This is a genomic window from Paenibacillus terreus, from assembly GCF_042138595.1.
In the GTDB taxonomy this organism is placed as follows: domain Bacteria; phylum Bacillota; class Bacilli; order Paenibacillales; family Paenibacillaceae; genus Paenibacillus; species Paenibacillus terreus.
Genome location: NZ_JBHIRX010000001.1, coordinates 519,043 through 575,378 on the forward strand (window position 1 = coordinate 519,043; position 56,336 = coordinate 575,378).

Sequence of the window (56,336 nt, forward strand, 5' to 3'; positions counted from 1 at the left end):
TGGCAAATTCCCTGCCTCGTTCTCCGTCATCGGACTCGGTCGGCGCGATGTGCCGGACGCTCAGTTCCAGAGCAATGTAGAAAAGGCAGTGCAGACGTTCTCAAGACGCAAGCCGCAGGACAACGCACAGATGCAGCAGTTCCTCAGCGCGTTCCGTTACTGCTCCCTTAACGTTAATCACCCTGAAGACTACAAGAAGCTGCTGCAGCTCGCAGAGCAGCGTGAGACGGAGCTCGGGATCAAGTCCAACCGCCTGTTTTATCTGTCGGTAGCGCCGGAATTTTTCGATGTGATCGCATTGAATATTCAAAGCAGCGGACTTGGCAATACAGAGGGCTGGAAGCGGCTGATCATTGAGAAGCCTTTCGGTCATGATCTTGAGTCTGCACGTGAGTTGAATGAAAAGTTGAGCAAAGCGTTTGCCGAGGATGAAATTTACCGCATCGACCATTACCTGGGCAAACCGATGGTTCAGAATCTCGAAGCGATCAAATTTGCCAACCCGCTACTGCAAGGGGTGTGGAACAACAAACATATTGCGAATGTGCAAATAACCGCTGCCGAGACAGTTGGCGTTGAAGAGCGCGCAGGATATTACGATCACTCCGGGGCGATCCGGGACATGATACAGAACCATATGCTGCAAATGCTTATGATGACTGCCATGGATAAACCGGCACAGGTGGCCGCATCCAACATCCGGGCCGAGAAACGGAAAGTGATTGAAGCTCTTCGCCCGTTGACGGCAGATCAGGTTCAGACTGAGGTTGTTCGCGCCCAATACGGCCGCGGCGAGCTTAACGGCAAAGCATTGCCGGGTTATAAGGAAGAGCCGGACATCGGTCCTGATTCGCAAAATGATACTTTTATCACCGCACGTGTCTGGATTGACAATGAGAAGTGGGCTGGAGTTCCATTCTACATCCGTACAGGCAAGCGAATGGCTGAGAAATCCACACGAATCGTTGTTGAATTCAAACGTGATGCAGCGGACCCTTATGCTTCGCAGGGACAGCCTGCCGCACCGAATCTGCTCGTGATCAGCGTGAACCCGCAGGAAGGGGCAACTCTGAGCATCAACAGCAAAAATCCGGTGACAGGCAAGCTTGAAACCGTACAGTTAACCTTTAATGAACAGAACAAAGAAGTTCCTGAAGCGTACGAGCGTCTGATTTACGACGCGCTGCGCGGCGACTCCACATTCTTTGCTCACTGGGATGAGGTTGAGCTTTCCTGGAAATGGGTACAACCTGTATTGGATGCATTCCAGGCTGGCACAGTGCAGCTTCATTCGTATGCAGCAGGTTCATATGGTCCAGAGGCATCGGCAAAGCTGCTTGCCGAGAACGGATTTGCTTGGTGGCTGGATGATGCATTGGAGCAGCCGGTGTCGGTAACACGTTAATCGCGAGTTTTCGATCCGGTAATCTTACAGCCCAAATACGCACCACATGAAAACTTAGCTGGGAGGCAATTATTATGCAAGTCGGTCTTATTGGTCTTGGTAAAATGGGTTTGAATCTGGGTAGAAATCTGATTGATCACAAGCACGAACTGGTCGCTTTCGACGTAAACCCGGCGGCCGTAACTGAAATGAAGGAGTATGGAGCTGCAGGTGTTTCTTCCATTGAAGAGCTTGTTCAGTCCACCAAAGCACCAAGAGTCATCTGGGTGATGGTTCCGCACACCATTGTGGATTCCGTACTGGATCAGCTGCAGCCGCTGCTGTCTGAAGGAGACATTGTTATCGAAGGCGGCAACTCGCACTACAAGGAATCGATTGCAAGATATGAGCGCCTGAAGGAAAGCGGCATCCGCTTTATGGACGCTGGTACCTCCGGCGGTATGGAAGGCGCACGCAATGGTGCTTGTTATATGATCGGCGGCGACCCTGAGGCATGGGAGGTTGTTGAGCCGATTTTCCGCGATACGGCTGTCGAGAACGGCTACCTTTATGCAGGCAAGGCCGGCAGCGGCCACTTCCTGAAAATGGTGCACAACGGTATTGAGTATGGCATGATGGCAGCGATCGGTGAAGGTTTTGAAGTATTGGAAAAAAGCAATTTCGATTTTGATTATGAGCAGGTGGCCCGTGTGTGGAACAATGGCTCTGTCATCCGTTCCTGGCTGATGGGTCTTACTGAGCGAGCTTTCTCCAAGGATGCTAATCTCGACGAAATCAAAGGGGTTATGCATTCTTCCGGCGAAGGAAAATGGACGATTGAAGAAGCTCTTGACCTGCAGGCTGCTACACCGGTTATTGCGCTTTCGCTTCTCATGCGCTACCGTTCCCTGGAAGCCGACACGTTTACAGGCAAAGTAGTTGCTGCGCTGCGCAGTGAATTCGGAGGCCATGCTGTAGAGAAGAAATAAGTCAACAATCCCCCAAAGCCGAATTCCGATCGCGGGGGATTTACATAATCAGGAATAAGATGCCATCTCTTTTCGCACACTGTTAGGACAAAAGTGCAAAGGAGATGGCAATATGTGCAGAAGATTTTCTTTATCCGCTGATCTGGATGAAGTAAGAGATTTTTTTGGCGTGAACAGGGTTATGTATTATTACAAGACACGCTACAATATCAGCCCGACACAGCATATGCCGATTGTTCTGCATCATGATGGTGAGAAGGTGCTGGATGAATTCCGTTGGGGGATGGTTCCATATTGGGGCAAGGATTGTGTCAATGCGGATTTGAATACGTTCAGCATCAATCCGGCATACCGGAAGCTTGTAGAAACCCAGCGCTGCATTATCCCCTGCAACGGGTTTTATTATTGGCGCAACATGGGCAAAAAAAGTCATGCCGTTCGGGTCATTCTGCCCGAGCAGCAAATGTTCGCCATCGCCGGGCTGTATGAAATCTGGCAGGATACCCGCAAGGAACCCATGCGGACATGCACGATGGTCATGGCTCCTTCCAACGGAACGATCGGGGAATTCAGCCCCCGGATGCCGGCCATTTTAAACATGGAACAAGCGGTCCGCTGGCTGGATCCGGAAATAAAGGACCTAAACGAGCTTCAGGAGATGATCCAAACCTTTGACGAAAAGGAAATGCAGGCTTATCCCGTCACGCCGCTGGTGGGCAATGACGGCCACGACCATGAGGAGTGCATTCGGGAGATGGATCTTAAGCTGGCCTGGGTCAAATCTTAGGTTAATTGAAGTATATAGCATAACGGTATTCTTGCGCGCATATAGATGTAGCGGGGAACCGGGTCTCATCCGGGGAGAGGGGAAACGGCCGAAGGAACATCTTATGAGATGGAGGCGATTGGACTTGAGTACAGACACGCTCATCCAACTGCTGGTGCTCATCGTGATGATCATCGGTTTGGGTTCCAACCGGTAAGCCGTAGGTTCCGTGTGACGGGAGAATGCCTTTACAGGGCATTCTTCTTTTTTTAGGGGGTGTCTTGTCACCTGAAATTACTGTACAATAAAGGACAGCAGTAGGGCATACAAAAGATTTGTGAAGCAGAGGTGCTGTGAAACAGATGCTGGCGGGTGTTTCCTACATAATTAAATAGAGAACTGAGGGAGAGTTAACTATGAGTGAGTCCGTTTTAGCACCGGCTCAGAAACGAAAGCTTCTGTTCAGTGCAGGCCTGAGCTGGATGTTTGATGCCATGGACGTGGGGCTGCTGTCCTTTATTTTGGCGGATATTGCGCAGAAATGGCAGCTTGGAACCGGCCAGATGGGCATGATCACCGCGGCAAATTCCATCGGCATGGCTGTAGGGGCAGCGCTTGCCGGCATGCTGGCCGACCGGTTCGGCCGCAAGGCCGTACTTGTCTGGACACTGCTTGTTTTCTCCATCGCAACTGGGCTGTCCGCCTTGGCGACGGGATATGCTGTTCTGTTAGCCCTGCGGTTTGTGGCAGGAATCGGCCTGGGCGGCGAGCTGCCGGTGGCCTCCACGCTCGTTTCAGAGTCGGTGCCGGCCCGTGAGCGCGGCCGCATGGTGGTGCTGCTGGAAAGCTTCTGGGCTGCTGGCTGGATTGTCTCTGCGCTTGTAGGGTATTTCGTCATCCCATCCTTCGGCTGGCAGATGGCTTTTGTGATCGGCGCTATTCCTGCGCTTTATGCTCTTTACCTGCGCAGAGCGATTCAGGACCCGCCGCGCTACATAAACAGACAGGCGGACAGGCTGCCGCTCGGTGAACGAATCGCATCGATCTGGTCGGGTCCCAACCGCAAATCGACGATTATGCTGTGGCTTCTCTGGTTCACTGTGGTATTCTCTTATTACGGCATGTTTTTGTGGCTGCCAAGCGTTATGGTCATGAAAGGATTTTCGCTGGTGAAAAGCTTTGAATACGTGCTGATCATGACGCTTGCCCAACTGCCGGGATATTTCACCGCTGCTTATTTGATCGAGAAGCTCGGCCGCAAGTTCGTGCTTGTCGTGTATCTGCTGCTGACGGCGGTATCGGCCATCTGGTTCGGGACCGCGCAGAGCGCGGGCGTGCTGCTGGCAGCAGGCATCTGTCTGTCCTTCTTTAATCTGGGGGCGTGGGGCGGCATGTATGCTTATACGCCGGAGTTATATCCTACAGCCATCCGTTCAACGGGGGTTGGCATGGCCGCCTCCTTCGGGCGGATCGGAGGTGTTATCGGACCTTTCCTGGTCGGCATGCTGCTTGCGCAGGGAACAGGCCTCACAGCCGTCTTTGTCATTTTCTTCGTTGCAATCATCATCGGGGCGGTGGCCGTGCTTGTGCTGGGGAAAGAGACGAAAGGACAAGAATTAATGGAAGAAGTCTAAAGGAGGCGACCTTCAATGGAGCATAGCTTTCTGCTGAAAGCTACCTGGAACGGGGGACGCAACAGCGACGGCAGGATTGAAGCAGGGAATCTGCGGACCCGGATTTCCATTCCTGCTGAAATGGGCGGGCCGGGGGTGGGCACCAATCCCGATGAAATGCTGCTGGGTGCCGCATCCACCTGTTACTTAATTACATTGGCGGCCATGATGGAGCGCTCGGGATTAAGAGTTCAGTCCCTGACGCTTGACTCGGAGGGCATTGTCGATGTAACGGACAACATCTTTACTTACCGCCGCATCATTCACCGGCCACGGGTGATTTTGGCCCAGGAAGCATCTGAAGATGATTTGAAAAAAGCGGCGCTTCTCGCCGAAAAAGCGGAAAGCTCCTGCATGATTTCGCGTGCCGTGGCCGGGAATGTGGAGCTTTCGACCGAGCCTCTGATTGAGCGGGCATTATAACGTCTATTCATCATGCCAATACTATTGAAAATATGAGGAGGAAATGATTTATGTCAGAACAAAGACTGCTCGTTTTTGCAGGCTCTTATGCCGAGGCTGAAGGAAGCGGAGTGTATGTATACTCTTTTGATGAAAGCACAGGTGAACTGAGCCTTCTTGATGAATTCGCAGGTCTCAAAAACCCTACCTTCCTGAACGTCGATCCTGCTACGCGCAAGCTGTATGCGATAGGGGAAACCGTATCTTCCTCCGGTGAAAAGGTTGGGGAGGCCGCGGCATTTGATATCGATCCTGCGGAAGGCACGATCAAGCTGCTGAACCGTGCACAGACGGTTGGACCGACTTGCCATATCCAGCGTAACGCTGCCGGCGACCGTCTGACAGTACCAAGCTATCACGGCGGCATGATTGGACTGTTGTCGATAGAGGAAGACGGTAGAATCGGTGAGCTGCTCGACGCCGTTCAGCATGAAGGCAAAAGCGTGCATCCGGAGCGTCAGGACCGGCCGCACCCTCACTCTACTTTCTATAGCCCGGATGGAAAGCTTCTGTTCGTGCAGGATCTCGGTCTGGACCGGATTCGTGCTTATTCCCTGGACGGTGACAAGTTTAAGCTCCACAGCGAAACTGCGACCCATCCGGGTGCCGGACCGCGCCATTTGGCGTTCCATCCGAACGGCAAGTTTGCTTTTGTGATCAACGAAGTGGATTCGACCGTTACGTCTTTTGCATACGATGCAGGGGCAGGCACGCTGACCGAGATTGAAACGGTGCCTACGCTGCCGGAAGGCTTCGAGGGTGAAAATACCACCGCAGAAATTGCCGTTTCGGAAGACGGTGCTTACGTATACGGCTCGAACCGCGGCCATGACAGCATTGTCGTGTATGCTGTTGACACGAATACAGGCAAGCTGAGCCTCGTAGAGCATGTTCCCGTTCAGGGGCAGCATCCGCGCCACTTTGCGCTTACGCCGGGAGGCAATTATCTGATTGCCGCCAACCGCGATACCAACAATATCGTTACATTCCGGGTGGACAAGGCCAGCGGACGTCTGGAATATACCGGTCTGAGTGTTTCCGTATCCAAGCCTGTATGTGTTGAGCCATTCTATTTTGAAGTGTAAAAAAATAAAGCAGGCAATACAGCGATAAAGGACATCGCTATGTCGCGGATATATGCGAACAATAGAAAGGGGGCTGCTCAATTCATGGGCAGCCCCCTGCTTATTGCTTGTTGCTGCTCTTGAACAGGTCTGTTAACTCAAGTACTAACTTTGATTAGCCAAATTACTATTTAAATAATGTACGGTATAGGAAATGAACTCAGCAAAATCGTTAACAAAATTAAGAGATTCATAATTCATTCCGGCTAGTTCCATGGCCTGTTTTTGGATCGGTGTCGGTGATGTATACGGGAACAATCCGATCACATAATGTGATTGCAACTGAAGGAATTTATCGATGGTTTTATCATCCCATGCAGGGAAAACAATGTTAAGTTGGCTGTTTAACTCGGACATGGCGATAAAAAATTGCTTTTTAAAATCTACAAGCCTTTCAAGAGAAACATTTCTCTCAATTGTTGTAAAAAGCATGGAAACAAGCTTTAAAAACCGTTGATGCCGATATAAAACTTGTGCCCATTGATGTGAAAAATCCTTGATCTCATGAGTCATGTCAGAGGTGAAGGTTTTTTTTAGATCGCTAATCCAATTATTGATTTCATCCAGTGTAACAAGAAGATAAATTTCTTCTTTGGAAGAAATATATTTATATAAGTTGCCTCGTGTAAAGCTGGTTTCATTGGCAATCTTGGTTAAGTCGATTTCGTGAAATTGCTCGGTATCAAAAAGCTTAATAGCTGCATTTTTTATTTGCTCCACTCTGATTTTTCGTTGCTCCTCATTTCTGACTCGATCAAATTCCATCTTCCATGTCTCCTTTCAAAAAAAATTATAACATATACGTCTTGCGTAACCATAAGGATCAATCTATAATAAGTTTTAAGTAACGCGACGTCACGTCATCTTGGTCGCAATCATTAATTATTCCGGCTCTGTCAATTACGAAGAATCCAGAGGGGATGAGCGTAAAAATGAACAAGCAAAAGATTGTTTTGGTCACAGGGGCATCGGCAGGTATAGGTAAAGCTGCAGTGGAACTGCTTTTACAAGAAGGATTTATTGTATATGGAGCCGCCAGGCGAGTGGAAAACATGAGGGATATTGAATCCAAAGGCGCATATATTATGGCCATGGATGTGACGGATGAGGCGTCTATGGTAAATGGCGTGAATCGGATCATAAAGGAACAGGGCAGAATCGATGTTCTATTCAATAATGCGGGATATGGCTCCTACGGTGCGGTCGAAGATGTGCCGATGGAGGAAGCAAGACGCCAATTTGAAGTGAACCTTTTTGGATTAAGCCGTCTGACACAATTGGTTCTTCCTTATATGAGAAAGCAAAAATCGGGGAAGATTATCAATAATTCATCTGCAGGCGGCAAAATATATACTCTGCTCGGTGCTTGGTATCATGCTGCAAAACATGCGCTGGAAGGATTCTCCGATTGTCTGCGCCTGGAAGTCAAGCCATTTGGTATTGATGTCATTATTATTGAGCCAGGGCCTACTGAAAGTGAATGGTCAGAGGTTGCATTTGAACATGTGCAGCAAACATCAGGGAATACAGCATACAGTAAAATGGCCGATGCTTTTATAAAAACGTTTAAAAATTCGGGTTCTGCTTATTCTCCTGATCGGGTAGCGCTATTGGTTTCAAAGGCTATCCGATCTAAAAAACCGAGAACAAGATATGTGGCGGGCAATGCCAGAGCCGCTTTATTCATGCGAAAAATCTTGTCAGATAAAATGTTTGATCGTGCTCTCTATCGCATGTTTAGGATTTGATAATTTGCAAAAAGGCGCGATCTTAAATTGACGAAACGTCACGTCAAATATCAAATTCCGATGTAGCTTCTTTAATGTTCTTTACAGAACTCCAGCCTTTTGTCTGCTCCATGCTCACTTCACGATAATCGGTTTTCCCTTCTGTCGCCGGCGGGCGCAATAAATTCTGAGTACTACCATGAATAGGTTGCCGGAATGATCGGACCATTTTATGATGGAGAGGACTCTATAAAAAGGGGGCTGCCCTAATAAAATGAAAATCAGTGAATTATCCAAAAAGACCGGCGTCAGCGTAAGGTCGATCCGGCATTATGAAAAGAAAAACATCATTCAGGCGAGACGTCTGGAAAATGGTTATAGAGAATTCGATGAGTCCGTCATTGAACGCATCAGGAATATTCAGCTTTACCTTGGCTTGGGGCTGACTACCGAGCAGATTGAAGAGATTCTTAGCTGTGAGAACAGCGCTCCGTCAGATTATGAGTTCTGTGAAGAGATGCTGGAGAAATACCAGGAGAAGCTGAATAAAATTAACGATCAGATCAATTCCCTGGAAGTGGTTAAACAGCGCCTTGAGGAGCAAATTCACAATATGACAAGCAAGCGGTTGGTTAAGAACGGATAATCTTATTAACTGAAATCCGGAAAAATAGACCGGGAGCAAAAAATAGCGGTGCAAGGATAGCCTCCTTGTACCGCTATTTTTTCATTTCTTGGATGTCATTCCTTCAATGATGCGTGTGAAGGCATCCGCGCCATAGCCTTCTTCGACCTTTTGAGCAGCAAGAGTGTAAATGGGCGTTAACCAGTCCGCATTGATGTCCATTTCCGCACTGGTGCGGATGATGTGATCCAGAGCCAGTTTGTTGGTATTCATGTTCGAAACATCGGTGGTGTAGTTTTCGTCATCCAGCGCCTTTGCACCGTTCGGATCGGTTAAAAGCGGTGTAATCAGATACCTGAGCCAGCTGTCCGCATAAGGAAGAAACTCCGCGGCGCTAATGCCGCCCGTTTTCAGCATCGCGTGTGCGTGAATGTGACCATGCCATGCACCGTACATCATCGTAAGCAGAGCCAGATCGTACAGCAGAGGCACGCCGGGATCGTTGCTTAAATAGGTAGTGCTGCCGCCCAGTACTTTGAGCATCGGTTCGTAGGTATCAAAGACCGCCTTCGTTCCCCCATAGAAGATAAGGGCTTCCGGAGCACCGATCATCGGCGGGATGGCCATTATCGCGCCATCGAGATAAGCGATGTTATGCTTGGCTGCCCATTCTGCTGTCCGGCGGGCTTCCTCCGGCGTTCCCGATGTCAGGTTGATCAGCACCTTGCCTGCAAGTTCGCCAGCCAGCGGTTCAAGCAGCTCATGTACCACATGATAGGTGGACAGGCAGACGACCGCCACAGAGCTTGCCGCAAGAGCCTCTGCATGAGTGTCCGCGACGGTTGCTCCTTCTGCGGCGAGGCGCTCCCCCTTGCCCTTCGAACGATTCCAGACCGTAGTCGGATAGCCTGCCTTCAGATACGCTGCGGCAATGGCCAGCCCCATATTGCCCAGTCCGATGACGGAAACCGGAAATATATTTTCATTTGTCGCCATGTTTGATTCCTCCATTTATCCAATAAATATCGCAGTGACAATCAAACTGTAAACGATGACACTAGTGTCAATGTCAAGGGCTGACTCCGGTAAAAAGTCAAAATGAGCGTGAAGATGATCAAAATACCGTCAAAGCAAAGGCGCTAAATTTTTTTAAGATAGAGGAAAGTAAATTCAAAACATGACATTAAGCGAGGTGTTAAAAATGGCACAACCTTCCCGCGCTCTGGCCGGCAAAACCCTGGTCAGGAATAGAAGGGGCTCCCTGCAGCGTGGCGAGACATTGGCGGGCCTGCTGTTCGTCGGCCCCATGCTGCTGGGCGTCACCATTCTGGTGCTGCTGCCGATTATCGCCACCATTGTACTCAGCTTTGCGGACTGGAATTTTGTCGCAGGCTGGAACGGCATCAAGTGGGTCGGCCTCGGCAATTTTGAAACACTGCTCAAGGATGAGGCTTTTATCAAATCGGTGCGCAACAATATTGTGTTTCTGCTTACGGTGCCTGTTTACATGCTAATTTCGATGGTGCTGGCCGTCATGATTAACAAAAATGTGTATTGGAAAGGTTACTTTAAAGTCGCTTACTTCATGCCGTATATTTCCAGTATTGTGGCGGTTGCTGTCGTATGGCAGGTGCTGTTTCAGCCGTCGTACGGTCCGATTAACGAGTTTCTGAAAGCGATTGGTATCGCCAATCCGCCGAAGTGGATTGCGGACCCTAATTTCGCCCTCATTTCCATCATGATGATTTCCATCTGGACGTCGATCGGCTTCAATATGATCATCTACATTGCCGGTCTGCAATCCATTCCGGAAGATCTGTACGAAGCTGCCGAAATTGACGGAGCGGGCGCATGGGTGAAGTTTACCCGCATTACGTTTCCGCTGCTGTCCCCGACATCATTCTTTTTGCTGGTGACCGGTATGATCTCGACGTTCAAGGTGTTCGATGTGATCGCAGTGATGACACAAGGGGGACCGATTGGCTCTACAAGCATGATGGTGTGGTATTTGTACGAGCAAGCCTTCGTGAATCTGAAGGTTGGTTATGCATCATCGGTTTCCGTGGTGCTGCTGCTCTTTGTGCTGCTGATTACGTTCGGGCAATGGGCCGCCCAGAAAAAATGGGTCAATTACTAGCGAAAGGAGAGGAACGAATGAATGCAGCCGCAGCCAAATGGGATTGGCGCAAAACTATCATCACCGCAATCATGTTCGTAATCAGCCTTCTGTTTCTGCTTCCTTTTTTCTGGATGCTGATCACCTCCTTCAAGGTGGAGAAGGATGTATTCATCTATCCCATTCAATGGATTCCGCGGGAGTGGAATGCGATCGAGAATTACAAGGAGGTGTGGTTCGGGGAGTATCCGTTTTACCTGTACTACTGGAATTCCATTAAGGTCAGCGTGCTGACGACCTGCATTTCCTGTCTGGTGTCAAGCCTGGCGGCGTACGGCTTCTCCAAGGTGAATTTCAAAGCAGGCAAATGGCTGTTCATGATCGTCCTGGCGACGTATATGGTGCCTGGTCAGGCAACGCTCATCCCGCAGTTTATTTTGTACCGCAATATCGGCTTGTTCGACAGCCATCTGGGACTGATTCTGCTGGGCAGCTTCAGCGTGCTTGGTACCTTTATGCTGCGTCAATTTTTTATGGGGGTGCATCAGGAATTTATTGAATCCGCCAAAATTGACGGCGCCCACCATGGAAGGATCTTCTGGTCGATCGGGCTGCCGCTCGTTAAACCAGCCGTTGCGACCTATGCGATATTGCGTTTTATCTGGACGTGGAATGACTATCAGAATCCGCTGATCTTTCTGCGCTCCGACCACTTGTTTACGATTCAGCTTGCCATGCAGAAATTCACCTCCCTGAGCGGAGAGTTTTACTCCCTGATCATGGCGGCGGCCGTGTCGGCTATCTTCCCGCTGCTGATCGTATTTATCATCGGACAAAGAAGCGTGATCAGCGGAATTGCGCTGGGTGGTGTTAAAGGATGAAGTAAGCGTATTCAAATTAGTCAAAATAGTTCGGAAGAAGTAAAAATTGTTTCATGAGCCGCCGAATTCCCCCGGTTACAATGGGGTGGAATACAGCTATACTTCAATAAGGAGGGTCTTGCAGATGAAAAGGAAATGGATCGCCGGCTTCCTGGCCGCGGCTCTCATGGCTGGGCTGCTTGCTGGATGCGGAAGCAGCGGCACCGCCACGGAAAGTAATTCGAGCGAAGCAGGGGTGAACCTGCGGCTCTATACGTACGGAACGGAGGAGGCCTACAACTGGAAGGAAACCATTGCCGCTTATGAAAAGGCGACTCCGGGCGTTACCGTGGAGGTTGTCAATCTGAGCGAGAAGGGTGATACGGCGGAGGCCACCAAGAAGCTGGATCTGGCCGCAGCCTCCGGTGAACCGATGGACATTCTGATGTTCAGTGATGCTGCCGGATACGCACAGCGGGTAGCGCTTGGCATGGCAGAGCCGCTTGACGATTATATCGCCAAGGACGGCTATAAGGTAGAGGAAGATTACAAAATAGACACCCGATTGAACGGCAAAGTGTATGCGCTTCCAGGCAAGTTCAATCCTTGGTATGTGCTGCTGAACAAGGATCAGCTGGATGAGGCGGGACTGCCGGTGCCAACGGACTGGACATGGGATGAATATGCCGAATATGCCAAAAAGCTGACCAAAGGTGAAGGCGCTTCCAAGAGATATGGAACCTACTTCCACGGGCCGCAGGGCGGCGGCTGGCTGGAATTTGTCAAGCTGATGATGATCAATCAGCCGCAAGGCTCCGATTTCTTGAAGCCGGATGGCTCTTCCAACCTGGACGATCCCAATTTCAAGCGTACGCTGGAGCTGCGGGTGAAAATGGAGAAGGAGGATCAGTCCTCCGTTCCTTACTCGGACATGATCTCGCAAAAGCTGAATTATCGGACACAGTTTTTTAACCAGTCGGCGAGCATGATTACGATCGGAAGCTGGATGAACACGGAAATCGGCGGTACAGACAAGGTGCCTCTGACATTCCATGTGGCCGTGGCTCCGTTTCCGAAGAACGACAAGGCTGATCCCATCGGTTATTCGCCTGTAACGACGGATTACGTCTCGGTAGCGGCCAGCTCCAAGCATAAGCAGGAGGCGTATAACTTCGTCCGCTGGTATACGACGGAAGGACAGATTGTGCAAAACAAGAATGTTCCGGCCTGGAACCAGGTGAAGGAGGAGGAAGTGACCAAGATCATTGAGAAAATACTTGCCGGAACGAAAAATCCCGAGCTTGTCGACACACAATCGCTGGTGAGCACGCTCCTTGCCTCGAAGGCGTCCGAGCTTGTTCCGCCAGCCTCCTATCAAGCAGAGGTCTACAAGGTGATCAACGAGGAATACGAGAAGCTGATTCTCGGCAACCAGGATATCGATACCACCGTCAAGAACAGCCAGGAGCGCACCCAGGAAATTATTGATTCCAACAAAAAATAAGATATTGACCCTGTGCAGGGGCGTCACAAACGCCCCTTTTTTTCTATATAAGGGGGGCATCATGAAATGCTTGGCAGATTACGGAAACAACTCTTGTCGCAATCGATCCGCAATAAGCTGCTTTTGACCGCCATTGCCTGCGTGCTGCTGCCAACGGCTATTACACTGCTGACGTACAACGCCTTGACACAGGAGGCCGTTCAGCGGCAGGCGGTGTCCAATGCGCAGGATTCTCTCCAGCTTGTAAACGGCTCCGTCACGGGCTTATTCAAGAGCATGTTGAACATCGCCAATTACATACAGGTCAATGCGGATATGAACTCCTACTTTAAGATCGTCAACGCCGGCGGAGAGCTTTCCGCGAAGCCATATGAGGCTTTTATCCGGGAAAATAACATTCTCGAACAGCTGGAAAATCTGACGGTCATCGGCGACAAGAGTTATGTAACCGTACTGCTGACCAACGGAAAAAGCTACACCAACTATTCGACCAGCGATTACAATCCCGCTGATCTGAAGCGCGAGCCCTGGTTCGGGGAGCTCGACAAGCTGCGGGGCTTCCAGTCCTATTGGGTGGCGACGAGGCCCACCGTGTTCAGCATGGAGAAGCTTGATAACCCTTATCAAATTTCCGTAGCCCGTACGTTGCGGCTTGAAAACGGCGAAATTTACGGGTATATCATCGTTACTGTTATGGAAAATCAGGTCAATGCCATCTTTGACCAGCTGATCGCCGGCCAGGAGGTCATGCTGATCGACGGCTCCGGCCGTATCCTTTCCCATAAAGACCGGACGCGGATCGGCCAGGAGCTGGATTTACGCTTACGGGAGGCTGGAGCACCCTTAGGCTCGCAGGTTGTACGGACTGGGGAAGAGCGGTATTTGGTAGCTGGGCAGTCTATCTCCTTTAACGACTGGCGGCTGCTCTCCGTACAGCCTTACAAGCAGGCGGCTGCCAACATCAGCTCGCTATTCAAGCGTGTATTTCTGTTTCAGCTTGTCTCCTTTTTCTTCTTCCTCATGCTGCTTATTGCGCTGCTGCGGGCGTTCACGAAGCCGCTCGTCAAGCTTGGCAGGGTGACGGCCGCGGTCCAGCAGGGCAATCTGGACGTCCGCTCGGGTATTCGGGGGCAGGATGAGATCGGGCGGCTTGGCCTCCTGTTCGACCAGATGCTTGACCGGGTGAAGCAGATGCTGGTCGAAGTATCCGAGACGCAGGCGCGCAAGCGCAGGGCGGAGCTGAGGATGCTGCAGGCGCAAATCAATCCGCATTTTCTGTTCAACGTCCTCAACTCGATCCGCATGAAAGCGATGCGGGGCGGGGACCGGGACAGCGCGAAGATGATCGGCTCACTCTCCAGACTGCTGCGGATGACCATTACAAGCGAAAAGGACGATATTCATCTGCACGAGGAAATGGATCTGATCACCTGTTATGTGGAGCTGATGAATCTGCGGCAAAAAGAAGAGGTGATGCTGCGGCTTGATATTGCTTCCGAAGCGTTCATGCTGCAGGTGCCCCGCTTTTTCCTGCAGCCGATTGTGGAGAATGCGATCATCCACGGGCTGGGCCAGCGGAAAGGGACGATCGCGATCCATGCCGAAATGCATGACGGCGGGGCCATCGAGTTATCCGTGGCGGATGATGGAGAAGGAATGAATGAAGAAGAACTGGGGCGGCTCCGTAATAGTATTCAAGTCCAATCTGACGGAACGATGCGCGGGCGGGAAGGGCAGCATAAAGGTTTTTCCGGCATCGGGCTGCCCAATGTCATGGAAAGGATGCGAATGGTTTTTGGAGACGGCTTCCGGATGGATGTGCAAAGTGAACCAGGAAAAGGAACAGAGATCAGAATGCGAATTCCGGCGAAGGAGGAAGCGCCTGATGTATAACGTGATGCTGGCAGATGACGATTATCCGGTGATTGAACTGCTTAGCGAGACGATTGAGTGGGAACGGCTCGGCTATCGGTTGATGGGAATACATGAAAACGGGTTGAGCGCATGGGAGCAGGCTGAGCGCCAGATGCCCGATGTGCTCATTACGGATATCGGGATGCCAAAGCTGGACGGACTGGAGCTGGCGGCACGCATCAGCGAGCGCAGGGCGGGAGTAAGAATCGTCATTCTGTCCTGTCACAGCGAGTTTCAGCTAGCTCGGCAGGCAATGCGGCTGAACGTGCAGGAGTATTTCCTGAAGGATGCGCTCGATCCCGAAGATTTATCGCGGCTGCTGGTGCGGCTGAAGGAAGGGCTGGATGAAGAACGGCGCATGAACTGGGAGCAGGAACGGCTGCACAGGCTGCTGAACGAGACGAAAGAGCTGCGCCGGGAGAAGGCGATCAAGAATTTCATTCATCAGCCTTTGCTATCACCGGAAACGTGGAGGCGGGAGGCCGAGAGCTACGGCTTGCTGTTAAGTGGAGAGCAATGCCTGCCTGTGATCGGTTTCGTCGACAACTATCGGCTGGTGAAGCACCGCTTTGCGTCAGATCAGACGCTGCTGTTTGCCGTAGGCAATGTGATGGATGAAGTGCTGCAGGCGGGAGAACTGCGCGGGCAGCATATCGGCTATGATGTTAAACGTTCCTTGCTGTTGTTCTCCTATAAACCAACGCTTAAGGTAAATGTCATGGATAGGCTCAAGGAATCGCTGCGCCAAATTCAAAACACGCTGCTGCAGGTGCTGAAAATCCGCATGTCTTTTCTCATCGGTTCCTCCGCGGGCACACCGGAGCGTCTGAAGGAGCACCTTATTGAGTTGCTGGACAGCGAAGAGCAGCGGTTCTATCTGGGAGAAGGCGATTGTGCCAAACGTTCCTCTGCCGCCCTGCGGTCAAATCAGGATTTGTTTGAGCATTACGATGCAGCGAGCCAGCAGCTGCGGGCGGTGCTGCTGGGCAAGAGCGTGCAGGAAGCGAGACTAGCCGCGCAGCAATGGATTGAATTCATCCGCGTACGGAAATATCCGTCCGAGATGGTGAAGGATTGGACGCTCAAGCTGCTGCTGGATCTGAAGCTGAAGCTGCATACGCTTCAGCCTGTGCGATCCAGCCATACGGCCGATACGCTGCACCGGGAGATTGCCGAGCTGGACTCGCTCGACCAGTTCGGAGACTGGCTGGCAGACCATCTGTGCGCGTTCGTCTCGGCCAGAACGGGGAGCGCTGCGGCCAGCAAACGGACAGAGATTGCAGAGGCGTGCAAGTACGTTGCACTGCATATCGGCCGCCGGATCTGTCTGGATGAGGTGGCCGCCCATCTGCATCTGAATGCCAGTTATTTCAGCAGGCTGTTCAAAAAGGAGATGGGCATGACCTTTATCGAGTACGTTACACGCATGAAGGTGGAACGGGCCAAGGAGCTGCTCGACCATACGGGGCATACGGTCGGGGAAATTTGCGAGCAGCTCGGATATGACAATCAGAGCTATTTCATCAAGACATTCAAAGTCCATACCGGAGCGACTCCCGCCGAGTACCGGGGATAAGAGGCGGGCATTTAGGCAAGGGGAGTGACAGTAATGCTTGGCACTGAAGAAGTTCGTGTGAACATGGAGCGGCTGGCTCCGTTAAACCCGGATTTTTATTACAAGCGATGCAGCCAGGAGGAGTTTTGGCAAAGGGTCGGCGCTGCGGAAGAATACGAAGCAATTGTTACTGAAATCCGCCGGGAAGAGAAGCGACTTGCGGATTTACCGATACCAGAGCTCACCTTCGGCTTGTTCACTATATTCGAGAAACAGGGCTCGCGCCTCGAATATGAAAGCGTATACTTTGAACGGCGACGCCGCTTGAATACGTATGCGCTGCTGTCTCTGCTGAAGCCGGACAACAAGACATTTGCCCGCGAGCTGCATGAAGCGATCTGGTCCATATGCAATGAATATACGTGGTGTCTTCCTGCACATGTGCGGAGCACGAAGGTGAGCGGAGCTATCGATCTGTTTGCGGCGGAAACCGGTTTTACGCTGAGCGAGCTGCTTCTGCTTCTGGGAGAGAGGCTTCCCTTATTGCTGCGCGCACGGATCAGGGAGGAGGTGGAAACCCGCCTTCTTGAGCCTTATTTGAAAGGCGGGCCATTTGAATGGGAGACAGCCACCCATAACTGGTCAGCTGTTTGCGCCGGATCAGTTGGCGCAGCGGCGCTGCTGCTGCTTGATCCCTCCGAGAAGCTGACCACCATTACTGCCAAAGCGCTCGGCTCGATGTCCTGTTATTTGGCTGGCTTCGGGGAGGATGGCGCCTGTCTGGAGGGTGTTGGTTATTGGAATTACGGCTTTGGTTATTTTGTGTATTTTGCGGATCTGCTCAAACGCCGTACCGAAAGCCGCATCAATCTTTTTGAGCATCCGAAGGTCCGTCAAATCGCTTTGTTTCAGCAAAAATGCTACCTGCATGCCGATTCCACGGTCAATTTCTCGGACTCGCTAGGTCGAGTGCCGGTACAGATCGGACTGACGCATTATTTATCGCGTCTCTACCCGGAAATGGAGCTGCCGCCTGTCTCGATTCGGGCTTCCTATACGGATGATCACTGCAGCAGGTGGGCGCCGGCTTTCCGCAATATCGTCTGGTTTGATCCGGAGAAGCGGGACAACTCTTGGCGGGACGCGGATTATTTTTTGCCTGATGCAGAGTGGATCATTTCACGTTATTCTACGGAGCACGGCAGCTTCGGCTTTGCAGCCAAGGGAGGAAACAATGATGAGCCGCATAATCATAACGACATAGGCGGTTTTATCCTTTATGCCGGTGGGATTGCACTTGTGGCGGAGTTGGGGTCCGGAGAATACACGGCGGCTTACTTCGGAGAGGAACGCTACAGCTTCGACTGCAACGGCTCACAGGGGCATTCCGTTCCGATTGTGGACGGCTGCTATCAACAAAAGGGTCCCGGCAGCAAGGCGAGGGTACTGCAAGCGACTGTCCATGATAGTGAAGTCAGCTTTCGTCTGGACATCACGGCGGCTTATTCCGCCCCACGGTTAAGCTCGCTGGTGCGCGAGCTCGTATGGCGCAAGTCAGGACTTCCATCCCTGAAGCTGTCCGATGAATTCAACTTCACGTCTCTTCCTGGCAGCGTCGTCGAGCGGCTGGTAACGATGTGTCCGCCGGTGATCCCGGAAGCGGAGGGAGCAGGGGGAAAGGGAGTTTTCGGAAGCCTGCTGCTGCGGGGGGAAGGCAGCCGTCATGCGGCAAGAGTTGTATATGATACGGAGCTGTTAAAGCCAATTGTTACAGAACGGGTATACAGGGATCATTTTGGAAGAGACACACCCTGGTATACGGTGGACTTTGAACTCCGGCGTTTGGATTTATCTATCCGGGTGGAATTGGACATTGAATTGATAACTTTGGAATAGGGAGTGATTACATGTTGGAAAGAAAGACGCCGGAGTGGCTGGACGGAGCTTGGGAGAACACCGTTCGCAAAACGGTGCGGATCAGCGGACGGATCGGAGCGGGGTTTCCGCATGCAAGCGTCGGCGGAACCTATGTGCTGGAGGCGCCGCATTGGTGGACGGCTGGCTTCTGGCCGGGGCTGCTCTGGCTGGTGTATGAGGAAAGCGGTGACGCGAATTTACGCGGACTGGCGGAGCAGTGTGAGGCACAGCTTGATCAGGTGCTGCATGACTATACCCGTCTGGATCATGATCTGGGATTTATGTGGACGCTGACGAGCATCGCTGCCTATAAGCTGACCCAATCCGCCGAATCGCGGCGGCGGGCGCTGCAGGCGGCCAATTATTTGGCAGCACGCTTTAATTTGCAAGGGCGGTATATCCGTGCCTGGAATCCGTGGAGGGAAGGGGAGGACAACGCGGGCATAGCCATCATCGACTGCTGTATGAATATGCCGCTGCTCTACTGTGCTTCAAAAACGAGCGGTGATCCGCGTTACAGGCACATCGCCGACGCTCATATGGAGACGGTGCTGGAGCATTTTATTCGCCCTGACGGATCGGTCTATCATATTGTGCAGTTCGACGCATTCACCGGGGAATGCACAGGCCAGCTAGGCGGCCAGGGATATGCGCCGGAATCCGCCTGGTCGCGGGGCACGGCCTGGGCATTGTATGGCTTGGCGCTGGCCTATCATCATACCGGAGAGCGCAAATACATCGATGCGGCGAAACGTGTGGCGCATTACTTCCTTGCCCAGCTGCCGGAGGATTCTGTGCCACATTGGGATTTTCGTATACCACCGGAGGTAACGAAGTACCGGGATTCCTCTGCGGGGGCATGCGCGGCAAGCGGTCTGCTGCTGCTGGCGGATAAGGTCGGCGAGCTTGAGGCCGATGCGTACCGTAAGGCGGGAGTGCGCATTCTGGAATCCCTTTACCGCAATTATGGCGCCTGGGACGATCCCGGGGAGGAAGGGCTGGTCAGGCATGGAACGAGCCATTATCCGGAGGGGAAAAACATAGATGTCCCGCTTATTTATGGCGATTATTTCTTTGTGGAAGGCCTTGCCCGCCTGCGCGGAGGGCGAACGATATTCTGGGAATAGCAAACAGAATGGATCGGCTATGCATTCAACCAACGTTAACAAAAAGAGCTTTTGACGGCACCGATTCATCCCATACCTGAAGACATGGGTTTTCTAGGCTTAATTACTATAAGGAGGAGGTTGGCATGATCCAATCTGACAGTATCGCGGATAATCCGCTTGTTACGAGGCAGGACCTGCAGCTGGCGTTCGAACAGCTTGCGTCTCCCCTGCAGCGATTTTACCGCAAGGGCGGAGCTCGGCTGCGCATCGGAGCGTCCGGTGCTGCGTATGAACCGGCCATTGCCGAGATGGAAGGCTTCTCCCGTATCCTGTGGGGCTTGGTGCCGCTGCTTGCCGGGGGCGGGAAATCGGAGCTGTGGGATATTTATTTGCGAGGGTTAGAGAACGGTACGAATCCCTCTCATGAGGAATATTGGGGCGAGGTCCGCGATTATGATCAACGGCTCGTCGAAATGGCGGCATTGGGCTTCGCACTGCTGCTTATCCCGGAACGGGTATGGGAGCCGCTGTCCGAAACTGCACGCAGCAATTTGTACAATTGGCTGAACCAGATCAACCATTATCGTATGCATGATTGCAACTGGCTCTTCTTTCAGGTGCTCGTCAATCTGGGTTTCCGCAAGGTCGGGCTGCCTTACGCACGTGAGCAGGTCGAAGCCAATCTGCGCAGAATTGACGATTTTTACCTGGCAGAGGGGTGGTACGCGGACGGGATCGGCGGGCACAGCGATTATTACGGTCCATTTGCCCTGCATTTTTACGGATTGATTTATGCACAGGTTATGGAAAAGGAGGATCCGGAACGGTCACGCCTGTACAAGGATAGAGCGGCTGAGTTTTCCAAGCAATTTATATGCTGGTTCGCGGACGACGGTGCGGCGCTTCCCTATGGAAGAAGTCTTGCCTATCGTTTCGCGCAGTCGGCTTTCTGGGGAGCGCTGGCCTATGCCGGTGTTGATGCGTTTCCGCCAGGTGTGCTGAAAGGGCTGGTCATGCGTAATTTGCGCTGGTGGTTCAGCAAGCCCATTTTTGATGCCAGCGGTCTGCTCACCGTCGGTTACGCTTATCCCAATCTGGTTATGGCCGAAAACTATAACTCGCCAGGCTCCCCTTACTGGGCACTTAAAGCGTTTCTTCCCTTGGCTTTTCCCGAGGAGCATCCGTTCTGGACGGAGGAAGAACAGCCGCTCCCGCCTTTGCCGACCGTGTCATTGCAGCAGCCGGCCCATCTGGTGGTCTGCCGCGATCAGGATGCGGATCATGTCGCTGCTTTTAATGCAGGACATCCCGGCTCAAATGAACATACACATACGTCGGCCAAGTATGAGAAATTTGTCTATTCCACAGGATTTGCCTTCAGTGTTCCCCGGGCGGAATGGGGCTTGTCCCAGGGGGCGTTTGATTCCATGCTGGCGCTGAGCGAAGGGGATAACTTGTATAGGGTAAGAAGGAAAAATGAAGCGGCAGAAATCCGCGGTAATGTGCTGCACGCCAAATGGAGGCCATGGCACGATGTTGAAGTGCAGACATGGATCGTCGCCGGGCTTCCGTGGCATATCCGGATTCACCGCATTACAACCACCCGTTCACTTGATGCGGCAGAGGGCGGGTTTGCGTTGGGCATCGGTGCTGGAATGGAGGTGTCCGCGCAGGGGGGGACCGCCGCCGCTGTCAGTGAACATGGTTGTTCGGCCGTAATCGGAAGGCTCGGCTTTGACCAGGCGGAAGTCGTCCATCCTCACGCAAACACCAATCTGCTTCATCCCCGGACGGTCATTCCGACATTAAGAGCATCACTCACACCGGGCACCCACTGGCTGGCCTCAGCCATTTACGGCCGACCGGGAGCGGACCGCTTGCCTGCGGGATTTGAAGATGTCTGCAGCGTGACGATTGAAAACAATACGATTCGCGTCGGGACAAGCGAAGGAGAGATCGTTGTGCTGCCATTTATATGAATTTTACCGGATTATCATAGGAGGTGGGACCGCTGTCGAAAAAAATTCGATAGCGGTCTTTTTCTACACGCACTTCCTTCGTATTTCGGGGTATACATAGGGTAACCCTATCTTACAGGAACCTAAAAGGAGGAAGCGTTATGAAGGTCATCATCACACAAAAGGAAGCCATGGAACGGCATATTTGGGATGAAATTATGCTGATGTTCGGTGTATCAGAGGAAGACGAGCTGTGGGAAAATGAGGAATTTATTCTGACTGAAGAGCAGGCCCGCAAGCTGAATTTGCTTAAATAATAAAATTTAGGACCAAGTCTTAAGAAAATGTAACTGTTTTATAGACAATCTGAAACTTTTTTGGACATCACATCGTTTAAGATAGGAGCAGAAGGGTAATGAATCGTATAAAGGACTTTCCACAGCCCAGTTTGCAAGGGGAGATCAGATATGCTAAAAACAGCTGCAAAACTTTTTCTTCTTACGTTTATTATGGTCACCGGAACGGTAGGCGGAGCGGCCGCCAAGGGTTATGAACCTGTTTCTTCTTCAGAAATACAGGAAACTGTATTTATCAACCGTATGGATGTAGGTGAATCGGTGTATGTGGAAATCGATCCCATACAGTGGTATGAGGGAGAAGAAGCCAACAAGATCTTCCGCGAACGGGAAGGCGATCCGGAAATGACAGAAGCCCCGGACGGTTATTATATCGTAAATGATGAAACAGATACCGAAAAAGTACAAATTGCTGACAATGCTGAAGTTGTTCTTCAACTATATGATAAAACCGGACGGATGGAAGACACCGAGATTAACTGGAACGAGCAGGTCACACTGAAGACGCTGGAAAAAGCGTTCAGTCGCTCGGATGTCCTTGATATGACTGCCTTTCCTTATCATATTACAATCAAGGACGGCAAGATCGTGAAAATCGTGCAGCAATATATTCCTTAAGCGGAAGCTGGGGTACAACTGGCGAGTCATCAAGCACCGATTACTGCTTGAATCGCTTCGTAATAAAACTGCTCATGCGGGTATTGTAGCATGAGCAGTTTTTTTGTCTATGATCGTCTTCTTAAGCTGTTGCTGCTACTGATTTGAAACTGGATTTTCAAGGCTTCCCTTGAGGTTTAGTTGGCGACAGAAGAATAACTAACCACACGATCCCAATTTGGTGTAGGAATGCCCGCTTTGATCTTCAACTCATTGAAGGCCAGCCGAAGGGCATCCATTTCGTCTTGGGATACTGCCTTGTCACTCAGCATATTTTTACCGATAGACGTGGTCAGCATAAGCTTGAGTCCCATATAGAACAGCTTCCGTTTTCTGCGGGGTAAATCTTTTTGAAATTCAGGAGTAACAGTATACCCGAGCTTTTCCAATACCTGATGGCCCTCATCGAGAGCATCCATGACCTGATTGAGCAGCTTGCGATCTTTGGCGGCCTTGCGATAGTCGCCGTCATAAACAGCCGCTATGGAATTCAGCGGCAGAATCAGTATGAAGTGACTTTTCAACCACTCTTCCATATCGCTATAATAGCTCAGTGTAAATTTAACTTCATTAAACGCCTGGTCAATCACCGCTCGCCAGTCCAGCTCTTCGCCTAACCCCCCGATGGTCATTTGCCCCTTTGGGCCATGTATACTGACCACCCGGCCCTTCTCCTTCCACCCGGCGCCTGCGATAAAAGCAAAAGCGATCTTTTTCTGAACAGGGCTGTTTGCCTGTAAATAATCACGCATCTCATGCGGGCTTGCATTATTGCCCACGATCACGATATGACGGCTGTGATTGGCTGCAAGAGCAGGCAGTACCGCTTGAAAATGCGGGTATTTCATTACGACAAAAATCAGATCATACACATCCTCCGGCCGCAGCTCACTGATCACATTGACTTTATCCACCGTGGTGCGGAATTGAAAATAATGACGGAGCACACTGCCGTTACTCCGCAGCTCCTTCAGCCGCTGTCCTCTGGCCAGCATCGTAACGTGGTTGCCTCCACGGACCAGTTCATGAGCCAAATGGCTTCCCAGAACTCCTGCACCGTAAATTAATATGTTCATAAAAAGAATCCTCCCTATCATTCACAAAAGCAGATTTGGAATAAAGTTTTTAAATATAAGTCGATATATTTAAAAAATACCGCAACATGAGTATAGCCATAATGCTCGCTGATCGTCAATAAGTTTTTAAATTTACTTCATAAAATTTAAAAACATTTCGATTTATGGTATAGTGAACTTACCTAATGGACGCGGGATGTGAAAACAATATGAACAAATTCGAGATCAGAACACAGAAGAAGAAGGAGGCAATCGTGCAGGCGGCGCTGAAGCTGTTTAAAGAAAAGGGTTTTGTGCAAGTCAGTGTCAAAGACATTGAGGCTGAATCGGGGGTATCGTCGGTCTCGCTTTATAACTATTTTGGCAGCAAAGAAGGGGTTGTCAAAAAATGCGCAAATGTCCTGATGGAAAATACCGTGCGTATGGCGAAGGAAATCCTGCATCAAGACATTGATTTTAAAGACAAGCTGATAAAGGCTTTTGAAATATGCTCCGAGCAAGATTACCAGCTGCTTAGTTCGCCGGGTGCGGTGGAAGATCAGACGTTATCAAGCCTGTACAGCGAAAATACAAATCAGATCAGGATCGAAATCTTACAGGAGTTTATTGAGCTGGGGAAAAGGGAAGGAGCTATTGCTGCTTCTGTTTCACTTGAAACCATATTGGAATTGCTGGATGCGATCGGCACGATTCAATCCAACTGGGCGAAAAGCGGAAACTACACAGAGAAAATGGCGGAGCTTAGTCAGCTTCTCTTGTTTGGGCTCATTGGACGTCCATAGATAAACTGTTCAACCACGAAAAAGCCGGCAGACCGGATGAAAACCATCCGGTCTGCCGGCTTTTCGGCCTTTATATTTATATTAAAAACAGGCCGGCCGTGAACCGGCCAGGCCCGGAAAGCTGTATGATCGGATTAGAAGTTAACTGCAGCTTCAGCAGCATTTTTAACTGCTTCTTCAACAATTTCCTGAGCTTTATCAGGAGTAGCGTTATGTCCTTCGAGCACGATTTTGGTAATATCCTTCACACCGAAGAAAGTCATGATATTGCTCACAAAGTTGACGGACATTTCCCAGGAAGCCATTGGGCCTTCGGAGTAGAATCCGCCTCTTGCGTTCAGCAGGGCTACCTTCGTGTCCGTTACGAGACCAACAGGACCTTCAGCAGTGTACTTGAACGTTTTGCCAGCGAGGTTCAGGTAGTCGATGTAAGTATGCAGTACCGCAGGTACAGTCAGATTCCAGAGCGGGAAGGCAAATACGACTTTATCGGCAGCAAGGAACTGATCCAGGTATTCGTTGGCGATGTTTGCCAGACGAGCTTCTTCAGCAGTAGTCTCCATTCCGTTAGCAAGCTTGAAGCGGCCGTTGATCATGGCAGCGTTCAGGTAAGGCAGCTCTACATTGTGAAGATCCAGTACGGTGATTTCGTCGTCAGGATGGGATGCTTTGTAGCTTTCATAAAATGCGTTATAAAGTTTAACCGTTGCAGATTCTTCCGCTGTGCGGTCATTAGCTTTCACGAATAATACTTTGGACATGTGAATTAGCCTCCATATAATAAAAGTATATTTGAATAATAAATGATAAACTTTATAGCTGTCAACAATAATTCATAATATAATTTTTTAAAAGTCACTTTCTTTTTTAAACTAAGTAAAATGGTTGTAAAAAAAGCGAACATATATTGATCGAAGCCGACAGGGACGGAATATGTTAAAATGAAATTTGCCTCATGGTGCTGCCGTGCCATATTGATAAAAACGGCGCTTGACTCAGGGGAAATATATGATGCAAGGTGACGAATATGACAATCGCATTTTTTGACTCGGGCATTGGCGGGATCACTGTGCTGTCCGAAGCGGTTAAACAACTGCCGCAGGAAAACTTTTTGTATTTTGCGGATACCCTTCATGTGCCTTACGGCACGAAATCGAAGGACCAGGTGATGGAATACGTGCTTGATGCGGCTGACCGTATCGTTCGTGAAGAGGTGCAAGCGCTGGTCATTGCCTGCAATACGGCGACCAGCATTGCTGCAGCGGAGCTCAGAAAGATCTACAGCATTCCGATTATCGGGATGGAGCCAGCCGTGAAGCCTGCGGTGGAGATGAACCGGAACAGCGGGAAAAGAGTGCTGGTGTTCGCAACGCCCTTGACGCTTTCGCAGTCCAAATACAACGAGCTGGTAGCGCGGGTTGACGACCATGGAAGTGTGGATTCACTGCCGCTGCCGGAGCTTGTCGGCTACTGTGAAAATCTGAATTTTGACCGTACCGAAATAGCGGATTATTTTTGGGGGAAATTGGCTGGTATCGATCTGAACGCTTATGGAACGGTCGTTCTCGGCTGTACGCATTATCCTTTTTATAAAGAAATTCTACGCGAGCTGCTTCCCGGCCATATCGAAATCATTGACGGAAGCAGGGGAACAGTCAGCAGATTAAGAAATGTGCTCTGTTTGAAGGACGTGGGCGGCGGCGAAGGACAGGGGCGGATTCAATTTATGTGTTCCAGCGATGACCCTGCTTATATCGTGAAAATGGAAAAAGCTTTCGATATCTTCAATCGTCTGCAGAACTAACCGGGCAGGGGTAGAACAAGTTGGGAGGATGGCCATGTATAACACGATAGCCATAATATCTGATATTCACAGCAACAGCACTGCTCTGCGTGCTGTGCTGTCCGACATTAAGAAACGCGGGGCGGACCTGATTGTGAATCTGGGTGACAGTCTGTTCGGACCCATCGATCCTGTTGGTACAGCTGAACTGCTTAGGGAACTGGAGAATGCTGTACATATTATGGGCAATTGTGATGAAGCGCTGCTGCAGGAAGCAAGTGAGTCTCCCACCTTCAAGTTTGTCAAACCGCTGCTTGCAGCAGAAGTGCTGCAGTGGATTGAAGAATTTCACAAAACTTGGATATTCGAGGACCTGCTGTTCTGTCACGGCACCCCGTTTTCCAACAGTATCTACCTGCTTGAACAGCTTGAGAACGGCAAGGTAGGGTATAAGAAAGGCATCGTGCTTGCCGCCGAGCTGAATGAAATCAAGCAGAGTTACATATTTTGCGGTCACAGCCACCAGGTCAAGAGCGTCTATCTGCCTGACGGCAAGCTGGTGATCAACGTAGGGAGCGTTGGACTGCCAGCTTATTATGAGGAGGAGCCTCAGTCTCACGCCATGGAATCACTATCGCCTTATGCGGATTATGTCGTCTGTTCAAGAACGGCGGAAGGGGAGGCGTGGAGAATCGAGCATGTCATGCTGCCGTACGATTGGAATGAGGCTGCCTCCATTGCCGAGAGCAACGGCAGACATGACTATGCGGTGGCTATTCGAACGGGAAGAGCTCTGGTATAGAGAGGTAGTAAAGTTCTGACAGGGATATTCAGCGGACTTGAATCTCTTTATCCTCAAGAAACGCGAGCAGCTCTTCGTTAAATTTATCCTGCTCGTCAAACATCAGCGCATGTCCGCTGTTTTCAAAGCAAACGATACGTGATCCGCGGATGCCGAGGCAGGTTTTTTCTGTGAGCTCGAGCTTGCAGATCTTATCCTTTTTACCTTGGAAGATAACTGTCGGAACTGTGATGCGGGCAAGATCCTGACGAAGGTCTTCGTCCCTTAGTGCGGCTGCTGCTTTGACCGTTCCGTGATGTGACGCCTGCAGACAAAGAGAGCCGAGCCACACCATCAGGGCCGGACGGGCTCTGGCTTTGATCACTTTCAATCCAACCTTGGCCAGCATGGCAGGCCTGTCTTTCATGGCAGTTTCGATCAGTTGTTTGTTCAGTACATCCGGGTCCGTGCCATAAGGAAAATCATCCCGCTGTGTGAACGACGGTGTCGCAGGCACAGCGAGCAGAAGCCGCGAAATACCGTGTTCATGATGACGGGCCATATATCGCACCGCCACCGCTCCGCCCATGGAATAGCCTACAAGCACAGCATTTTCCAATTGCAGCTCATCTATAACAGCACGCAGATCATCTGCCATATGGTCGTAGCTGTATCCCTCCCATGGAGCATCCGACTTGCCGAAGCCGCGCAGATCAATGCCTATGCAGCGGTAACCTCTGGCGGCCAGAAAGGTGTACTGATATTCGAATATAAGATGATTAAGAGGCCAGCCGTGCACAAAAATAACCGGTGTCCCGTTCCCGATATCTTCGACAAAAATTTTTACATCCTTCTCTGCCTGTATATATCGTCCCATAATTTCTCCGCTCCTGTAATATAGTTAATAATACAGTGTGCTTTGAATTGAGATGAATTAAACCTGGGGAGTCGGTATAAATTCGGATTCAATAGCCTTGGACAAAAAATAAAAGTGCGGCAGCTTTCACTGTCGCACTTTTATTTTGAATATTAAACACACCGAAGGCTTTTCAATACAAGGAAGCCGAGCAGTTGCATAACCGTCTTGACAACAGCTTGTCCCAATATGGCGTAGGACACGAGTGCCCAGGGCAAAAAATTGGCACCAAGCGGGGATAATCCAATGATGACGAACAGACCGGAATCGATGATGCCCCCGACGGTTCCGCTGACCAGTACCTTTTTCTGAAAAGATCCTTTAAGCCGGGTAAACACCTCAGTATCGAATGTCTCCGAAAAGATGAATGTAATTGCGCTCGCAAATACAATCCACAGCGTGTCCCCCAGCAGCCATGACGTCAAGGCAGAAATCAGCAGCGCTACCGCAATGACCTTGTAGGCATTCAGACGTCCATAATGCTGCTGCACCAGGTCCCGGAATATGAATGTCGCTCCGATAAATACCGTCCCCATGGGCACGATGAAATTTCCAAACACCAGCGGAGCAAAGCTGGCGGTAACGACGTTTGCGATGACGATGGATGCTATATAAAGGAAAATTCGCAGCAATGTAGTCCCTCCATGTTCTGATTGTGCACAACTTATTTAGGTTATATCGGGAATCCTGATTTGTAAAGAGTATAATGAAGAATCCGTTTCCAAATAACGGAACAGCCGTGGTATGATAGGTTAATAGAACCTTGGTACATGAGGAGGAGCCAAAATGGGGAACAGTCCGGTGATGAACAAGCTAGGTGCTGTATTTATTCACGTAACGGATATGAAAAGGGCTATCGCATGGTACAGCGACTTGTTGGGCCTTCCTGTCCGTTCGTCCAGTCACGAAGGAACCATTTATGATCTGGAAATGGACGGCGGCACAGGGGTGATTCTTGACAGCAACCACAAAGGAGAACGAAGCGTGAACCAGAAGACACAGTTCTTTTTCGAGACCTGTGACCTGCAGGCATCCTATGAATGGGTGACCGGAAAAGGAATCGAGATTGTGACCGGCATCGAAGTGCATGAGAATATATCCTTCTTTACGTTCAGGGACCCGGACGGCAATGTCCTGATGATTTGCGAGGATAAGCGAAAGCTGGAAAAGGACGATCCTGAACGTCTTGTAAAAAAATAACCCGGAGGATCGCTATGGATCTGACATTGCCAACACGGCAGCTAATCGAGGAAATAGAGCAATCTGAAATCGACTATATGATAGACAGAATGCAGGCGATTCGTGAGAAGCCGGGCAATCCGGAGGGCGTGGAGATCCATAAATTCGGAAATGCTGTCGCCTACTACAGCCGTACGATGCACTGGCCTACTTTCAATACAGTTAAAGGGTTAAGGGACCAAGACATTGAAGTTTTGGAAGATATCATCCGTTTCCATCAATCCAAGGACCGCAAGGCCCAGTTTGAAATTGTTCCTTCGCTGGTAAATCAGGAGCTCCTAGTGCAGCTTGCTGTGCGTGGCTTCTATCACTCCGGTTTTCATACTGCGATGTATACAACAAAACCTTTTATTCCCGAAGAGAAAACAGATGAACGGATCACCATTGAAAGAGTACGGGAAGCTGAATTTACTGATTACGCAACAATACATTGCCGGTCAACAGGGCTGCCGGATGCAGGGATTCCACATGTTGCGGAGAATAACCGGGTGTTGTATGACCGTCCTGGCTGGAGATTTTACCTGGCACTTGTCAACGGCGCTCCGGCTGCGGCTGCAGTCATGTATCTGAAGGGAGGAGCGGCATCGTTAACATTCGCCGGAACACTTCCCTCATACCGCAATCAGGGGCTGCACCGCATGCTATTGAAAAGGAGAATCGAAGAGGCGACTGCAGCGGACAGTAATCTGGTAGTCTCGCAGTGCGCCTTTTTATCGCAAAGCCACCGTAATATGGAGCATACCGGGATGAAAATAGGTTATGTCAAAGCAATATGGTCACAACGATAATAAACAAGAGTTTTGAAGAAGATATGATGCGCGCTATACGAAAAAAGGAGATTCAACAAGATGGGCGACGTTCAACTGGTAGTATATGAGGAGAAATATCGGGAGCAGTTAATGAATTTTGAGCTGCCTGAAGAACAGGCGCAATTTACGGCACTGCCGGCAGAAGCGCTGGATTTGGCGCTTACAGACCCGAACCGAACGCCTGTTGTGATTGTGGCTGGAGCAAAGCCTGTCGGTTTTTTTGTCCTGCACATCGGTCCGGATATAGCAGCTTTCACACCGGACCCTCATGCTGTGCTGCTGCGGGCTTTTGCCATCAATCACGAGGACCAGGGCAGAGGCTATGCGCGGCAGTCCTTACTGCGGCTCCCTGCTTTTATAGAGAAGTATTATAAAGGAGTTAGAAAAGTTGTACTGGCGGTGAATAAAAGAAACGAGCCGGCCCAACAGGCATATTTGAAGTCAGGCTTTACGGATACCGGGAGAGAGATTGAGGGCAAATATGGATCACAGCATATATACGCTCTGCAGCTTGGGCTCTGATTTAATAGTGCAAGAAGCCATCCACCTTCACTGAGCTTAAAGGTGGAGGGCAGCTACCATAGTTAACTTAAGGCTTTCTTAATGAAGCTTGATTGCAGTAAAGAGAGAGAAAGCCTCTCTGTCGAAGAGACAATCAGGTCCGCTTGCTGCATTTTTGCGGGTGTGCCTACACCTACTGCAAACATGCCTGCTGCAAGAATGGATTGAATCCCTGCCTCTGCATCCTCAATACCGACACAGTCCGCAGGTGCCACCCCCAGCTTGGCAGCAGCGGTAAGGAATATCTCCGGGTCCGGTTTGCCCTGCCGAATGAGTGCCACATCAACAATATGGTCAAAATAATGCGCCACTTCCAGCCGATCCAGAATAAAGGAGGCATTTTTGCTCGCCGAAGCCAGTGCTGTAAGCAGCCCCGCTTCTTTCAGCTCTTTCAGCAATTTTTCGATCCCTGGTAAGAGATCTGCAGGAGTTACTTGGGCAATCATGGTTTTGTAAAGATCGTTTTTCTTGGCTGCAAGCTGGAGCTTTTGCTCTTCAGAATAAGAGCCTTGGTCAAGCGAAAGAACCAGCTCCAGGGACTCCATTCTGCTTATTCCTTTCAGTTTTTCGTTAAAGTCTTTGTTGAAGGGAAGGCCGAGCTCCTCCGCAAGACTTTTCCAGGCAAGATAGTGGTATTCCGCTGTATCCGTAATGACTCCGTCAAGATCAAAAATGACTGCTCTCATGTGTTTACCTGCTTTCTGCGTCAGGATGCGATTTGGGTCACCAGCGGTTCATCACTGGTAATAAGCGTTTCTTTGCCGTACAGCTCAATTGTCAGGGGTTTACCGGACAATAGCGCAATTTTGACCCCCGCTTCTTCCACGCTGATATTAAGCAGACGATCCTGATAGTTGATATGAAAGCTGTAACGGTTCCAGCATTTAGGCAAAAATGGCGAAAAGCTGAGTGTTCCGTTATAGGTGCGCATACCGGCAAAGCCTTGCACAATGGCAAGCCAGCTTCCCGTCATCGAAGTAATGTGCAGACCGTCCTCGGTGTCATTATTGTAATTATCCAAATCAAGACGCGCCGTGCGTTTGTACATTTCAACCGCTTTTTCTTCCATTTTCAGCTCTGCTGCAAGCACGGCATGGATGGAAGGAGAGAGTGAAGATTCATGCACCGTCATTGGCTCGTAAAATTCGAAATTTCGCTCTTTTTCCACCAACGTAAATTGATCCCCAAAGAAATAAATTCCCTGTAATACGTCGGCCTGTTTAATGAACGGAGAACGCAGGATCTTATCCCACGACCATTTCTGGTTCAGCGGAAGATCTTCTTTCTTCAAGGAAGATACGGGACGCAGGTCTTTATCCAGGAAGGTGTCATGCTGAACAAAAACGCCAAGCTCTTCATCATACGGAAAGTACATTTGTTCGATAATGTCCTGCCACTTCGCAAGCTCTACTTCCGCCACTCCCAATTCCTGCTTCCGGGCTTCCGGTACCTTGAGAAGGCTTGATAATGTATATTTCAATACCCAGGCTGCTATGGTATTGGTGTACCAGTTGTTGTTTACGTTATTCTCATATTCATTGGGGCCGGTTACACCGTGAATCATGTATTGATTCGTGCGCTTGGAGAAATGTACCCGGTCCGCCCAGAAACGGCTGATTTCTACCAGCACTTCAATGCCTTCATTGATGAGATAACTGTCGTCTCCGGTATAGTTCGTATAGTTATAGATCGCATAGGCAATTGCGCCGTTACGGTGAATTTCTTCAAACGTAATTTCCCATTCGTTATGACACTCGACACCTGTGAAGGTCACCATCGGATAAAGCGCACCCTTCAAGCCTTGCTGTTTGGCATTGTGACGAGCGCCATCCAATTGGTTGTAACGGTAACGGAGCAAGTTCTCTGTGATGCTTTTGTCAGCGAGAGCCAGATACATAGGGACCGCATAAGCTTCGGTATCCCAGTAAGTTGCGCCCCCGTACTTCTCTCCGGTGAAACCCTTCGGCCCGATATTCAGCCGCTCGTCATGACCGTAATAGGTCGAGAAAAGCTGGAAGATGTTAAAACGGATGCCTTGCTGTGCTTCTATATCCCCGGCGATTTCGATATCCGATTTTTCCCAGCGTTTCTCCCATGCGTCAATATGCTCCTGCTTCAACTGTTGATAGCCTTTTTCCATAGCATAACCTGCGATACGTTCAGCCGCCGGGATTAATTGTTCCTCGTCCATATCCCGCGAGGTCGTAACCGCCACGAATTTCTGCAGACCCGCCGTGGCGCCAGGCAGCACGTTGTATTCATTGCGGAGTGCCATGTAGAGAACTGCTTCTTCAGAGGTTTTAGATGATGAATGATCGGTTATCATTCCCATCGTTGCATTGACTGTAAAGCGTTCAATGCCAAACGGATTGTCTTTTGTAATTGCGGCAAGGCTTACAAATGGGTCACCGGTTTTACGCTCCGCCTCCAGCCAGAAGGTTTCGTCGTAATTGGCATCTTCATTCCGGGTATTCCCGTCCAGATAAGGGATGAGCTCTACGTTGAGAGGTTTGTTTGTCAAATTCGTAACACGGTAATCGATTAAGCACAGCTCCAAGACGGTAATGCTGAGAAAGCGTTCGGTCTCGATTCGTACCTGCCCGTTCACAGTAAAGGAGCGCCGCAAGATACCTTCTTTCATATCAAGCTCCTGATAGAAATCCGTTACCTTATCCCGGTACAGGTCCACTTCCTGTCCGTTGACCAGGACACGAATCCCGATGAAGTTCATGGCGTTGATCACCTTGCCAAAATAGTGGGGGTAACCGTTCTTCCACCAGCCGACCTTGGTTTTATCCGGGAACCATACCCCGGCAATATAAGTGCCCTGGTGATGATCTCCGGAATAGGATTCTTCAAAATTACCGCGCAGTCCCATATATCCATTGCCAATCGAAGTCAGGCTCTCCTGCAGGCGCATATCTTCTTTGTGCAGGACGTTCGTGCACAGCTTCCAGGCATCAGTGTCAAAAATGCGTTTGTACGACATGTAAATCCTCCTCAGAGTGTAAAACTCTCATGAATGATGTGTGAAATTTTGGAGTGAGAGCAGTTGTTCAGTCATGCGGGATTTCAATTGCAAGTGTAATTATTGGATGGCGATATGAGTATATAGTGCAACCGATTGCACTGTCAATTGAAAAAACTGCTTGCGGGCATAAACCAGCAAGCAGCTTTTTATAACGGTATCGTTCTCGGTGGAAGGGGGTTATTCTTCGATTCGGGAGCAGGATGCGCGTTCCACGATTCGATGGGGGATGATGATGTGCTTGGTCACTTCTTCAGGGTCTTGAATTTTTTCGATTAAGCTTTTGGCTGCCTGATACCCCAGCTTGAAAATATCGATATCGACGGAAGTGAGAGGAGGGTTCATCATATCGGCCAGGATCAAGTTGTTGAAACTTATGAGCGAGCATGCCTCCGGCATTCGGATGCCGATCCGATGCAGCGCTCTCTGCAGGGACATGGCGATCATATCGTCACCGACAACGATGGCGGTCGGAGGGGGCTGCAGCCGGAATAATTCGCTTATATCATCATCAGTGAATTCTGATCCGAAAATATAATGCGGATTCACCGTCATGCCGGCCTCTTCGAGCGCCTGACGATAGCCGCGAACCCGCTCTTTATGAACAGTTCGTTCCAAGTCGGCCCCTACATAAGCAATATGCTTGTGGCCAAGCTCCATCAGGTAGCATACGACGTCTTTGCCTGCCTGATAATTATCATTATCCACATGTGTGGTTTCGCTTACATATTGCTGGGGTTTGCCAATAACCGTGTATGCTATTTTTTCGTTATGGAGAAAGTCGACAATCGGATCGTCGGGCTTGGAGTAGAGGACGATAAAACCGTCCACACGGTTGGCTCTTCTCATCGTTTTTACCCGGGATAAGAGCTCCTCGTCTGTTTTCCCGGTTACAAGCGCCATCGTATAGTTCTTTTCATTGGTCAAGTCACTGATTCCGCGAATGCTCTCTAGAAAGAACGGATTTTGGAAAATTGCAACATCAGCCTCAGGCATGATAATACCAAGGGATTGTGTCATCCGGTTCGCCAGGCTTTGCGCGGAATAGTTCGGCTCGTAGCCAAGCGCTTTCATTTCCCTGCGGACACGCGCCTTGGTTGCCTCGCTGATCTTGGGACTGTCCTGAATGACACGGGACACGGTGGAAGTAGCAACATTCGCGCGTTTAGCAATATCTTTAATTGTTACCGCCATCGCCTGATCTCCTTTTATTGAATTAACTTTTAATTTATCATACACATTCCTGGCTGCAAAAGACAACGTAAGTCTATTCAATCCAACGCTTCAAGAAAAGGGTTGCCAAAAGAATGAGATTAATCTTATAATATCAATGCAACCGATTGCACTGAATCTGCTTTAGTAGCAAAGTGTTTTTATTGGCGAGATGGCGCAATTGTAAAGCAACGTTGTAACCGCTTAATATTCGGTTCGCGTTTTTAGGTGTACAGGTGGGGCAATACATACATTTTTGTAAGGGATTTCTGAATGCGGTAACAATGTTACGGATGGTGCTGGTTGCAAAAAAAAAATTAATTAAGAGGGTAAGAGAATGAAAAAACTGCTGTCATTTGAGTTTTGGCAAAAATTCGGAAAAGCACTGCTTGTTGTTGTTGCCGTTATGCCTGCTGCAGGAATTATGATCTCTCTGGGAAAGGTAATCGCGATGTTTGCCGGCGATATCGCCTTCTTCACCACCGTCGGGGGAGTGATGGAGAACCTCGGTTGGGCAGTGATTAATAACCTGCACATTTTGTTCGCCGTCGCCATCGGGGGATCGTGGGCGAAAGATAGAGCAGGCGGCGCCTTTGCAGCGCTGCTGGCATTTATATTGATTAACATTACGACCGGAACCGTACTTGGTGTTTCTTCGGATATGTTAACCCGGGAAGGGGCCACAACAACGACATTGTTTGGTCAAACCATCCTGGTTAATGGTTATTTCACCTCGGTGCTGGGCGCCCCTGCACTGAATATGGGGGTATTTGTAGGCATTATTTCCGGGTTTGCCGGAGCCGTCATTTACAATAAGTATTATAACTATCGTAAATTGCCGGAAGCCCTGGCCTTTTTCAACGGCAAACGGTTCGTACCCTTTGTGGTCATTCTATGGTCTGTCATCATCGCTGTCATTATGGCTGCATTTTGGCCGTTTATTCAAACAGGAATTAACGGCTTCGGCAAATGGCTTGCTGCTTCAAGCGAGTCTGCGCCCTTTATCGCGCCTTTTCTGTATGGGACGCTGGAGCGTCTGCTGCTGCCGTTCGGTCTTCACCACATGCTTACCATTCCGGTCAATTACACACAGCTTGGCGGTGTCTATACCGTGCTCACAGGCAGCAACGCAGGCAGCACGGTAGCTGGACAGGATCCGCTTTGGCTGGCGTGGGCAAGCGATCTTGCGAACCTGAAAGGAACGGATCCTGCAGCTTATCAGCACCTGCTCGATACGGTAACGCCGGCCCGATTTAAGGTAGGTCAGATGATTGCCGGAGCGGGGATATTAATGGGGGTTGCACTTGCCATGTATCGGCGTGTGGACAAGGATAAGCGTCCCAAATACAAATCCATGTTTGTTTCTGCCGCTCTCGCCGTATTTTTGACAGGAGTTACAGAACCGCTTGAATTTATGTTTATGTTTGCCGCACCTTTGCTGTATGGTATATATGCTGTTATTACGGGTCTTGCATTTGGTTTGGCAGATATGATCAACTTGAGGCTTCATTCCTTCGGGATGATCGAGCTTCTTACCAGATTACCGCTGTCGATACATGCGGGTTTGGTTGCGGATATCATTAACTTTGTCATTGCTGTGCTTGTATTTTTCGCGGCATCGTATTTTATCGCTTACTTTATGATAGGCAAATTCAAATTAGCCACTCCCGGACGTCTTGGGAATTATACGGATGAAGAAGCCGATAAAAATGTGCAGATCCAGGACTCCGCCAATGATAACGCACCGGCTGCTGCAAGCAGTGGTGACGATCTTCCGGCGCAAATTATCAAGATGCTTGGCGGCTCAGGGAACATTGTGGACGTGGATGCCTGTATGACACGTTTGCGGATCACAGTGAACGACGTAGACGCTGTAGGGAATGCGGAGGAGTGGAAAAAGCTCGGCGCGCTTGGTCTGATCAAAAAGGATAACGGGATCCAGGCGATTTATGGTCCGAAGGCTGACGTGCTGAAATCCGATATTCAAGACAGGCTGGGGGGATGAAAGATGAAGCTGTTCACTCTGAATACGCATGCCTGGATGGAAGAGGATCAGCTCAAGAAGATTTCGCAGCTGGCCGGTTTTATAGATGAACAAAATTTCGATATGATGGCCTTCCAGGAGGTAAATCAGTCTCTCGGTGAGAGATCTGTTTCTTCGGCCGAACTGGCCCATTTTCACAGAATCGATGAGAACAGCGTGATCAAAGCTGATAATTATGCCTATCTGCTGCACAAACAGCTTGGCATAAAGTATTACTGGACGTATATTCCGGTACATTTAGGTTTTGGGACATATGATGAAGGCCTGGCCATTTTGTCCAGAACGCCGATTCTGGATGCCTTCTCTGCGTATGTTTCTGACATAAGGGATTATGACAATTACCGGACTCGCAAAATACTCGCAATCAAAACGGCCGTTTCAGGACAGGAGACCTGGTTTATCAACGGCCACTATGGATGGTGGGGCGATGAAGAGCCGTTTAAAGCGCAGTGGGATAGGTGCCTTGATGTGTTCGGACGTATTGGCGATCAAGCGGCCTTTATCATGGGGGATTTTAACAATGCAGCGCACAGGAAAGGGGAAGGGTACGACTATGTAACCGGGAGCGGGTGGCATGACTGCTATGTAATGGCCGCAGAGAAAGATGAAGGGTTTACGGTCGTCAAAGCTATCGCGGGCTGGGAGAATTCCACGGAGAATTTGCGCATCGATTACGTGTTCAGTAACCGCCGTCTTCCAGTAAAAAGCGCAAGAGTGGTGCTTGACGGTAAACGCGGCCCGGTTGTTTCCGATCACTTTGGATTAGCCGTCCAATTATAATACTGAAAATATAACTGGCACTTGAAAGGCAGCCGATGATCGGCTGCCTTTTTTGTTACAATATGTATTCCCAAACGTGGTTGAATTTCATTGGCGCATGAGTCATAATCGCTTGGAAGCCGTTTACATATTGTAATTCAAAAGATTGCTCTTGGTTGAAAATACTACATTTTTAAAAAAGGAAGCGGTAGCGGATGCTTGATAGTGGCCAAAATACGGGCAGATACAGCAGCAATAGTTTTCAATTAAAACAAAGACTCATTTACGCCGCTGCAGCCCTTCTTACGATGCTCCTGGGATTGGCTTCGCGTGTTTTTGCAGAAGAGCTCCCTGCTTTTATTGCCAGACACGCAGGCGATGCCTTATGGGCTGCAATGATTTACTTTTGTTTTCGGGCCCTCTTTGTACGGCAAAGACTGTTCACTACCACACTGTTGAGTTTGCTGTTTTGTTTTGCCATAGAGTTCAGCCAGCTGATCCAGACGGATTGGCTAAATGGGCTGAGAAGCACGGTGTTGGGGGCTTTGGTGCTGGGACGTGGCTTTTTGGTGATCGATCTGCTGCGTTATACCGTTGGGATGGGTCTGGCAGCTGCTTTAGACCTGGCTGTTAAAGGGAAGACGGTACGCGGGAAAAACTGCGGGCCTTTTATCCCGAGTGAATAAGCAAAAGGGGCCGTAAAACTCCAAGTCAGTAGAGCTTCTGGGACATCCTTTTATATTGTCTCGTTCAACTCTGTTCTGCCCTGGCAATGCCTTCGGCAAGCGCGCGCCGGAACGCCAGCTCATCTTCGTTCTCATACCCCCGGAACACCACCTCGGAAATATCCTTATGATTGAAAAATATATTCGAGTCAGGAGCGATGTTGCCATGCGGATAAAAGCAGGCGACATAATCCCAGCGCTTCAGCGTTTCGGAGTCCGTTTGCATGCGTCCGTAAATCATGAGCGTCTGATCCCAGTCTTTAAACTTGACGACAGAGCCGATCGGCAGCAGGTTTTGTTCCATATTTTCCATCTTATCAACCTCTCAATACTTTTTTGCCCACCCAGTATATGACTGAGCAGACCAGTGGAATTCCGATGAGATAGGCAAGGCAGATGACCGTCTTCTCCGCGGGGGAATAGCTTGTCTCCAGCAAATTTGGAATGACCGTACCCAGTATACCTGCTATGGCGATGATCATCATAACGGTTTTAAATCTTTTTTGTTTGCCATTCATACGCTGCTTCCCCCTATTCCACAGAAATTGAACCGCCTACACCGACAAGACTGGCACCGGGGCCAAGCGGCAGATGGAACTTCAGGCCATCCTTGCCAATTTCGGCTGAAGCTCCGACTGTGCCGAGCGAGGCTGAACCGCCGATTTTTAACTCCTTATCCGTCCAAGGCAGAGGTATACTTATGCCGCCGTCGTACTTAACCAGTGTGGCCTCGGCCCCCACTGACACATTGCCATCCTTGACTGAGGCTTCGACAGAAGCGTTGGCCAAACTGACGGAGCCCTCGGCGTAACTGCTGGTGAAGCCTGATTTCACGATAGAGCCCTCTGCTGACAATCCTGATTTTCCGCTTGCACTGGCGCTGCCTGTCAGGACGTCTCCGTACAGATATTTATTGGCATTATGATCTAAAGTACCGCTTGCCTCCACACCGTTCATTAGCTTTTCCTGAAGATTTTTTCCGGTAAACCCTCTGACAGAGCCTTCGGGATTCAGCTGTACCTTAATATTCTGACTGTCATCTTTTGCCTTGCTTGCAGCGAGAACAGTGCCTCCGGCAGCGGCGCTGCCGCCTGCAAGCATGGAGGCTTGCATGGTTGCTGCGCTGTTGTCTGCTGAGGCATCCGTGCTGCGGAATTTATCAGCGATCTGCTGCAGTTCCATCTGTACGTTATGTAAACTTGCTACAAAAGCGCTCATACGGCTTTTTGCTTCCACATATTCTGCATAAAACCGCTCTCTGGTCATTCCTTCCCATTGGCTTTCTATTTGCTGAATGCTCTGCTGAAGACGAAGAACCATCTGATTGCTTTGCTGATAGGCTTGCCCGAATTGTGAAGATACTTTTTCTAGCTGTTCCGGAGTAACTTGAATACGACTGGACATGAGGTTGAACGCTCCTTGGTGATCTGTTTTCTTGCGTGATTGATTTCTTTAGTGAAAAGATACCAAGAAATACTGTACCACATTCTTCCTTACATGTAAGGGGAAATATGGATTTTAAAACTACTGAACTAGCCGCTTGAGGCATATTCGGACCAAAGAAGCATATAATTGTAAGAAGTTTTTCATAGAAATATATAATTTAAGACACAAGTCCCTGTGAAAACAATTGATAATCTGTTAAAATTTAGTAGAATCAAATCAATCTCAAAATATCAGGAGGGATAAGATGAAGCGGACAATGAATGTCATTCCTTATCGGGTTGTGGAGCAGTTGGAAGCTGTTAATGAAGTGCCAGCCGGGATTGAGTTGATTCAGGCTCCTAAGATTTGGGACAAGACCAAAGGAAAAGGCATCAAGGTAGCCATACTGGACACCGGCTGCGAAACGACTCATCCTGATTTGCAAGACCGGATTGTGGGAGGCAAAAACTTTACCCATGATGACGGCGGCGACCCGGATAACTACACCGATTATAACGGTCACGGCACCCACGTGGCCGGCACCATTGCGGCGGTGCAAAATGCAAAAGGTGTGGTCGGAGTGGCGCCAGAGGCGGAGCTTCTGATCGTCAAAGTATTGGACCGCAACGGTTCAGGTGCGTATGAATGGATCATCGACGGGATCTATTATGCCATTGAGCAGCAGGCGGATATTATCTCCATGTCCCTTGGCGGCCCGGAAGATGTGGAAGAGCTCCATACGGCCATTAAAAAGGCGGTGGACTCCAACATTCTTGTCGTTTGCGCCGCTGGCAATGAGGGGGATGGCAGAGATTCCACCGATGAATTCGGGTATCCAGGGGCATATAACGAAGTTATAAGTGTGGGGGCGGTTAACCTTGACCGGCAATCTTCCGACTTTTCGAACTCCAACAATGAGGTTGATTTGGTAGCTCCAGGGGAGAAGATTCTGTCCACTTTCCTGCGCGGCAAATACGCCACGCTGAGCGGAACTTCGATGGCGACTCCGCATGTCAGCGGCGCATTGGCACTGATCAAGGTGCTTGCGAATGCCGCATTCGAACGAAATTTAACCGAACCGGAGCTGTACGCCCAACTGATCAAGCGGACGGTGCCGCTTGGCAACTCGCCGAAGCTGGAGGGCAACGGATTGCTTTATTTAACCGTTGCTGAAGAACTGTCCAGAATCTTTGAATCGAAGGTGGTCTCCCAGTTGATCAGTCTTGAATCTTAAAATAAAGTATATAGCGGTTCTCCCCCAAGGTGGGAGAGCCGTTTTTTTAATGGACGGAATGTGTGCCCGGTTTTACAATCGAGCCATCTGCCGATAACCGCTTAAGACGGGAGCTTGTGGCGGTACTCCTTGGGTGAGACGCCTTCCAGTTTTTTGAACACCTTGCTGAAGTATTTTACGTCGTGAATGCCAACCATTTCGGCGATTTGCGAAATTTTCAGGTTGGGGTTAAGCATGAGCAGCTTGGCCTTCTCGATACGGTATTTGGACAGGTAGTCGGAGAAGTTGATGCCAAATTCCTGTTTGAATTTGCGGGAGATGTATTCCCGGCTGACAAAAAAGCGGCTGGCGATTTCCTGCAGAGACAACTCTGACGTGTAGTGCTGATCGATGTATTTGATAATGTCCCCGATCACGTATTTTTCCTTGGCTTGCCGCTCGCTGATGGCTCGAGACATGCGGTTCATCAGGTCGACGGCCCAATCACGCCAGGCAAAGAGCGAAAAGGAATAGGCGTTGGTGTTGGGCGCACGATGCTGCTGATCCTCCTGTAGCAGTGCGGTCAGTACTGTGCCGGCGTCATCGCCCAGCGTCTCCCGCAGCAGCCGCTCGCGGAAGGAAAGGGTGTCCGACCGCCATTGATCGAGCATTTCGGGTGTCACAATACCGCCGTGGCTGAGCCCATCGATCCATTTCTGTGCTGCGGCGGCAATCCGCTGCTCGTTCCCGCCGCTTAATACAGCTATTTTCCAATCCTCCTGCACATCGGCAAAACGCAGACGTGACACATCTCCGACCCTGCCTGCGTCTTGCGATTCGGTCAGCAAGGTATGGAGATAATTGTCCCCGCGCAGCAAATTGCGGCGCCGGATAGCCAGGCCGGCTTCCGCATACTGGCCGGGGAGGCTCTGCGGCAGCGCGCCTGCGGCAGCAACACCAAAGTGCATGCGGCGCTGGAGCGTGTGGAACAAGCCCTGATTGACCCTTTCAATCAGTTCTGCCACGGCTTCGTGCCCGCTCCACAGCAAAAGGATAATTTCGTCCGATGCGCCCCAATACTTGAAGGCAATGCCGCGGCGGTGCGGGGGCAGGAACTCATTGCAAATGTTAATGATAGAAAAATGCAGCAAATCGCTATTCTTGCCGAAACGCTGCAGCAGCGGCCCATCATCGGCATCCACCTGCAGCAGCAGCAAGCGGACCGTATCGGTCAGTTCCGGAATGACCCCATCCGCGCGCAGACGGCGCAACGACGATTCGGCCGTATTGGAATCATTGATCAGTGAAGACAGCAGCTTCTCCCCATACACCGGTCTGATTTCGTTAAGCCGGATATTTTGCTGCCGCTGATCGACGCGTTCACGTTCTTCCGCCCGCCAATCCGCCACCGCCTTGGCTACCGCAGCATTGATGGCCTCCGCGTCGATAGGCTTGAGAATGTAGTCGATTCCCCCATGGCGGACGGTGCTGCGAACCAATTCAAAATCATTGTGTCCGCTTACAACAATAAATTTGACACTTTCGGCAAACTCGCTAATCCAAGTCATCAGCTCCAAACCGTTTCCGGCATCCATCAGCATATCCGTAATCACCAACTCCGGTTTGTTATGCCGGATCAGCTCGATCGCTTCGTTCCCGCTTCCCGCTTCGGCTACTTCCTGTATGCCGTGCTCTTCCCAATCCACGAGCAGCCGGACCGCTTTCCTTACTCTGGCTTCATCATCCACAATGAGTGCTCTCAATGATCTTCACTCTCCGTTATGTCTTTCTCCGCGATATGCAAGGTGATTTTCACGCCTGCCGGATGCAAATTACCGATGCTCAGCGAAGCCGTGTCGCCGCTGAACAGCTTGAGCCGGGCGAGCACGTTGGCAAGTCCGATGGAAGGCCACTTCGCATTTTGTCCCGTATCAAGCGGATGGCTACCCGGGGGCGGCCATTGGGCCAATTCCCACTGCAGCTGCAGAAGCCTCGCTTCGGGGATCTTATTTCCGTTATTCTGTACTGTGATCCTGACCCCTCCCTCCGCCATCGCGCTGGCGAGCAGGATGATTTCGCCGTTCACGGCGGACCGCTCCAATCCGTGCTTAAAGTAGTTTTCAACGATCGGCTGCAGGATCATTTTCGGCATCGGTAAATCCAGCAACCGCTCTTCCACATCGTAGCGGAAAATGAAACGGTTTTCAAACCGCTCCTTTTGCAGCTCGATATACGCCTTGACATGCTCCAGCTCATCGCGCAGTGTGACGTGCTTGTCCTCGTAATGCATACTGTAGTGCATCATTTTCGCCAATGCGGAGAGGAGGGCGTAAATGCGCGGAACATTCAGTTCCAATGCCAGCGTGCCGATAATCTGCAGCGTGTTGTTGAGAAAATGCGGATTGATCTGCGCCTGCATCGCTTTAAGCTGGTTTGTCTTGTTCGCCAGCTCGAGCCTGTATTCCCGCAGGATCAGATTGTTGATCGTATCCATCATGCCGCGGAACCGCAGCATCACTGCGCCGATTTCATCTTGTCCCGCCGGCTGGATATCGACGTTCAGGTTACCGGATTGAATCTGGTCCATGTAGCGGCCCAGCCGCTTGATCGGAGCGGTGATGCGCAGCGAAATAATGACCGTGGCGGCAACGATAATGATGAGTGATACCGCCAGCACCAATATATTGATGAAGGCTGCGCGGTTCGCTTCAAGAGTCAGGTAAGAGACTGGAACCTGCTTGACCAGCGTCCAGTGGGTCGCGAGACTGGAAATCCGCTGATAGGCGAAGATGTTCCCGTCCTGCTCGAAGTTTCCGCTGGAATTCGGCGAGCGGGCAATTTGCTCGGCATACCACTGCTCCCGGAGCGGCTGGCCCAGCATATTTTGATCGTCGGTGTAAACCATGTTGCCCTTGTCGTCGAGAATGTAGATTTTCTCGCGGTTTTGTTCATATAACTGGTCAACAATGCTGCTCAAAGCCGATAGTTTGACGTCGATGGCCAGGTAGCCGATGATGGCGCTCGAGGGGACTCTCTCGATTTTGCGATGAAGCGTAAACACCGGCTCCGAAGGATATCTCGGCTGAATGGAAGTCAGTCCGTACGCATGGCTCATATGACTTTCCTGTACCCATACACTGTGCTGACTGTTGCCCACCGAATCGACGAAAGGGGCGATATTATAATTCCGCTGCGGTGTGTTCAGCGTAACGAGTGTCGCTTTGCGGCTCAAATTTTCGTATAGATACACTTGAAAAACATCCGGAACGGAGCGTGAAATGCCGGATAACACGGCATAAACCTGCGAATTGCTCTGGGGGTCTTCATAGCCGGCCTGCAGCAGATTGGAAATGCCATATATGCTGGATGAACTGCGGTTCAGGTCGTCCAGCAGGCGGCTAAGGTTGCGTCCACCCTGGTACAGCAGGTTGGCATCTTCCTGGGCGACCCGCGTTCGCAGCGATTGTGTCGTGTATGAATAAGTAATGAACATGGTTACCACAATGGGAAGAATTGTCGCCAGCAGCATAAAGACGATCAGCTTGGTGCGGATACTGTTCCATTTCAAGTCGCTTCGCTCCCGATCAATAAATTGCACCTGAGTGTTCACCTCAGTAGGTGTTTGCTCAGGCTTGTTCCAATCATAATAACAATACAATAGTTATTCGACAGAAAGAAAGGGGGCTGCGCCATGAGTAGTAAAAGAGCGTCAAGGTGGGGACTGCAAGTATTTTTCGTAGGACCTGTTTTTCTGTTTTTTCTAATCGTCATGGTGATACCATTCTTCCTTGGGATGTTTTATGCGCTGACCGATTGGAATGGCGTGGCGAGCACGGTAAACTGGGTAGGGCTGGACAATTTTAAAACGATATTCACCAATGATCCGGATTTCTGGTCATCTTTCTGGTTCACCACCAAATTTACGCTGGTCGGCATTGTGCTGACGAACGCTGTTGGCTTCTTCCTTGCGTATTTCTTAACCAAAGGGTTGAAGACACGCAACGTTTTGCGTACGATTTTCTTTATGCCAAACGTGATCGGCGGGCTGCTGCTCGGGTTTATTTTTCAGTTCATCTTCATCAAAGGCTTCAATACGATGTTTGAACTGACCGGCTGGTCCTTCTTCGGACTTCCTTGGCTGGGGGATGCCATCACCGGTTTCTGGGGGATCATGATCGTGTTCGTATGGCACACGGCGGGTTATCTGATGGTCGTATATATCTCCTCGCTGAGCAACGTTCCTACCGAAGTGATCGAGGCTGCGGAGATCGATGGGGCAAGCCGCTGGCAGATGCTGCGCAGCATCATCGTTCCACTGATTATGCCGGCAGTGACGATCTGTCTGTTCCTGGCGATTTCCTGGGCGTTCAAAATGTTTGATCTCAACCTGTCGCTCACAAAAGGCGGGCCGTTCAAATCAACGGAATCCGTGGCGATGAATATTTACAACGAAGCGTTCCAGAATAACCGTTACGGTCTGGGTACCGCCAAGGCCATTCTGTTCTTCGTGATCGTGGCCGTCATTACGATGCTTCAGGTGCGCGCGACGAAGAATAAGGAGGTTGAAGCCTGATGCTGAAAAGATATACCGGACGGACGCTGGCAGCGGAGATCATTATGGCGTTGATCGGCCTGCTGTTCTTGTCTCCGTTCTATTTTCTCTTCGTGAACTCGGTCAAGCCTTTTGGCGAGATTATGTCCGATTCCGCAAGCTGGCCGAAAATCTTTCAGTGGGAGAACTATTCGAGAGCCTGGGAATTAACGCAATTCCCGCAGGCATTCACGAATTCGCTCATGATTACCGTTGTCAGTGTGGCAATCCTGGCGCTGATCAGCTCGATGGCTGCATACCGGATGGTCCGATCCAATACGTGGTTTAACCGTGTCTTGTTCATGCTGCTCATCGCTTCCATGGTCATTCCGTTCCAGACGATTATGATGCCGCTGCTGCGGGTCGTTAACGAACTGGGATTGAACAATACCCGCGCCGGGCTGATCATGACTTATCTTGGTCTTGGGGCGCCGATGGCGGTATTCTTGTTCCACGGGTTTGTCAAATCGATTCCGCTGGAAATCGAAGAAGCTGCAACGGTGGATGGATGCACGGGGATCAGCGTTTTCTTCCGGATCGTGCTGCCGATGATGCGGCCGATGCTGATGACGATTATCGTGCTTAACTGTCTGTGGGTATGGAATGATTACTTGCTGCCATCGCTGATTTTGCAGCGGCCGGAAATGCGGACGATTCCGCTGGCTACCTTCGCATTCTTCGGACAGTACACGAAGCAGTGGGATATTGCGTTGCCGGCGCTTGTACTGGGCATTGCGCCGATCGTTGTTTTCTTCTTGTTCTTGCAGCGTTATATTGTCGAGGGAATCGCAGCCGGATCGGTCAAAGGCTAACGCCGACCGATCCGCTGTTCCAATAAACTAAAATAGATTTAGGGGGGCAAGGTTAAATGAAAAAGCATAAGTATCCTATCATTTTGTCGGTTTTGTTAACGATGTCGCTTATACTCTCAGCCTGTGGCGGCGGCGGCAATCTTGTAAGCGATAACAATGGCAGCGGCGACAAACCAGGGCAAAAAACGGTGACGATCTTCCAATTTAAAACGGAAATCGTAGAAGGGCTTAACGAACTGAAGGTAGAGTTTGAAAAAGAACATCCGGATATCAAGCTGGATATTCAGACTGTGGGCGGCGGTGCGGACTACGACGCGGCTCTGAAAACGAAATTCGCTTCCGGCGATGCACCGGATATTTTCTCGAACAACGGTTATGCCAAGCTGGACATGTGGCAAGAAAAGCTGGAAGACTTGTCCGACCAGCCTTGGGTGAAGGATTTGGTGCCACTCGCGGCAGAAGCGATCACCAAAGATGACAAAGTGTATGGATTGCCGCTTGATCTGGAAGGCTTTGGTTATGTATACAATAAAGACTTGTTTGCAAAGGCGGGCATCACGACACTGCCGAAAACGTATTCCGAGTTGGAAGCAGCAGCCAAGAAATTGCAGGCAGCAGGCATTACTCCATTTGCCAATGCTTATCAGGAATGGTGGCTGGTAGGAAGCCAGGGCATCAGCGTAGCCTTTGCCAATCAGGATGATGTCGATGGTTTTATTAAAGGAATGAATGAAGGCACCTCTTCGATTGTTGGCAACGAGCAATTCGCTAACTGGGCGAAATTGATGAAGCTGACATTGGATTATGGCAACAAAAATCCGTTGACCACCGACTATAACACGCAGGTAACGATGTTCGCCAATGGAGAAGCGGCGATGATGCAGGAAGGCAACTGGGCGCAAACGATGATCGACGGCATCACACCTAACATGAATATCGGAATTCTGCCAATGCCGCTGAGCGATGATGCATCCAAGACAGGTAAAGTAACGATTGGCGTACCAGTGAACCTTGTTGTCAATAAAGATTCCGATGCCAAAGAAGAGGCGAAAATTTTCCTGAACTGGCTCGTTACTTCGGATATCGGCAAGGAATATCTCGTGAAGAAATTCAAATTCATCCCGGCTATGACCACAATTAAAGCTACGCCGGAAGATATGGGACCGATTGCTACCGATTTGGTGAAATACGTAGAGGAAGGCAATATTTTCGCTCATCAGGCCGGCAAATTCCCGGATGGTGTGGCTCAGGAATTCGGCAGCGCGATCCAGCAATATTTGGCAGGCGAAAGTGATGTCGAAACCTGGCAGAAAAATATGCAAGCCGCATGGGATAAGCTGAAATAAATGGATTCATGAATATTGGATGATGAAAAGGCAGGCCGACTCAGGTACTTATCCTTGAAGGAGAAGAATGAGGCGGTCTTTGCTTTTTCTTATTGAAGCCGTTTTCGGTCGAAGGAGGAAGACACGTGAAGAACAAATACGCTGATGAAGTGCAAATTGGTGTCGTATATTATCCGGAGCATTGGGATCCTTCTCTCTGGGAAGAGGATATTCAATTGATGAAAGCAACGGGCGTTCGGGTGGTCCGGTTGGCGGAGTTTGCCTGGAGCCGGTTGGAACCGTCGCCGGGGCAGTATACCTTTGAGTGGCTGGATCGGGCGCTGGATTTGTTCGCCAGGTATCAAATCCGCGTCGTTCTGTGTACGCCGACCAATACGCCGCCGCGCTGGCTTACAGAGACGAAGCCGGATATTTTGCCGGTATTCGCTAATGGGGATACGCATCATCCGGGGGTACGGGGCCACCGCTGTTATAACAGCGAATCGCTCCGTGATTACGGAGCGCGGATCATTACACAGATGACCTCACGGTACGGGAGCCATCCCGCCGTTATTGGCTGGCAGCTTGACAATGAGTATTGGGTCATCGATTGTTACTGCGATACCTGTAATCAACGCTTCCGGGAATGGGTGCAGGTGAAATACGGTACGCTGGAGAACGTGAACCGCGAGTGGGGAACGGTGGTTTGGAGCGGGGAATACAGCGATTGGAGCCAGGTTGGCGTGCCTTATGGCGGATCAAGACATCAGAATCCGTCATATTTGCTGGATTTTACCCGCTTTCAATGGGATTCCATCGCCGATTTTCAGCGCAGCCAAATTCGTATCATCCGCGAAAATTGTCCAGGACACTGGGTGACCCACAATTTTCATACGTATCCACAGCGCCTGAACCTTTACCAGATTGGGGCTGACCTGGATGTGGCTGCCTTCGACTATTATCCGAATACCGATCCGGACAAGCAAGCAACAGGTCCTTACAGCGGCGCGTTGTCCCTGGATGTGACGCGCGGCATCAAGCGGCGCAACTTCTGGATCATGGAGCAGCTGAGCGGGCCGCCGGGCTGCTGGTTTCCGACCTGGAGAGCGCCTTATCCCGGCTTTATCCGTGCGTTCTCCTGGCAGGCGATCGCACGGGGCGCCGACACGGTCGTTCATTTCCGCTGGCGCTCTGCGGTTGCCGGTGCAGAACAGTTCTGGCACGGGCTGATCGACCAGAGCAATGTGCCAGGGCGCCGGTTCGGCGAATTTGCCGAGTTGTGCAGAGAAGTCAATGCCCTGGCAGGCAGGCTTCAGGGAACGGCGCCCGCTAATGAAGCGGCGATTCTGCTCTCGCATGAGCATTTGGAGGCATTGCGGATTCAACCGCAGGCCGAGGGCTTCGACTATTATGAAAATGTGAAGGATTACCACCGCGCCTTGACGAAGCTCGGAATCGGCTGTGATGTGATCGAGTGGACGCAGGCACTGGATGGCTACAAACTTGTCGTGGCTCCGAGCTTTTATCTGCTGAATGCGGAGGTGACCGCCGCATTGGAGCGCTTTGCCGCAACAGGGGGGACCGTCATCGTTACGAGCCGTTCCGGCGTAAAACATATGAACAATCAGCATGTGATGATGCCGCTGCCGGGACTGCTGACGAAATGCACCGGCGTGAAAGTGGAGGAGTACGATCCGCTTGGCCGGGCGGCCATCCGTGTCGTCGATAACGAGGGACGCTCTTACCGGGGCTCGCAATGGTGCGATGTCCTGAGCCTGCATGGCGCCGAGGCGATCCTCTGGTATGATGAAGAATTTTACAAGGGTACGCCTGCCGCTACGGTCAACAGGTTCGGGCAGGGAAAAGTCTATTATCTCGGCACGCATCTCGATGAGGACTGCTTGAAGCGCCTATTCCGGGCGATTGCCGAAGAGCTGCGCTTATTGATTGTGCCCGATCTGCCGGAGGGCGTGCAGATCACCATCCGCGCCGGGACAACAGGAAGCTATTTGTTCGTGCTCAACTTAAGCCGCGAGCCGCATCAGGTGACGCTGCACGCCACGTACCCGAGCCTGCTGTACGGAGCGGAGCGAGGCAGGGTGCTTAGCCTTGCGCCTTACGGCGTCGATATTTTGCAATTATCGTAGATATAACTGCCGTATGCTGAACGGGATGTACGGCGGTGCAGGAGGCAGGCTATTCAATTCATGGATAGCCTATTATCCGGATTGCTATCCGAATTGGAGCATCTGCCGAAATTATGAGCTTGTCCATTACCGCTTCAACTATTAATATTGATGTATCCATAAGATGGTATTGCTATTACAAACTTGAGAGGAGACTTGAGGGTGATGAAAACAGCGTTACTAATCATTGACGTGCAAAAGGCAATGTTTTTACCGGAGTACAATTTGTATCGAGGAGAAGAGGTATTGGATACAATTGACCGGTTAATCCTCAAGGCCCGTGAAACCGGCACGGAGGTCATATACATACAGCATACGGTGGAAGGCGATCCCGAGTTCACCAGGGATACGCCGACATGGGAAATCCATGACAAAATTAAGCCGCTCCCGACCGAGACCGTTATTCAAAAACCAACCTGTGATTCCTTTTACAAAACAGGCCTGCAGGAAGCCCTTCTTGAGCGCGAAGTGGACAAGCTGGTGATTGTAGGCATGCAGACCGAGTTTTGTGTGGATACAACCGTGCGCAGCGCTTTCAGCAAGGGGTATAAGGTTGTTCTTGTTCAAGATGCCCATAGCACATTTGATAACGGGATTATCCAGGCGGAGCAAATTGTCCGCCATCACAACACGGTGCTTGCATCCAGCTTTGCAGCTCTTAAGCCAGCCGAAGACATACAGTTTTAAACCATTATGAATGGATGGGGGGCGGCAGCATGGACAAGATCAGCAAAAATACGGCAGCTCATTACATCTGGGGGGAAAGCTGCGACGGCTGGAACCTGGTAAGCGGGCAGGAATTAAGCGTGATTCATGAAAGAATGCCCGCTCATACCTATGAGGCCAGACATTATCATCATAAGGCAAGACAGTTTTTCTTCATATTAAAAGGTCAGGCCCTCATGCAGCTGGAAGGGCGAACGGTTGAGCTGGCGGAACAGGAAGGCATTGAAATTCCTCCGCTTGCTGTCCATCAGATCGTGAACGTTTCAGACGCTCCAGTTGAATTTTTGGTCATCTCGCATCCGACAACCCGGGGGGACAGAACGGAAGTCTAAACGCCTAAATCAGGCGAACAGATCCTGCATCGAAACGCGCAGTCCCACAAATAGCTGCGATTCCGCAAACTGTTCCCCGGTATTCGAGTAATAGGCTATATCTGCGATCTCACCGTCGATTAAAGTGAAAATCGTCGCCTGCTCCTTCATAGGATCGACGATCCAATATTCCTTAATGCCGCATTTCCTGTATAAATCGAGCTTGCGGATCAAATCTTTGCTTCGTGTGGAAGGTGACAACACCTCGACGGCCAGTTCCGGTGTGCCCTTGTATTTGCCCTTTGCATCAATTTGATCTTTGTCGCAAATAACAACCAGATCCGGTTGTACGACACAGATATTCGTTTTTTCCTTCTCTAATGTAATATCGAACGGGGATGTCAGCGGTGTACAGGATTTTCCTTTAAACCAATTGTAAAAAGTGCCAAGCAGTTCTTGCACGGCATGCTGGTGCTTGTACGAAGGGGAGGCGAGGTTATACACGACACCGTCGATCAGTTCGAAGCGCTGTTCCGATGTTTCGGTCAATTCGAGAAACTCTTCATAGGTCACCCAATCATCACCGGCTTCGTATCTCAACGCTTCCTCCCTAAGGACGGATTCATCAGCCCCGTCGAAAGTACTTAATTTAGCCACATCCTTGCCATTCCTCGTTACAATGATTTCCTCATTGGCCTCCGCGAACTTTAAATACTTTCCGAAATTGTTTTGCATATCAGTTGAAGTAACCCGCATTTTAATCACCTCAAATTAGCTATTATGTAAATAATGATAGCTAATTTATTATTGTTTTTCAATGGTTTTAGTTAAGTGATTAGGTGTTTGTCGTGAGGACATAAAGATGATAATTAGGACTATGGATGCCTTTCGTCAGTCATGAGTTGGGATATTCGACTTATTATCCATATTCTAGGAAGATGTTAAAATGGGTGTAACACGATGGACAGGTGGACGATGCAGATGACAACGATTCTGGTAACACCGGAGCAGTTGGAGGCAGTTTCCAGGCAGTTCGAACAGGCTCGCCAGGAGATTGCCCGGATGAACGGAACACTTACGCTCCAGGTTTTAATGATGGAAGCGGTCTGGGATGGCACAACCAAGCAGCGCTTCTATTCTGATTATGTGACGGCCCGCAGGAGTATGGAGAACGCTGTAGAGCTGACGGATTCCATTTCCCGTGAGCTGCGAAATCATGCGGAGAAATTCAGACTAGCGGACGAAGCAATGTCCGGTGGGCTTGATCCGGCCTGTATGGCTCCTCCGCCCCCTCCACCCAATGCCTGTGCTGCGCCGACCGTGGATACGCGCAATGCCTTGGAGAAATCTGGCGAAAGCTTGAAAGAACTGGGCACCAATTTTATGGACGCAGCCAATGAGCGATATGAAAAACGGTATGATTCGTTCGGCGGATTTCTGGATTACTGGACGTTCGGTATTCCGAAAGGGATGTGGCAGGGGTATGCGGATCGGGCGGATAAGTGGCTGGATTCCCCGGAAGATTTCGCGAACTGGGCGACCCTTGGCGTCCATGGCACGATTCGCGAATCCATCTTTCCCCAAAATGCCTGGTCAACCGAGCACTGGGCGAATATACTTGGAACAGCAGGATTGGTCGGCGGCGGTACGATTGCCTCAACGATAAAGCCCAAGAACTATTTTGGTACAAGTGCAAAGTCGGTTGTTGAGGGGACGCCAAAAGCTGCTGATTTAAAATATGCTGAGTCTGGAGCAAGAAATATATCTCCAGAACAGTTCTTTAAAGAAGAGGCAATTGCTGAGGAAATGTATGAGAAATTCAGAAATTTAGGGACGAAGGATGTAGAAGCTATCGCAAAAAATACTGGCTTTCCTCTTAGCAGAGTTCAAAGGATCAAAGATCATGTTTTTAATAACACACATATTAAAGATCATGGTATTGGGAAGTTTGATCCTGACTATGAATTAGCACAGGCGTGGGAAAGATTAATAAATGAGAAGTATGTAGACTCTGATATACAATTATTGCATCATGAAATTTTCGAATCAAAATTTGAAGGTATATTTAAGACTAACTATAGAACAGCTCATGATAAAACAATAGAATCAGGGAGAACCTGGGATTGGGAAAAGAATTATGAGGAGTGAGATTAATGGCGGTTTTTGTGATAATGCTTAAGGACTATGAGGACGAAGAAAGAGTTGTATACAGTTATGGACCAAATGAAGAAACAATGGGGAAAATTGAATACGATAAAAAAAATGGTGTTATAAATCAACTCTCTCCAATAGATTCTGACAGTTATCCTGATGATTTCTTTTTTAAAAGAGCTGGAAGAAGATTGGCGAGAATGATTATTAAAGAAAATAATAACTTTGTTGAAAGGACAACTATTGAATCTTAGATAGTGCAAACGAGACCAGATTAATTGCACAGGCACAAGCAGAGTACGAGGTAATCGTAGAGGAAGTAAGTGGTTATTGTCAGAAAGCACGAGAGTTAGGGCTTCAGGTAAGGAGTTAAGACGATCTGGTAGTACCGCCTATCAATACAACGATGCCTCTGGATTGTCCGATTCACGCAGGCCCAACATCTTCGAATCCAAGTGAGTGGGCTGGATCACGACGAAGCCGTGCGCTGCCCAAAAGTTTGCAAGAGGCCCATAGCCATGAAAGGATGACAAGAAGTTCGAAGGCCCGTGGCCGTGCGACAGGAGAATCACAGGCAGGTTGCTCCCCGTCGAGGGCGCGGAGACCTTGATCTGCAGATCTACAATCCGACCTGGGACCGATAGCACCACGGGGCTGAAGGTCATGACAGGGGTGGGATCGCTGACAGGAATACCGGCAGCTTCAGTAAACGGCTTGCTCATGGAACGATCCTCGTTTGATTTTTCTTGCATAGTAGCACTCTCCTTTTTTTTCGTTGATTTGCGGAGTAGGTAATATCATCCTCTCTTGTTGATACATCAACCTAATTCGAAAATAACATATTCTAGTTGATGTGCTAACCGTCGTATTATGTTTTAGCCAAGTAATTAGATGTTTGTCGTGAGGACATAAAGATAACGGACTTTGATACAGCTCTGGCATTTTGATATGGCAGAAATAAGGGCTGTGACTCCAAATGGGGTAACGTTTAGTCTTAAGCGAGGAAGTGGCGGATGGGATATCACTCCGCTTGATGTCGAGAGAATTTTTAAGCAAACACTAAGAGAACTTTCTAGTGACCCTATGGCTCAAGCATTATATAAAGAAGGTAACACAGATGCAGTATGGGATATACTGTATAGTAAAATGGCAGGAAAAATTGGGGGAGAATTTAATGTTTATAAATAATGATGGAAGCATTAATACGAAATTTCTTTATAGAAAACCTGTAGTTATTGGGATTTTGGACGATAGTGATAATGACCCTAATGATTTGAGTTGGATGTTCGATACCTCGTGGGAGTTGATAAAAGCAAAATTTACAGAAAGTCCATTTCAGGAGCTAATTATAGGATTAGTGGAAATATTTAGAGGCGGACAGCCGAACTACTCATCACTTGGTGAAATGTTCGGTAATGATACAAAGGTGGATGGGGATGCCGAGAAAGTAGTATATAGTATAACCAATATTGAAAGAGATTTAAATGACATTATAAGAGTCGAGATGTATTTAGACCCTGTAAGTAGAAAGATTATAGATCTATTTTTATATGTTCGGGAAGGGTTGGATATGTTAGCACTTCAAGAACTGCTTAACGAGAAATATGAGGGTTTATCTACTGAATTAAATGACAAGCTTATTATTTCAGATGGGGATTACAGGATCATCATTATTTAAAGGCAAAAGAAGAAGTGTTTTAAAGCACGAGATATTTTGATTTTGTAAAGTCAGACGGTGGGCATAGTCTGGCATTTAACTACCAGAGGGCAGGTAAGAGTAAAACAGATCAGGAGAGAAGTGAGCGACGGCCATGAAAGTTAAACAAATCAATCATCTATGTTTTTCCGTTTCAGACCTGGAGCGGTCTGTGCTATTCTATGAGAAGGTTTTTGATGCGAAGCTGCTGGTAAAAGGACGGAAGCTGGCTTATTTCGATATCGGCGGGCTTTGGGTGGCCCTCAATCAGGAGGATATTCAGCGGGAACCGGGACCGCGCTCCTACACTCACACCGCTTTTACGGTCGAAGAGCAGGACTTCAGTGAGCTGCTGCAGCGTTTAACCGCATTAAATGTGGAGATACTGGAAGGACGAGAGAGGGATCTGCGGGACAAGAAGTCGATATACTTCCTGGATCCGGACGGTCATTTGTTTGAATTCCATACGGGTACGCTCGCAGACCGGCTGCAATATTACCGGATGGACAAACCGCATATGATATTTTTTGAAGATTCTAGAAAGTAATAACTTCTTGGTCTAAGCTTCCTGGAGTCGCAAGAAAAACTACCGCTAAGCGCGGTCTGGCTTCTTTGGATGTACGTCGATGGACGTTTATCTTATTAAAATTAATTTACAACAAGAGGAGACTGTATGGATCAAACCATCATCGGATATATAGTGGCCGCAGTCATTATCATTCTGGTCATTCTGCTCAGAACACGGAGAAAAAAACGCCCTATTCGCAACAAGGGGATAGGAATATTGGTCCCTATTATTATTTTGCCGATCGTTTTCGGCTTCAGTATTTACAGCTTGATGCATATTCCGGATCACCCGTTTCATTTGCCTGTGGCCTGGGAGATTTTGTGCGCATGCCTGCTGGGAATCTGCTTGGGCAGCATCATGCTGTATCATACGGGATATGAGCGGCAGGAGGATGGACAGATTTATTCCAAGCCGAACAAAAATTTTAAATACGTCATTATAGCAATCATTGTCATTCGTATCGGATTAGCCCAGTATTTTAAAGGACTGGATTATACGGAGTTTACGATCCTTACGATGGTGCTGGCTTTCGTATATATTTGTGTATGGCGTATCGGCAGTTTTATCAAGTATCGCCGGGTCAGTTCACTGAACTGAGTGTCAGGCGTTAAAGGGCATTTCCCGATCAGGAAATCAGGCGAGGAGCCTAGTGTTCTTGTCAAACGGGATCATGCCCTTTTTTATTTGAATGTGAAACGACAAAATTTTGATGTTAACGCTAACATTTTTGTTGCAATCTCATGACTACTGTGTCATATAATAAAAGTAAGAAATCTTATATTTAAAAATGTTCACGTTAACATTACCCATGGGAGAGGATGAATTTTTGCATGGTTAAACCGTTTCTGGATGAGAAATTCCTGTTGAACTCAGATACTGCTGTAATGCTGTATGAGAAGTACGCGAAGGATATGCCGATTA

General features: G+C 49.6%; 57 protein-coding genes (2 of these 57 only partly in view). 41 read left to right on the top strand and 16 right to left on the bottom strand.

The window, feature by feature from the left end; genetic code table 11:
• From zwf to ACE5KN_RS02470, 6 genes are all read left to right on the top strand, one after another.
• Positions 1 to 1,405 carry the 3' portion of a glucose-6-phosphate dehydrogenase gene (zwf, locus tag ACE5KN_RS02445; RefSeq protein WP_375526927.1) on the top strand. Its footprint begins 89 nt before the window's first position, so 1,405 of the gene's 1,494 nt are visible here — the last part of the coding sequence; its start codon lies beyond the left edge, outside the window; its stop codon occupies positions 1,403 to 1,405.
• A gap of 74 nt (positions 1,406 to 1,479) precedes the next feature.
• The gene (gnd, locus tag ACE5KN_RS02450; protein WP_375526928.1) at positions 1,480 to 2,373 is read left to right on the top strand and encodes a phosphogluconate dehydrogenase (NAD(+)-dependent, decarboxylating); all 894 of its coding nucleotides are present in this window, start codon (positions 1,480 to 1,482) and stop codon (positions 2,371 to 2,373) included.
• A gap of 112 nt (positions 2,374 to 2,485) precedes the next feature.
• The gene (locus tag ACE5KN_RS02455) at positions 2,486 to 3,160 is read left to right on the top strand and encodes an SOS response-associated peptidase (RefSeq protein ID WP_375526929.1); all 675 of its coding nucleotides are present in this window, start codon (positions 2,486 to 2,488) and stop codon (positions 3,158 to 3,160) included.
• Between the two features lie 395 nt (positions 3,161 to 3,555).
• Positions 3,556 to 4,773, top strand: coding sequence for a niacin permease NiaP (niaP, locus tag ACE5KN_RS02460; protein ID WP_375526930.1), 1,218 nt, complete (start codon positions 3,556 to 3,558; stop codon positions 4,771 to 4,773).
• Between the two features lie 15 nt (positions 4,774 to 4,788).
• Entirely contained in the window at positions 4,789 to 5,235 is a 447-nt protein-coding gene (locus ACE5KN_RS02465; RefSeq protein ID WP_375526931.1) for an OsmC family protein, read from the top strand.
• Between the two features lie 50 nt (positions 5,236 to 5,285).
• Positions 5,286 to 6,359 carry a lactonase family protein gene (locus ACE5KN_RS02470; protein WP_375526932.1) on the top strand — a complete coding sequence of 358 codons (1,074 nt, stop codon included), beginning with the start codon at positions 5,286 to 5,288 and terminating at the stop codon, positions 6,357 to 6,359.
• Positions 6,360 to 6,503: 144 nt separating this feature from the next.
• Here ACE5KN_RS02470 and ACE5KN_RS02475 read toward each other — a convergent pair whose 3' ends face one another.
• A complete protein-coding gene (locus tag ACE5KN_RS02475) occupies positions 6,504 to 7,163 on the bottom strand; it encodes a TetR/AcrR family transcriptional regulator (protein WP_375526933.1) in 660 nt (219 codons plus the stop codon).
• Between the two features lie 167 nt (positions 7,164 to 7,330).
• Here ACE5KN_RS02475 and ACE5KN_RS02480 point away from each other — a divergent pair, with 167 nt between their 5' ends.
• Together ACE5KN_RS02480 and ACE5KN_RS02485 are read left to right on the top strand one after the other, a co-directional pair.
• On the top strand, positions 7,331 to 8,146 hold the full coding sequence (locus ACE5KN_RS02480; RefSeq protein ID WP_375526934.1) for an oxidoreductase: 816 nt from the start codon (positions 7,331 to 7,333) through the stop codon (positions 8,144 to 8,146).
• A 253-nt stretch (positions 8,147 to 8,399) separates the two neighbouring features.
• Positions 8,400 to 8,771 carry a MerR family transcriptional regulator gene (locus ACE5KN_RS02485; RefSeq protein ID WP_375526935.1) on the top strand — a complete coding sequence of 124 codons (372 nt, stop codon included), beginning with the start codon at positions 8,400 to 8,402 and terminating at the stop codon, positions 8,769 to 8,771.
• A gap of 81 nt (positions 8,772 to 8,852) precedes the next feature.
• On the opposite strand, the gene ACE5KN_RS02490 is transcribed toward ACE5KN_RS02485, so the two are convergent.
• Positions 8,853 to 9,746 carry an NAD(P)-dependent oxidoreductase gene (locus tag ACE5KN_RS02490; RefSeq protein ID WP_375526936.1) on the bottom strand — a complete coding sequence of 298 codons (894 nt, stop codon included), beginning with the start codon at positions 9,744 to 9,746 and terminating at the stop codon, positions 8,853 to 8,855.
• Positions 9,747 to 9,951: 205 nt separating this feature from the next.
• Between ACE5KN_RS02490 and ACE5KN_RS02495 the strand changes: the two genes are divergently transcribed.
• From ACE5KN_RS02495 to ACE5KN_RS02540, 10 genes are all read left to right on the top strand, one after another.
• Positions 9,952 to 10,887, top strand: a complete 936-nt coding sequence (locus ACE5KN_RS02495; RefSeq protein ID WP_375526937.1) for a carbohydrate ABC transporter permease — start codon at positions 9,952 to 9,954, stop codon at positions 10,885 to 10,887.
• 17 nt (positions 10,888 to 10,904) lie between these two features.
• Positions 10,905 to 11,747 (top strand): carbohydrate ABC transporter permease, encoded by an 843-nt coding sequence (locus ACE5KN_RS02500; RefSeq protein ID WP_375526938.1) that lies wholly within the window; start codon positions 10,905 to 10,907, stop codon positions 11,745 to 11,747.
• Positions 11,748 to 11,871: 124 nt separating this feature from the next.
• Positions 11,872 to 13,230, top strand: a complete 1,359-nt coding sequence (locus ACE5KN_RS02505; RefSeq protein WP_375526939.1) for an ABC transporter substrate-binding protein — start codon at positions 11,872 to 11,874, stop codon at positions 13,228 to 13,230.
• Between the two features lie 66 nt (positions 13,231 to 13,296).
• Positions 13,297 to 15,123 carry a cache domain-containing sensor histidine kinase gene (locus ACE5KN_RS02510; RefSeq protein WP_375526940.1) on the top strand — a complete coding sequence of 609 codons (1,827 nt, stop codon included), beginning with the start codon at positions 13,297 to 13,299 and terminating at the stop codon, positions 15,121 to 15,123.
• A complete protein-coding gene (locus tag ACE5KN_RS02515) occupies positions 15,116 to 16,720 on the top strand; it encodes a response regulator transcription factor (protein WP_375526941.1) in 1,605 nt (534 codons plus the stop codon). The genes ACE5KN_RS02510 and ACE5KN_RS02515 overlap by 8 nt, the downstream gene beginning before the upstream one ends.
• Before the next feature lie 33 nt (positions 16,721 to 16,753).
• Positions 16,754 to 18,595, top strand: a complete 1,842-nt coding sequence (locus ACE5KN_RS02520; RefSeq protein WP_375526942.1) for a heparinase II/III domain-containing protein — start codon at positions 16,754 to 16,756, stop codon at positions 18,593 to 18,595.
• An 11-nt stretch (positions 18,596 to 18,606) separates the two neighbouring features.
• The gene (locus ACE5KN_RS02525) at positions 18,607 to 19,743 is read left to right on the top strand and encodes a glycoside hydrolase family protein (protein WP_375526943.1); all 1,137 of its coding nucleotides are present in this window, start codon (positions 18,607 to 18,609) and stop codon (positions 19,741 to 19,743) included.
• A 125-nt stretch (positions 19,744 to 19,868) separates the two neighbouring features.
• Positions 19,869 to 21,704 (top strand): DUF2264 domain-containing protein, encoded by a 1,836-nt coding sequence (locus ACE5KN_RS02530; RefSeq protein WP_375526944.1) that lies wholly within the window; start codon positions 19,869 to 19,871, stop codon positions 21,702 to 21,704.
• A gap of 140 nt (positions 21,705 to 21,844) precedes the next feature.
• Positions 21,845 to 22,000, top strand: a complete 156-nt coding sequence (locus tag ACE5KN_RS02535) for a hypothetical protein (protein ID WP_375526945.1) — start codon at positions 21,845 to 21,847, stop codon at positions 21,998 to 22,000.
• A gap of 150 nt (positions 22,001 to 22,150) precedes the next feature.
• Positions 22,151 to 22,657 carry a hypothetical protein gene (locus ACE5KN_RS02540; protein ID WP_375526946.1) on the top strand — a complete coding sequence of 169 codons (507 nt, stop codon included), beginning with the start codon at positions 22,151 to 22,153 and terminating at the stop codon, positions 22,655 to 22,657.
• Positions 22,658 to 22,833: 176 nt separating this feature from the next.
• On the opposite strand, the gene ACE5KN_RS02545 is transcribed toward ACE5KN_RS02540, so the two are convergent.
• A complete protein-coding gene (locus ACE5KN_RS02545) occupies positions 22,834 to 23,772 on the bottom strand; it encodes a ketopantoate reductase family protein (protein ID WP_375526947.1) in 939 nt (312 codons plus the stop codon).
• A 209-nt stretch (positions 23,773 to 23,981) separates the two neighbouring features.
• Between ACE5KN_RS02545 and ACE5KN_RS02550 the strand changes: the two genes are divergently transcribed.
• Positions 23,982 to 24,554 (top strand): TetR/AcrR family transcriptional regulator, encoded by a 573-nt coding sequence (locus ACE5KN_RS02550; protein ID WP_375526948.1) that lies wholly within the window; start codon positions 23,982 to 23,984, stop codon positions 24,552 to 24,554.
• Positions 24,555 to 24,688: 134 nt separating this feature from the next.
• Here ACE5KN_RS02550 and ACE5KN_RS02555 read toward each other — a convergent pair whose 3' ends face one another.
• Positions 24,689 to 25,315, bottom strand: a complete 627-nt coding sequence (locus tag ACE5KN_RS02555) for an FMN-dependent NADH-azoreductase (RefSeq protein WP_375526949.1) — start codon at positions 25,313 to 25,315, stop codon at positions 24,689 to 24,691.
• 266 nt (positions 25,316 to 25,581) lie between these two features.
• Between ACE5KN_RS02555 and murI the strand changes: the two genes are divergently transcribed.
• Positions 25,582 to 26,358 (top strand): glutamate racemase, encoded by a 777-nt coding sequence (murI, locus tag ACE5KN_RS02560; RefSeq protein ID WP_375526950.1) that lies wholly within the window; start codon positions 25,582 to 25,584, stop codon positions 26,356 to 26,358.
• A 34-nt stretch (positions 26,359 to 26,392) separates the two neighbouring features.
• The gene (locus ACE5KN_RS02565) at positions 26,393 to 27,139 is read left to right on the top strand and encodes a metallophosphoesterase family protein (protein WP_375526951.1); all 747 of its coding nucleotides are present in this window, start codon (positions 26,393 to 26,395) and stop codon (positions 27,137 to 27,139) included.
• Between the two features lie 28 nt (positions 27,140 to 27,167).
• Here the strand turns inward: ACE5KN_RS02565 and ACE5KN_RS02570 are convergent, their stop codons facing one another.
• Both ACE5KN_RS02570 and ACE5KN_RS02575 read right to left on the bottom strand, forming a co-directional pair.
• Positions 27,168 to 27,995, bottom strand: a complete 828-nt coding sequence (locus ACE5KN_RS02570; protein WP_375526952.1) for an alpha/beta fold hydrolase — start codon at positions 27,993 to 27,995, stop codon at positions 27,168 to 27,170.
• A gap of 152 nt (positions 27,996 to 28,147) precedes the next feature.
• Positions 28,148 to 28,663, bottom strand: coding sequence for a VUT family protein (locus ACE5KN_RS02575; protein WP_375527006.1), 516 nt, complete (start codon positions 28,661 to 28,663; stop codon positions 28,148 to 28,150).
• Positions 28,664 to 28,820: 157 nt separating this feature from the next.
• Here ACE5KN_RS02575 and ACE5KN_RS02580 point away from each other — a divergent pair, with 157 nt between their 5' ends.
• Genes ACE5KN_RS02580 through ACE5KN_RS02590 form a run of 3 tightly spaced genes read left to right on the top strand, consistent with a single transcriptional unit; the run spans position 28,821 to position 30,604 of the window.
• Positions 28,821 to 29,234 (top strand): VOC family protein, encoded by a 414-nt coding sequence (locus ACE5KN_RS02580; protein WP_375526953.1) that lies wholly within the window; start codon positions 28,821 to 28,823, stop codon positions 29,232 to 29,234.
• Positions 29,235 to 29,248: 14 nt separating this feature from the next.
• Positions 29,249 to 30,061 carry a GNAT family N-acetyltransferase gene (locus tag ACE5KN_RS02585; protein WP_375526954.1) on the top strand — a complete coding sequence of 271 codons (813 nt, stop codon included), beginning with the start codon at positions 29,249 to 29,251 and terminating at the stop codon, positions 30,059 to 30,061.
• 60 nt (positions 30,062 to 30,121) lie between these two features.
• Positions 30,122 to 30,604: a GNAT family N-acetyltransferase gene (locus ACE5KN_RS02590; protein WP_375526955.1), complete on the top strand. Its 483-nt coding sequence runs from the start codon at positions 30,122 to 30,124 to the stop codon at positions 30,602 to 30,604.
• Positions 30,605 to 30,666: 62 nt separating this feature from the next.
• On the opposite strand, the gene pgmB is transcribed toward ACE5KN_RS02590, so the two are convergent.
• The 3 genes from pgmB to ACE5KN_RS02605 all read right to left on the bottom strand — a co-directional run bounded on the left by pgmB (position 30,667) and on the right by ACE5KN_RS02605 (position 34,865).
• Positions 30,667 to 31,329, bottom strand: coding sequence for a beta-phosphoglucomutase (pgmB, locus tag ACE5KN_RS02595; protein WP_375526956.1), 663 nt, complete (start codon positions 31,327 to 31,329; stop codon positions 30,667 to 30,669).
• A 20-nt stretch (positions 31,330 to 31,349) separates the two neighbouring features.
• Complete coding sequence (gene mdxK, locus ACE5KN_RS02600; protein WP_375526957.1) at positions 31,350 to 33,632, bottom strand: maltose phosphorylase MdxK; 2,283 nt, start codon at positions 33,630 to 33,632, stop codon at positions 31,350 to 31,352.
• A gap of 219 nt (positions 33,633 to 33,851) precedes the next feature.
• The gene (locus ACE5KN_RS02605; protein WP_375526958.1) at positions 33,852 to 34,865 is read right to left on the bottom strand and encodes a LacI family DNA-binding transcriptional regulator; all 1,014 of its coding nucleotides are present in this window, start codon (positions 34,863 to 34,865) and stop codon (positions 33,852 to 33,854) included.
• 355 nt (positions 34,866 to 35,220) lie between these two features.
• On the opposite strand from ACE5KN_RS02605, the gene ACE5KN_RS02610 reads away from it, so the two are divergent.
• The 3 genes from ACE5KN_RS02610 to ACE5KN_RS02620 all read left to right on the top strand — a co-directional run bounded on the left by ACE5KN_RS02610 (position 35,221) and on the right by ACE5KN_RS02620 (position 38,372).
• Positions 35,221 to 36,888 (top strand): PTS transporter subunit IIBC, encoded by a 1,668-nt coding sequence (locus tag ACE5KN_RS02610; protein ID WP_375526959.1) that lies wholly within the window; start codon positions 35,221 to 35,223, stop codon positions 36,886 to 36,888.
• A gap of 3 nt (positions 36,889 to 36,891) precedes the next feature.
• Complete coding sequence (locus ACE5KN_RS02615; RefSeq protein WP_375526960.1) at positions 36,892 to 37,707, top strand: endonuclease/exonuclease/phosphatase family protein; 816 nt, start codon at positions 36,892 to 36,894, stop codon at positions 37,705 to 37,707.
• 194 nt (positions 37,708 to 37,901) lie between these two features.
• Positions 37,902 to 38,372 carry a ribosomal maturation YjgA family protein gene (locus tag ACE5KN_RS02620; RefSeq protein ID WP_375526961.1) on the top strand — a complete coding sequence of 157 codons (471 nt, stop codon included), beginning with the start codon at positions 37,902 to 37,904 and terminating at the stop codon, positions 38,370 to 38,372.
• A gap of 64 nt (positions 38,373 to 38,436) precedes the next feature.
• Here ACE5KN_RS02620 and ACE5KN_RS02625 read toward each other — a convergent pair whose 3' ends face one another.
• From ACE5KN_RS02625 to ACE5KN_RS02635, 3 genes are read right to left on the bottom strand one after another with little or no spacing between them, the layout of a single operon-like run.
• On the bottom strand, positions 38,437 to 38,724 hold the full coding sequence (locus ACE5KN_RS02625; RefSeq protein ID WP_375526962.1) for a DUF4176 domain-containing protein: 288 nt from the start codon (positions 38,722 to 38,724) through the stop codon (positions 38,437 to 38,439).
• A 4-nt stretch (positions 38,725 to 38,728) separates the two neighbouring features.
• Complete coding sequence (locus ACE5KN_RS02630) at positions 38,729 to 38,929, bottom strand: hypothetical protein (RefSeq protein ID WP_375526963.1); 201 nt, start codon at positions 38,927 to 38,929, stop codon at positions 38,729 to 38,731.
• Between the two features lie 13 nt (positions 38,930 to 38,942).
• On the bottom strand, positions 38,943 to 39,815 hold the full coding sequence (locus ACE5KN_RS02635; protein ID WP_375526964.1) for a WXG100 family type VII secretion target: 873 nt from the start codon (positions 39,813 to 39,815) through the stop codon (positions 38,943 to 38,945).
• Positions 39,816 to 40,101: 286 nt separating this feature from the next.
• On the opposite strand from ACE5KN_RS02635, the gene ACE5KN_RS02640 reads away from it, so the two are divergent.
• Entirely contained in the window at positions 40,102 to 41,070 is a 969-nt protein-coding gene (locus ACE5KN_RS02640; RefSeq protein WP_375526965.1) for a S8 family peptidase, read from the top strand.
• A 101-nt stretch (positions 41,071 to 41,171) separates the two neighbouring features.
• Here ACE5KN_RS02640 and ACE5KN_RS02645 read toward each other — a convergent pair whose 3' ends face one another.
• The gene (locus ACE5KN_RS02645; RefSeq protein ID WP_375526966.1) at positions 41,172 to 42,812 is read right to left on the bottom strand and encodes a response regulator transcription factor; all 1,641 of its coding nucleotides are present in this window, start codon (positions 42,810 to 42,812) and stop codon (positions 41,172 to 41,174) included.
• A complete protein-coding gene (locus ACE5KN_RS02650) occupies positions 42,809 to 44,617 on the bottom strand; it encodes a cache domain-containing sensor histidine kinase (RefSeq protein ID WP_375533024.1) in 1,809 nt (602 codons plus the stop codon). The genes ACE5KN_RS02645 and ACE5KN_RS02650 overlap by 4 nt, the downstream gene beginning before the upstream one ends.
• A 123-nt stretch (positions 44,618 to 44,740) precedes the next feature.
• On the opposite strand from ACE5KN_RS02650, the gene ACE5KN_RS02655 reads away from it, so the two are divergent.
• The 6 genes from ACE5KN_RS02655 (at position 44,741) to ACE5KN_RS02680 (ending at position 51,021) form a co-directional block, all read left to right on the top strand.
• Positions 44,741 to 45,622, top strand: coding sequence for a carbohydrate ABC transporter permease (locus ACE5KN_RS02655; protein ID WP_375526968.1), 882 nt, complete (start codon positions 44,741 to 44,743; stop codon positions 45,620 to 45,622).
• Complete coding sequence (locus ACE5KN_RS02660) at positions 45,622 to 46,452, top strand: carbohydrate ABC transporter permease (RefSeq protein ID WP_375526969.1); 831 nt, start codon at positions 45,622 to 45,624, stop codon at positions 46,450 to 46,452. Before ACE5KN_RS02655 ends, ACE5KN_RS02660 begins: the two co-directional genes overlap by 1 nt.
• A gap of 56 nt (positions 46,453 to 46,508) precedes the next feature.
• Positions 46,509 to 47,798, top strand: a complete 1,290-nt coding sequence (locus ACE5KN_RS02665; protein WP_375526970.1) for an ABC transporter substrate-binding protein — start codon at positions 46,509 to 46,511, stop codon at positions 47,796 to 47,798.
• Positions 47,799 to 47,923: 125 nt separating this feature from the next.
• Entirely contained in the window at positions 47,924 to 49,924 is a 2,001-nt protein-coding gene (locus tag ACE5KN_RS02670) for a beta-galactosidase (RefSeq protein WP_375526971.1), read from the top strand.
• 204 nt (positions 49,925 to 50,128) lie between these two features.
• On the top strand, positions 50,129 to 50,650 hold the full coding sequence (locus tag ACE5KN_RS02675; protein WP_375526972.1) for a cysteine hydrolase family protein: 522 nt from the start codon (positions 50,129 to 50,131) through the stop codon (positions 50,648 to 50,650).
• 29 nt (positions 50,651 to 50,679) lie between these two features.
• Positions 50,680 to 51,021, top strand: a complete 342-nt coding sequence (locus ACE5KN_RS02680; protein ID WP_375526973.1) for a cupin domain-containing protein — start codon at positions 50,680 to 50,682, stop codon at positions 51,019 to 51,021.
• 9 nt (positions 51,022 to 51,030) lie between these two features.
• On the opposite strand, the gene ACE5KN_RS02685 is transcribed toward ACE5KN_RS02680, so the two are convergent.
• On the bottom strand, positions 51,031 to 51,735 hold the full coding sequence (locus tag ACE5KN_RS02685) for a Uma2 family endonuclease (protein ID WP_375533025.1): 705 nt from the start codon (positions 51,733 to 51,735) through the stop codon (positions 51,031 to 51,033).
• A 246-nt stretch (positions 51,736 to 51,981) separates the two neighbouring features.
• Between ACE5KN_RS02685 and ACE5KN_RS02690 the strand changes: the two genes are divergently transcribed.
• Together ACE5KN_RS02690 and ACE5KN_RS02695 are read left to right on the top strand one after the other, a co-directional pair.
• Positions 51,982 to 53,148 carry a WXG100 family type VII secretion target gene (locus ACE5KN_RS02690; protein WP_375526975.1) on the top strand — a complete coding sequence of 389 codons (1,167 nt, stop codon included), beginning with the start codon at positions 51,982 to 51,984 and terminating at the stop codon, positions 53,146 to 53,148.
• 5 nt (positions 53,149 to 53,153) lie between these two features.
• Positions 53,154 to 53,405, top strand: coding sequence for a hypothetical protein (locus ACE5KN_RS02695; RefSeq protein WP_375526976.1), 252 nt, complete (start codon positions 53,154 to 53,156; stop codon positions 53,403 to 53,405).
• A gap of 141 nt (positions 53,406 to 53,546) precedes the next feature.
• Here the strand turns inward: ACE5KN_RS02695 and ACE5KN_RS02700 are convergent, their stop codons facing one another.
• Positions 53,547 to 53,903, bottom strand: a complete 357-nt coding sequence (locus ACE5KN_RS02700; RefSeq protein WP_375526977.1) for an alpha/beta hydrolase — start codon at positions 53,901 to 53,903, stop codon at positions 53,547 to 53,549.
• Positions 53,904 to 54,075: 172 nt separating this feature from the next.
• Here ACE5KN_RS02700 and ACE5KN_RS02705 point away from each other — a divergent pair, with 172 nt between their 5' ends.
• From ACE5KN_RS02705 to uxaC, 5 genes are all read left to right on the top strand, one after another.
• Complete coding sequence (locus ACE5KN_RS02705) at positions 54,076 to 54,339, top strand: hypothetical protein (protein ID WP_375533026.1); 264 nt, start codon at positions 54,076 to 54,078, stop codon at positions 54,337 to 54,339.
• Entirely contained in the window at positions 54,326 to 54,829 is a 504-nt protein-coding gene (locus tag ACE5KN_RS02710) for a hypothetical protein (RefSeq protein ID WP_375526979.1), read from the top strand. The genes ACE5KN_RS02705 and ACE5KN_RS02710 overlap by 14 nt, the downstream gene beginning before the upstream one ends.
• A gap of 133 nt (positions 54,830 to 54,962) precedes the next feature.
• A complete protein-coding gene (fosB, locus tag ACE5KN_RS02715; RefSeq protein ID WP_375526980.1) occupies positions 54,963 to 55,394 on the top strand; it encodes a metallothiol transferase FosB in 432 nt (143 codons plus the stop codon).
• A 126-nt stretch (positions 55,395 to 55,520) separates the two neighbouring features.
• Positions 55,521 to 56,012: a CcdC protein domain-containing protein gene (locus ACE5KN_RS02720; protein ID WP_375526981.1), complete on the top strand. Its 492-nt coding sequence runs from the start codon at positions 55,521 to 55,523 to the stop codon at positions 56,010 to 56,012.
• Positions 56,013 to 56,245: 233 nt separating this feature from the next.
• Positions 56,246 to 56,336, top strand: the start of a protein-coding gene (gene uxaC, locus ACE5KN_RS02725) for a glucuronate isomerase (protein ID WP_375526982.1). The gene runs 1,337 nt beyond the window's last position; the window shows 91 of its 1,428 coding nt (coding positions 1-91); its start codon is at positions 56,246 to 56,248; the stop codon falls past the right edge of the window.

Excerpts from the sequence above, each read along its gene's own strand:
- ACE5KN_RS02710 (WP_375526979.1), top strand. The coding sequence starts at position 54,326 with ATGTTTATAAATAATGATGGAAGCATTAATACGAAATTTCTTTATAGA.
- ACE5KN_RS02585 (WP_375526954.1), top strand. The coding sequence starts at position 29,249 with ATGGATCTGACATTGCCAACACGGCAGCTAATCGAGGAAATAGAGCAA.
- ACE5KN_RS02580 (WP_375526953.1), top strand. The coding sequence starts at position 28,821 with ATGGGGAACAGTCCGGTGATGAACAAGCTAGGTGCTGTATTTATTCAC.
- ACE5KN_RS02695 (WP_375526976.1), top strand. The coding sequence starts at position 53,154 with ATGGCGGTTTTTGTGATAATGCTTAAGGACTATGAGGACGAAGAAAGA.
- ACE5KN_RS02540 (WP_375526946.1), top strand. The coding sequence starts at position 22,151 with ATGCTAAAAACAGCTGCAAAACTTTTTCTTCTTACGTTTATTATGGTC.
- ACE5KN_RS02490 (WP_375526936.1), bottom strand. The coding sequence starts at position 9,746 with ATGGCGACAAATGAAAATATATTTCCGGTTTCCGTCATCGGACTGGGC.
- ACE5KN_RS02620 (WP_375526961.1), top strand. The coding sequence starts at position 37,902 with ATGCTTGATAGTGGCCAAAATACGGGCAGATACAGCAGCAATAGTTTT.
- ACE5KN_RS02655 (WP_375526968.1), top strand. The coding sequence starts at position 44,741 with ATGAGTAGTAAAAGAGCGTCAAGGTGGGGACTGCAAGTATTTTTCGTA.
- ACE5KN_RS02685 (WP_375533025.1), bottom strand. The coding sequence starts at position 51,735 with ATGCAAAACAATTTCGGAAAGTATTTAAAGTTCGCGGAGGCCAATGAG.
- ACE5KN_RS02470 (WP_375526932.1), top strand. The coding sequence starts at position 5,286 with ATGTCAGAACAAAGACTGCTCGTTTTTGCAGGCTCTTATGCCGAGGCT.
- pgmB (WP_375526956.1), bottom strand. The coding sequence starts at position 31,329 with ATGAGAGCAGTCATTTTTGATCTTGACGGAGTCATTACGGATACAGCG.
- ACE5KN_RS02510 (WP_375526940.1), top strand. The coding sequence starts at position 13,297 with ATGCTTGGCAGATTACGGAAACAACTCTTGTCGCAATCGATCCGCAAT.
- ACE5KN_RS02675 (WP_375526972.1), top strand. The coding sequence starts at position 50,129 with ATGAAAACAGCGTTACTAATCATTGACGTGCAAAAGGCAATGTTTTTA.
- ACE5KN_RS02515 (WP_375526941.1), top strand. The coding sequence starts at position 15,116 with ATGTATAACGTGATGCTGGCAGATGACGATTATCCGGTGATTGAACTG.
- ACE5KN_RS02525 (WP_375526943.1), top strand. The coding sequence starts at position 18,607 with ATGTTGGAAAGAAAGACGCCGGAGTGGCTGGACGGAGCTTGGGAGAAC.
- mdxK (WP_375526957.1), bottom strand. The coding sequence starts at position 33,632 with ATGTCGTACAAACGCATTTTTGACACTGATGCCTGGAAGCTGTGCACG.
- ACE5KN_RS02680 (WP_375526973.1), top strand. The coding sequence starts at position 50,680 with ATGGACAAGATCAGCAAAAATACGGCAGCTCATTACATCTGGGGGGAA.
- ACE5KN_RS02485 (WP_375526935.1), top strand. The coding sequence starts at position 8,400 with ATGAAAATCAGTGAATTATCCAAAAAGACCGGCGTCAGCGTAAGGTCG.
- ACE5KN_RS02500 (WP_375526938.1), top strand. The coding sequence starts at position 10,905 with ATGAATGCAGCCGCAGCCAAATGGGATTGGCGCAAAACTATCATCACC.
- ACE5KN_RS02665 (WP_375526970.1), top strand. The coding sequence starts at position 46,509 with ATGAAAAAGCATAAGTATCCTATCATTTTGTCGGTTTTGTTAACGATG.
- ACE5KN_RS02635 (WP_375526964.1), bottom strand. The coding sequence starts at position 39,815 with ATGTCCAGTCGTATTCAAGTTACTCCGGAACAGCTAGAAAAAGTATCT.
- ACE5KN_RS02720 (WP_375526981.1), top strand. The coding sequence starts at position 55,521 with ATGGATCAAACCATCATCGGATATATAGTGGCCGCAGTCATTATCATT.
- ACE5KN_RS02610 (WP_375526959.1), top strand. The coding sequence starts at position 35,221 with ATGAAAAAACTGCTGTCATTTGAGTTTTGGCAAAAATTCGGAAAAGCA.
- ACE5KN_RS02455 (WP_375526929.1), top strand. The coding sequence starts at position 2,486 with ATGTGCAGAAGATTTTCTTTATCCGCTGATCTGGATGAAGTAAGAGAT.
- ACE5KN_RS02565 (WP_375526951.1), top strand. The coding sequence starts at position 26,393 with ATGTATAACACGATAGCCATAATATCTGATATTCACAGCAACAGCACT.
- ACE5KN_RS02660 (WP_375526969.1), top strand. The coding sequence starts at position 45,622 with ATGCTGAAAAGATATACCGGACGGACGCTGGCAGCGGAGATCATTATG.
- ACE5KN_RS02625 (WP_375526962.1), bottom strand. The coding sequence starts at position 38,724 with ATGGAAAATATGGAACAAAACCTGCTGCCGATCGGCTCTGTCGTCAAG.
- ACE5KN_RS02545 (WP_375526947.1), bottom strand. The coding sequence starts at position 23,772 with ATGAACATATTAATTTACGGTGCAGGAGTTCTGGGAAGCCATTTGGCT.
- ACE5KN_RS02605 (WP_375526958.1), bottom strand. The coding sequence starts at position 34,865 with ATGGCGGTAACAATTAAAGATATTGCTAAACGCGCGAATGTTGCTACT.
- ACE5KN_RS02590 (WP_375526955.1), top strand. The coding sequence starts at position 30,122 with ATGGGCGACGTTCAACTGGTAGTATATGAGGAGAAATATCGGGAGCAG.
- ACE5KN_RS02480 (WP_375526934.1), top strand. The coding sequence starts at position 7,331 with ATGAACAAGCAAAAGATTGTTTTGGTCACAGGGGCATCGGCAGGTATA.
- ACE5KN_RS02465 (WP_375526931.1), top strand. The coding sequence starts at position 4,789 with ATGGAGCATAGCTTTCTGCTGAAAGCTACCTGGAACGGGGGACGCAAC.
- ACE5KN_RS02615 (WP_375526960.1), top strand. The coding sequence starts at position 36,892 with ATGAAGCTGTTCACTCTGAATACGCATGCCTGGATGGAAGAGGATCAG.
- ACE5KN_RS02700 (WP_375526977.1), bottom strand. The coding sequence starts at position 53,903 with ATGCAAGAAAAATCAAACGAGGATCGTTCCATGAGCAAGCCGTTTACT.
- ACE5KN_RS02520 (WP_375526942.1), top strand. The coding sequence starts at position 16,754 with ATGCTTGGCACTGAAGAAGTTCGTGTGAACATGGAGCGGCTGGCTCCG.
- ACE5KN_RS02640 (WP_375526965.1), top strand. The coding sequence starts at position 40,102 with ATGAAGCGGACAATGAATGTCATTCCTTATCGGGTTGTGGAGCAGTTG.
- ACE5KN_RS02630 (WP_375526963.1), bottom strand. The coding sequence starts at position 38,929 with ATGAATGGCAAACAAAAAAGATTTAAAACCGTTATGATGATCATCGCC.
- ACE5KN_RS02475 (WP_375526933.1), bottom strand. The coding sequence starts at position 7,163 with ATGGAATTTGATCGAGTCAGAAATGAGGAGCAACGAAAAATCAGAGTG.
- ACE5KN_RS02495 (WP_375526937.1), top strand. The coding sequence starts at position 9,952 with ATGGCACAACCTTCCCGCGCTCTGGCCGGCAAAACCCTGGTCAGGAAT.
- gnd (WP_375526928.1), top strand. The coding sequence starts at position 1,480 with ATGCAAGTCGGTCTTATTGGTCTTGGTAAAATGGGTTTGAATCTGGGT.
- ACE5KN_RS02505 (WP_375526939.1), top strand. The coding sequence starts at position 11,872 with ATGAAAAGGAAATGGATCGCCGGCTTCCTGGCCGCGGCTCTCATGGCT.
- ACE5KN_RS02550 (WP_375526948.1), top strand. The coding sequence starts at position 23,982 with ATGAACAAATTCGAGATCAGAACACAGAAGAAGAAGGAGGCAATCGTG.
- fosB (WP_375526980.1), top strand. The coding sequence starts at position 54,963 with ATGAAAGTTAAACAAATCAATCATCTATGTTTTTCCGTTTCAGACCTG.
- ACE5KN_RS02690 (WP_375526975.1), top strand. The coding sequence starts at position 51,982 with ATGACAACGATTCTGGTAACACCGGAGCAGTTGGAGGCAGTTTCCAGG.
- ACE5KN_RS02555 (WP_375526949.1), bottom strand. The coding sequence starts at position 25,315 with ATGTCCAAAGTATTATTCGTGAAAGCTAATGACCGCACAGCGGAAGAA.
- ACE5KN_RS02570 (WP_375526952.1), bottom strand. The coding sequence starts at position 27,995 with ATGGGACGATATATACAGGCAGAGAAGGATGTAAAAATTTTTGTCGAA.
- murI (WP_375526950.1), top strand. The coding sequence starts at position 25,582 with ATGACAATCGCATTTTTTGACTCGGGCATTGGCGGGATCACTGTGCTG.
- ACE5KN_RS02530 (WP_375526944.1), top strand. The coding sequence starts at position 19,869 with ATGATCCAATCTGACAGTATCGCGGATAATCCGCTTGTTACGAGGCAG.
- niaP (WP_375526930.1), top strand. The coding sequence starts at position 3,556 with ATGAGTGAGTCCGTTTTAGCACCGGCTCAGAAACGAAAGCTTCTGTTC.
- ACE5KN_RS02535 (WP_375526945.1), top strand. The coding sequence starts at position 21,845 with ATGAAGGTCATCATCACACAAAAGGAAGCCATGGAACGGCATATTTGG.